At 65.5% G+C, this 55,221-nt stretch carries 58 protein-coding genes and 1 pseudogene (1 of these 59 only partly in view); 32 read left to right on the forward strand and 27 right to left on the reverse strand.

The window, feature by feature from the left end; translation table 11 throughout:
• The 3 genes and pseudogenes from QU481_RS07570 to QU481_RS07580 all read right to left on the reverse strand — a co-directional run.
• Positions 1-379: pseudogene (locus QU481_RS07570) on the reverse strand (IS110 family transposase); the annotation flags it as partial.
• A 161-nt stretch (positions 380-540) separates the two neighbouring features.
• Entirely contained in the window at positions 541-1,317 is a 777-nt protein-coding gene (locus QU481_RS07575) for a ferredoxin--NADP reductase (protein WP_289829330.1), read from the reverse strand.
• 169 nt (positions 1,318-1,486) lie between these two features.
• A complete protein-coding gene (locus tag QU481_RS07580) occupies positions 1,487-2,443 on the reverse strand; it encodes a LysR substrate-binding domain-containing protein (protein ID WP_289829331.1) in 957 nt (318 codons plus the stop codon).
• A gap of 119 nt (positions 2,444-2,562) precedes the next feature.
• On the opposite strand from QU481_RS07580, the gene QU481_RS07585 reads away from it, so the two are divergent.
• Both QU481_RS07585 and QU481_RS07590 read left to right on the forward strand, forming a co-directional pair.
• Positions 2,563-3,171 (forward strand): FMN-dependent NADH-azoreductase, encoded by a 609-nt coding sequence (locus QU481_RS07585; protein WP_289829332.1) that lies wholly within the window; start codon positions 2,563-2,565, stop codon positions 3,169-3,171.
• An 84-nt stretch (positions 3,172-3,255) separates the two neighbouring features.
• Positions 3,256-3,567 (forward strand): DUF3861 domain-containing protein, encoded by a 312-nt coding sequence (locus QU481_RS07590; protein WP_289829333.1) that lies wholly within the window; start codon positions 3,256-3,258, stop codon positions 3,565-3,567.
• Between the two features lie 140 nt (positions 3,568-3,707).
• Here the strand turns inward: QU481_RS07590 and QU481_RS07595 are convergent, their stop codons facing one another.
• Positions 3,708-4,322: a hypothetical protein gene (locus QU481_RS07595; RefSeq protein ID WP_289829334.1), complete on the reverse strand. Its 615-nt coding sequence runs from the start codon at positions 4,320-4,322 to the stop codon at positions 3,708-3,710.
• 148 nt (positions 4,323-4,470) lie between these two features.
• On the opposite strand from QU481_RS07595, the gene QU481_RS07600 reads away from it, so the two are divergent.
• Positions 4,471-4,848, forward strand: coding sequence for a DnaJ family domain-containing protein (locus tag QU481_RS07600; protein WP_289829335.1), 378 nt, complete (start codon positions 4,471-4,473; stop codon positions 4,846-4,848).
• A gap of 105 nt (positions 4,849-4,953) precedes the next feature.
• On the opposite strand, the gene hemF is transcribed toward QU481_RS07600, so the two are convergent.
• On the reverse strand, positions 4,954-5,865 hold the full coding sequence (gene hemF / locus QU481_RS07605) for an oxygen-dependent coproporphyrinogen oxidase (RefSeq protein ID WP_289829336.1): 912 nt from the start codon (positions 5,863-5,865) through the stop codon (positions 4,954-4,956).
• A gap of 178 nt (positions 5,866-6,043) precedes the next feature.
• Here hemF and QU481_RS07610 point away from each other — a divergent pair, with 178 nt between their 5' ends.
• Positions 6,044-6,667 (forward strand): glutathione S-transferase N-terminal domain-containing protein, encoded by a 624-nt coding sequence (locus QU481_RS07610; protein WP_289829337.1) that lies wholly within the window; start codon positions 6,044-6,046, stop codon positions 6,665-6,667.
• A gap of 89 nt (positions 6,668-6,756) precedes the next feature.
• Here QU481_RS07610 and QU481_RS07615 read toward each other — a convergent pair whose 3' ends face one another.
• The 4 genes from QU481_RS07615 to QU481_RS07630 form a co-directional block, all read right to left on the reverse strand.
• Positions 6,757-8,217 (reverse strand): MFS transporter, encoded by a 1,461-nt coding sequence (locus QU481_RS07615; protein WP_289829338.1) that lies wholly within the window; start codon positions 8,215-8,217, stop codon positions 6,757-6,759.
• A gap of 265 nt (positions 8,218-8,482) precedes the next feature.
• Positions 8,483-9,265, reverse strand: a complete 783-nt coding sequence (locus QU481_RS07620; RefSeq protein ID WP_289829339.1) for an alpha/beta hydrolase — start codon at positions 9,263-9,265, stop codon at positions 8,483-8,485.
• Positions 9,266-9,427: 162 nt separating this feature from the next.
• Complete coding sequence (locus QU481_RS07625) at positions 9,428-10,798, reverse strand: ATP-binding protein (protein WP_289829340.1); 1,371 nt, start codon at positions 10,796-10,798, stop codon at positions 9,428-9,430.
• A gap of 146 nt (positions 10,799-10,944) precedes the next feature.
• Positions 10,945-11,646, reverse strand: coding sequence for a response regulator (locus QU481_RS07630; RefSeq protein ID WP_289829341.1), 702 nt, complete (start codon positions 11,644-11,646; stop codon positions 10,945-10,947).
• 200 nt (positions 11,647-11,846) lie between these two features.
• On the opposite strand from QU481_RS07630, the gene QU481_RS07635 reads away from it, so the two are divergent.
• The 3 genes from QU481_RS07635 to cls all read left to right on the forward strand — a co-directional run bounded on the left by QU481_RS07635 (position 11,847) and on the right by cls (position 15,643).
• On the forward strand, positions 11,847-13,913 hold the full coding sequence (locus tag QU481_RS07635) for a carbon starvation CstA family protein (RefSeq protein WP_289829342.1): 2,067 nt from the start codon (positions 11,847-11,849) through the stop codon (positions 13,911-13,913).
• On the forward strand, positions 13,906-14,091 hold the full coding sequence (locus QU481_RS07640) for a YbdD/YjiX family protein (RefSeq protein WP_289829343.1): 186 nt from the start codon (positions 13,906-13,908) through the stop codon (positions 14,089-14,091). Before QU481_RS07635 ends, QU481_RS07640 begins: the two co-directional genes overlap by 8 nt.
• Before the next feature lie 112 nt (positions 14,092-14,203).
• The gene (cls, locus tag QU481_RS07645) at positions 14,204-15,643 is read left to right on the forward strand and encodes a cardiolipin synthase (RefSeq protein WP_289829344.1); all 1,440 of its coding nucleotides are present in this window, start codon (positions 14,204-14,206) and stop codon (positions 15,641-15,643) included.
• Between the two features lie 120 nt (positions 15,644-15,763).
• On the opposite strand, the gene QU481_RS07650 is transcribed toward cls, so the two are convergent.
• Both QU481_RS07650 and QU481_RS07655 read right to left on the reverse strand, forming a co-directional pair.
• Complete coding sequence (locus QU481_RS07650) at positions 15,764-16,078, reverse strand: hypothetical protein (RefSeq protein WP_289829345.1); 315 nt, start codon at positions 16,076-16,078, stop codon at positions 15,764-15,766.
• A gap of 253 nt (positions 16,079-16,331) precedes the next feature.
• Positions 16,332-17,366, reverse strand: coding sequence for a YeiH family protein (locus QU481_RS07655; RefSeq protein ID WP_289829346.1), 1,035 nt, complete (start codon positions 17,364-17,366; stop codon positions 16,332-16,334).
• A 137-nt stretch (positions 17,367-17,503) separates the two neighbouring features.
• Here QU481_RS07655 and QU481_RS07660 point away from each other — a divergent pair, with 137 nt between their 5' ends.
• Positions 17,504-18,373 carry a LysR family transcriptional regulator gene (locus QU481_RS07660; RefSeq protein ID WP_289829347.1) on the forward strand — a complete coding sequence of 290 codons (870 nt, stop codon included), beginning with the start codon at positions 17,504-17,506 and terminating at the stop codon, positions 18,371-18,373.
• A 153-nt stretch (positions 18,374-18,526) separates the two neighbouring features.
• On the opposite strand, the gene QU481_RS07665 is transcribed toward QU481_RS07660, so the two are convergent.
• The 3 genes from QU481_RS07665 to QU481_RS07675 are packed head-to-tail and all read right to left on the reverse strand — an operon-like array spanning position 18,527 to position 20,565.
• A complete protein-coding gene (locus QU481_RS07665) occupies positions 18,527-19,465 on the reverse strand; it encodes a homoserine kinase (RefSeq protein WP_289829348.1) in 939 nt (312 codons plus the stop codon).
• Between the two features lie 11 nt (positions 19,466-19,476).
• On the reverse strand, positions 19,477-19,818 hold the full coding sequence (locus tag QU481_RS07670; protein ID WP_289829349.1) for a DUF2782 domain-containing protein: 342 nt from the start codon (positions 19,816-19,818) through the stop codon (positions 19,477-19,479).
• Positions 19,819-19,836: 18 nt separating this feature from the next.
• Positions 19,837-20,565, reverse strand: a complete 729-nt coding sequence (locus QU481_RS07675; protein ID WP_289829350.1) for an LOG family protein — start codon at positions 20,563-20,565, stop codon at positions 19,837-19,839.
• A 17-nt stretch (positions 20,566-20,582) separates the two neighbouring features.
• Between QU481_RS07675 and polA the strand changes: the two genes are divergently transcribed.
• The 11 genes from polA (at position 20,583) to QU481_RS07730 (ending at position 31,171) form a co-directional block, all read left to right on the forward strand.
• On the forward strand, positions 20,583-23,360 hold the full coding sequence (gene polA, locus QU481_RS07680; protein WP_289829351.1) for a DNA polymerase I: 2,778 nt from the start codon (positions 20,583-20,585) through the stop codon (positions 23,358-23,360).
• A gap of 124 nt (positions 23,361-23,484) precedes the next feature.
• Complete coding sequence (locus QU481_RS07685; RefSeq protein WP_289829352.1) at positions 23,485-24,066, forward strand: GspH/FimT family pseudopilin; 582 nt, start codon at positions 23,485-23,487, stop codon at positions 24,064-24,066.
• Positions 24,053-24,472 carry a type IV pilus modification PilV family protein gene (locus tag QU481_RS07690; RefSeq protein ID WP_289829353.1) on the forward strand — a complete coding sequence of 140 codons (420 nt, stop codon included), beginning with the start codon at positions 24,053-24,055 and terminating at the stop codon, positions 24,470-24,472. The genes QU481_RS07685 and QU481_RS07690 overlap by 14 nt, the downstream gene beginning before the upstream one ends.
• The gene (locus QU481_RS07695; protein WP_289829354.1) at positions 24,469-25,338 is read left to right on the forward strand and encodes a PilW family protein; all 870 of its coding nucleotides are present in this window, start codon (positions 24,469-24,471) and stop codon (positions 25,336-25,338) included. Before QU481_RS07690 ends, QU481_RS07695 begins: the two co-directional genes overlap by 4 nt.
• Complete coding sequence (locus QU481_RS07700) at positions 25,326-26,054, forward strand: pilus assembly PilX family protein (protein ID WP_289829355.1); 729 nt, start codon at positions 25,326-25,328, stop codon at positions 26,052-26,054. Before QU481_RS07695 ends, QU481_RS07700 begins: the two co-directional genes overlap by 13 nt.
• Positions 26,055-26,066: 12 nt before the next feature.
• Positions 26,067-26,477: a type IV pilin protein gene (locus tag QU481_RS07705; RefSeq protein ID WP_289829356.1), complete on the forward strand. Its 411-nt coding sequence runs from the start codon at positions 26,067-26,069 to the stop codon at positions 26,475-26,477.
• Positions 26,478-26,533: 56 nt separating this feature from the next.
• Positions 26,534-27,736, forward strand: coding sequence for a multidrug effflux MFS transporter (locus tag QU481_RS07710; RefSeq protein ID WP_289829357.1), 1,203 nt, complete (start codon positions 26,534-26,536; stop codon positions 27,734-27,736).
• Positions 27,737-27,900: 164 nt separating this feature from the next.
• Positions 27,901-28,446, forward strand: coding sequence for an iron transporter (locus QU481_RS07715; RefSeq protein ID WP_289829358.1), 546 nt, complete (start codon positions 27,901-27,903; stop codon positions 28,444-28,446).
• 196 nt (positions 28,447-28,642) lie between these two features.
• Positions 28,643-28,966, forward strand: a complete 324-nt coding sequence (locus QU481_RS07720) for a cupredoxin domain-containing protein (protein ID WP_289829359.1) — start codon at positions 28,643-28,645, stop codon at positions 28,964-28,966.
• Positions 28,967-28,976: 10 nt separating this feature from the next.
• The gene (locus tag QU481_RS07725) at positions 28,977-29,810 is read left to right on the forward strand and encodes an FTR1 family iron permease (RefSeq protein WP_289829360.1); all 834 of its coding nucleotides are present in this window, start codon (positions 28,977-28,979) and stop codon (positions 29,808-29,810) included.
• On the forward strand, positions 29,807-31,171 hold the full coding sequence (locus QU481_RS07730; RefSeq protein WP_289829361.1) for a 4Fe-4S binding protein: 1,365 nt from the start codon (positions 29,807-29,809) through the stop codon (positions 31,169-31,171). Before QU481_RS07725 ends, QU481_RS07730 begins: the two co-directional genes overlap by 4 nt.
• 165 nt (positions 31,172-31,336) lie before the next feature.
• On the opposite strand, the gene QU481_RS07735 is transcribed toward QU481_RS07730, so the two are convergent.
• The 8 genes from QU481_RS07735 to QU481_RS07770 all read right to left on the reverse strand — a co-directional run bounded on the left by QU481_RS07735 (position 31,337) and on the right by QU481_RS07770 (position 35,879).
• Positions 31,337-31,744, reverse strand: coding sequence for a hypothetical protein (locus QU481_RS07735; RefSeq protein WP_289829362.1), 408 nt, complete (start codon positions 31,742-31,744; stop codon positions 31,337-31,339).
• Complete coding sequence (locus QU481_RS07740; RefSeq protein ID WP_289829363.1) at positions 31,744-32,145, reverse strand: YybH family protein; 402 nt, start codon at positions 32,143-32,145, stop codon at positions 31,744-31,746. The genes QU481_RS07735 and QU481_RS07740 overlap by 1 nt, the downstream gene beginning before the upstream one ends.
• A gap of 62 nt (positions 32,146-32,207) precedes the next feature.
• Positions 32,208-32,603, reverse strand: a complete 396-nt coding sequence (locus QU481_RS07745; protein WP_289829364.1) for an NUDIX domain-containing protein — start codon at positions 32,601-32,603, stop codon at positions 32,208-32,210.
• 204 nt (positions 32,604-32,807) lie between these two features.
• Positions 32,808-33,194 carry an SMU1112c/YaeR family gloxylase I-like metalloprotein gene (gene gloA2 / locus QU481_RS07750; RefSeq protein ID WP_289829365.1) on the reverse strand — a complete coding sequence of 129 codons (387 nt, stop codon included), beginning with the start codon at positions 33,192-33,194 and terminating at the stop codon, positions 32,808-32,810.
• A 93-nt stretch (positions 33,195-33,287) separates the two neighbouring features.
• Positions 33,288-33,773, reverse strand: a complete 486-nt coding sequence (gene ybaK / locus QU481_RS07755; protein WP_289829366.1) for a Cys-tRNA(Pro) deacylase — start codon at positions 33,771-33,773, stop codon at positions 33,288-33,290.
• A 138-nt stretch (positions 33,774-33,911) separates the two neighbouring features.
• Entirely contained in the window at positions 33,912-34,577 is a 666-nt protein-coding gene (msrQ, locus tag QU481_RS07760) for a protein-methionine-sulfoxide reductase heme-binding subunit MsrQ (RefSeq protein ID WP_289829367.1), read from the reverse strand.
• Between the two features lie 7 nt (positions 34,578-34,584).
• The gene (msrP, locus tag QU481_RS07765; protein WP_289829369.1) at positions 34,585-35,508 is read right to left on the reverse strand and encodes a protein-methionine-sulfoxide reductase catalytic subunit MsrP; all 924 of its coding nucleotides are present in this window, start codon (positions 35,506-35,508) and stop codon (positions 34,585-34,587) included.
• 191 nt (positions 35,509-35,699) lie between these two features.
• Positions 35,700-35,879: a protein MIGRI gene (locus QU481_RS07770; protein WP_289829370.1), complete on the reverse strand. Its 180-nt coding sequence runs from the start codon at positions 35,877-35,879 to the stop codon at positions 35,700-35,702.
• Positions 35,880-36,031: 152 nt separating this feature from the next.
• Between QU481_RS07770 and metX the strand changes: the two genes are divergently transcribed.
• Both metX and metW read left to right on the forward strand, forming a co-directional pair.
• The gene (metX, locus tag QU481_RS07775; protein WP_289829371.1) at positions 36,032-37,174 is read left to right on the forward strand and encodes a homoserine O-succinyltransferase MetX; all 1,143 of its coding nucleotides are present in this window, start codon (positions 36,032-36,034) and stop codon (positions 37,172-37,174) included.
• Positions 37,171-37,755: a methionine biosynthesis protein MetW gene (gene metW, locus QU481_RS07780; protein ID WP_289829372.1), complete on the forward strand. Its 585-nt coding sequence runs from the start codon at positions 37,171-37,173 to the stop codon at positions 37,753-37,755. The genes metX and metW overlap by 4 nt, the downstream gene beginning before the upstream one ends.
• 918 nt (positions 37,756-38,673) lie before the next feature.
• Here metW and QU481_RS07785 read toward each other — a convergent pair.
• The gene (locus QU481_RS07785) at positions 38,674-39,324 is read right to left on the reverse strand and encodes a DUF1345 domain-containing protein (protein ID WP_289829373.1); all 651 of its coding nucleotides are present in this window, start codon (positions 39,322-39,324) and stop codon (positions 38,674-38,676) included.
• A 201-nt stretch (positions 39,325-39,525) separates the two neighbouring features.
• Between QU481_RS07785 and QU481_RS07790 the strand changes: the two genes are divergently transcribed.
• Entirely contained in the window at positions 39,526-40,794 is a 1,269-nt protein-coding gene (locus QU481_RS07790) for an AmpG family muropeptide MFS transporter (protein ID WP_289829458.1), read from the forward strand.
• Positions 40,791-41,147: an MliC family protein gene (locus QU481_RS07795; protein ID WP_289829374.1), complete on the forward strand. Its 357-nt coding sequence runs from the start codon at positions 40,791-40,793 to the stop codon at positions 41,145-41,147. Before QU481_RS07790 ends, QU481_RS07795 begins: the two co-directional genes overlap by 4 nt.
• A 6-nt stretch (positions 41,148-41,153) precedes the next feature.
• On the opposite strand, the gene QU481_RS07800 is transcribed toward QU481_RS07795, so the two are convergent.
• Positions 41,154-41,522 carry a GNAT family N-acetyltransferase gene (locus QU481_RS07800; protein ID WP_289829375.1) on the reverse strand — a complete coding sequence of 123 codons (369 nt, stop codon included), beginning with the start codon at positions 41,520-41,522 and terminating at the stop codon, positions 41,154-41,156.
• A 115-nt stretch (positions 41,523-41,637) separates the two neighbouring features.
• Positions 41,638-42,243 (reverse strand): NAD(P)H:quinone oxidoreductase, encoded by a 606-nt coding sequence (gene wrbA, locus QU481_RS07805; protein WP_289829460.1) that lies wholly within the window; start codon positions 42,241-42,243, stop codon positions 41,638-41,640.
• 97 nt (positions 42,244-42,340) lie between these two features.
• Here wrbA and QU481_RS07810 point away from each other — a divergent pair, with 97 nt between their 5' ends.
• Complete coding sequence (locus QU481_RS07810) at positions 42,341-43,558, forward strand: YihY family inner membrane protein (RefSeq protein ID WP_289829376.1); 1,218 nt, start codon at positions 42,341-42,343, stop codon at positions 43,556-43,558.
• Here QU481_RS07810 and QU481_RS07815 read toward each other — a convergent pair.
• Positions 43,453-44,319 carry a DUF3025 domain-containing protein gene (locus QU481_RS07815; RefSeq protein ID WP_289829377.1) on the reverse strand — a complete coding sequence of 289 codons (867 nt, stop codon included), beginning with the start codon at positions 44,317-44,319 and terminating at the stop codon, positions 43,453-43,455. The two genes, QU481_RS07810 and QU481_RS07815, sit on opposite strands and share 106 nt — an antisense overlap.
• A gap of 114 nt (positions 44,320-44,433) precedes the next feature.
• Complete coding sequence (locus QU481_RS07820; protein ID WP_289829378.1) at positions 44,434-46,692, reverse strand: sensor domain-containing diguanylate cyclase; 2,259 nt, start codon at positions 46,690-46,692, stop codon at positions 44,434-44,436.
• A gap of 122 nt (positions 46,693-46,814) precedes the next feature.
• Here QU481_RS07820 and cysG point away from each other — a divergent pair, with 122 nt between their 5' ends.
• From cysG to QU481_RS07860, 8 genes are all read left to right on the forward strand, one after another.
• Entirely contained in the window at positions 46,815-48,215 is a 1,401-nt protein-coding gene (cysG, locus tag QU481_RS07825; protein WP_289829379.1) for a siroheme synthase CysG, read from the forward strand.
• 28 nt (positions 48,216-48,243) lie between these two features.
• Positions 48,244-48,639, forward strand: a complete 396-nt coding sequence (locus tag QU481_RS07830) for a PTS sugar transporter subunit IIA (RefSeq protein WP_289829380.1) — start codon at positions 48,244-48,246, stop codon at positions 48,637-48,639.
• Positions 48,640-48,642: 3 nt separating this feature from the next.
• Positions 48,643-48,912: an HPr family phosphocarrier protein gene (locus QU481_RS07835; RefSeq protein WP_289829381.1), complete on the forward strand. Its 270-nt coding sequence runs from the start codon at positions 48,643-48,645 to the stop codon at positions 48,910-48,912.
• 56 nt (positions 48,913-48,968) lie between these two features.
• Positions 48,969-50,708: a phosphoenolpyruvate--protein phosphotransferase gene (gene ptsP / locus QU481_RS07840; protein ID WP_289829382.1), complete on the forward strand. Its 1,740-nt coding sequence runs from the start codon at positions 48,969-48,971 to the stop codon at positions 50,706-50,708.
• Positions 50,709-50,767: 59 nt separating this feature from the next.
• Positions 50,768-51,823, forward strand: a complete 1,056-nt coding sequence (gene rfaQ, locus QU481_RS07845) for a putative lipopolysaccharide heptosyltransferase III (RefSeq protein WP_289829383.1) — start codon at positions 50,768-50,770, stop codon at positions 51,821-51,823.
• Between the two features lie 89 nt (positions 51,824-51,912).
• The gene (msbA, locus tag QU481_RS07850) at positions 51,913-53,676 is read left to right on the forward strand and encodes a lipid A export permease/ATP-binding protein MsbA (RefSeq protein WP_289829384.1); all 1,764 of its coding nucleotides are present in this window, start codon (positions 51,913-51,915) and stop codon (positions 53,674-53,676) included.
• A complete protein-coding gene (locus QU481_RS07855; RefSeq protein ID WP_289829385.1) occupies positions 53,676-54,989 on the forward strand; it encodes an O-antigen ligase family protein in 1,314 nt (437 codons plus the stop codon). Before msbA ends, QU481_RS07855 begins: the two co-directional genes overlap by 1 nt.
• On the forward strand, positions 54,976-55,221 hold the 5' end (the start) of the coding sequence (locus QU481_RS07860) for a glycosyltransferase (RefSeq protein ID WP_289829386.1). It continues 891 nt past the right edge of the window; 246 of the gene's 1,137 nt are visible here — the first part of the coding sequence; its start codon is at positions 54,976-54,978; its stop codon lies off the right edge, out of view. The genes QU481_RS07855 and QU481_RS07860 overlap by 14 nt, the downstream gene beginning before the upstream one ends.

Genomic DNA, 55,221 nt, shown 5'->3' on the forward strand with positions numbered 1-55,221 from the left:
AACTCGATGTAATGCCAACACCGCTTGCTGCTCCATGCTTTTGACCGGAACGTAGCGCATATTTGGTCGAGCCACGGCTTCACAGATGGCCTCGGCATCGGCCATATCGTTCTTGTTGGTCTTTACGTAAGGCTTCACGAACTGGGGCGCCATCAAGCGTACCGTGTGGCCCAAGCTCCGCAGCTTCCGTGCCCAGTGATGAGCACTGCCACAAGCTTCCATGCCAATCAGGCAGGGAGGCAGATTCGCAAAGAAGCTTGCCATCTGGTCACGTTTAAGTAGCTTCTTGAGAACAGTCCTGCCTTGTTCATTGACCCCATGAACCTGAAACAGATTCTTCGCCCTTCGCCAGATCGATACCAACTGTCGTAATGTTCATAGTGGACGCCCCTTCCATTCGAGTGGTGGATGACGCTTCCACTCTGGCACACCGATGCCGCTACTGGGTGGGGCGTCCATTTCATTGGACTGAACGGCTTAAGTGAACGGCATTACCCGCATCGCGGGGCTCTTTGCGGGACCAGGGGTGGCCGAACGGGCTTACTTCTCGACGAAGGCGCGCTCGATCACGTAGTCGCCCGGCTCGCCGATGCGCGGCGACACGGTCAGGCCGAAGCTGTCGAGCATCTCGGCGGTGTCCTTCAGCATCGCCGGGCTGCCGCACAGCATCGCGCGGTCGTCCTGCGGGTTGATCGGCGGCAGGCCGATGTCGGCGAACAGCTTGCCGCTCTTCATCAGGTCGGTGAGGCGACCGTTGTTCTTGTACGGCTCGCGGGTCACGGTCGGGTAGTAGATCAGCTTCTCGCGCACCATCTCGCCGAAGAACTCGTTGTTCGGCAGCAGGTTCTCGATCAGGTCCTGGTACGCCAGTTCGTTGACGTTGCGCACGCCGTGCACCAGGATCACCTTGTCGAAGTGCTCGTAGGTTTCCGGGTCCTGGATCACGCTGATGAACGGCGCGAGGCCGGTGCCGGTCGACAGCAGGTAGAGGTGCTTGCCGGGGTTCAGGTCGGATACCACCAGCGTGCCGGTCGGCTTGCGGCTGACCAAAATGTCGTCGCCGACTTTCAGGTGCTGCAGTCGCGAGGTCAGCGGGCCGTCCTGCACCTTGATGCTGAAGAATTCCAGATGTTCTTCGTAGTTCGGGCTGGCGATACTATAGGCACGCATCAGCGGCCGGCCGTTCACTTCCAGGCCGATCATCACGAATTGGCCGTTCTCGAAACGCAGGGACTCGTCTCGGGTGGTCTTGAAACTGAACAGAGTGTCATTCCAGTGGTGGACGCTCAACACGCGCTCGGTCGCCATCGTTGCCATTCGCTAATCGCCTGAATAAAAATCGAAAACCGTATTCTACTGGCCCCGGGCCCCAGCTGTCGCGGGCTTTGATGTGAAAGTTTGTCCCATGTTAATTCCCTCAGGGCATAAGAGCGGCGTGTCTTAGCACTGTTTTCTTGCCCGATAAGAGGCGGCAAACGCTTCCTGGTTATGGTTCTCCGGCCGAGGCGGAGCTTGGTCCGCCGAGCCGCTGGTAGCCCGGATGGTCGGACGGGATCAGCTCGGCGGCCAGGAAGTCGATAAAGCTGCGCACCGCCGGTATCAGGCCGCGCCGGCTCGGAAACGCCGCGTGCAGGATGCCGCCGGGGGCCTCGAACGCTGGCAGCAGCGTCACCAGCCGGCCATCGTTCAGCGCGCCCTCGCAGACCAGCGACGGCAGCATCGCCACGCCGAGGCCACCGATCGCCGCCTCGGCCAGTAGCACCATGTCGTCGCTGATCAGCCGCGGCGCGTCGAACAGCACGGTGTGCTCGTGGCCGCCGGCATCCATCAGGCTCCACTGGCCGCGTCCGTCCGGGCGCTGCATCACCAGCGCCGGAAAGCGCGCCAGCTCGGCCGGGCAGGTCGGCGTGCCGTATTCGGCGAGCAGGGCGGGGCTGGCGATCGTCACCACCCGGCTGATGCCGATGCGCCGCGCCACCAGGCTGGCGCTGTCCTCGATCTGGTTGCGCACCCTCAGCGCCACGTCGATGCCTTCCTCGATCAGGTCGACGCGCCGATTGGTGATCTCCAGCCATACCCGCACCTGCGGGTGGCGCTGCATATAACGGGTCAGCGCCGGGGCTAGCAGCGTCTTGGCCAGCAGCTCCGGGCAGCTGACGCGGATCTGGCCGCGCGGCTCGGCCTGGACCCGAGCGATCGCCTCGTCGGCGGCATCGGCTTCGGCCAACATCGCCTGGCAGTGGGCGAGGTAGCTGGTGCCGACCTCGGTCAGCGCCAGGCGCCGGGTGGTGCGCTGTAGCAGCCGCACGCCGAGCCGCTCTTCCAGGTCGGCGACGCGCCGCGATAGCCGCGACTTAGGGATGCCGAGCGTCCGGCTGGCGGCGTTGAAGCCGCCGTGCTCGATCACCTTGGCGAAGTAATAGAGGTCGTTGAGGTCACGCATCGTTGTTCTACCAGTGGAACAATGTTTCCGATTTTGGCCGTCTAGTGGCGATTGGGGCAATTCCCTACTATGCACTCATCGCTGCAACGCCAGCTCAACGACCAAGAAGGACACACACCATGAAACTGCTGCACATCGACTCCAGCGTACTCGGCGACAACTCGGTCTCGCGTCTTCTGACCGCGGAGCTGGTGAAAGCCGTCAAGGCCAAGCACGCCAATGCGACCGTCAACCACCGCGACGTGGCCGCCAACGAGATTGCCCACCTGTCGGGCGAGATCCTCGGCGCCGGCTTCATGCCGGAATCGGACTGGAACGCCAAGCAACGTGCCGAGCGTGCACTGACCGAAGAGCTGATCAGCGAATTCCTGGCCGCCGACGTGGTGGTGATCGGCGCCCCGATGTACAACTTCTCGATCCCGTCGCAGCTGAAGGCCTGGATTGACCGCGTGGCCGCTGCCGGCCGCACCTTCAAGTACACCGAGACCGGCCCGGAAGGCCTGGCCGGCGGCAAGAAGGTGATCGTCGCCTCCAGCCGCGGCGGTTCGTACAGCAGCGAGCAGGGCCGCCTGATGGACTTCCAGGAAGACTACCTGAAGACCGTGATGGGCTTCTTCGGCATCACCGACGTCGAGTTCGTCCGCGCCGAGACCGTCAACATGGGCGAGGAAAACCGCAAGCGCGCCATCGCCGACGCCAAGGACGCGATTGCCGCACTGGCACTGTAATCAGGCAGTACAGACCAACGGGGGCCGTGAGCCCCCGTTTTTGTTTTTGGCAGCATGGCGTACCGCGATCGGAAAGGAAAACAGATGAAGGGTCACCGTTACCGCATCACCGTCGAGCCGCTCGACGCTGGAGCGCATTCCGACACGCCGTTCAGTTTCGAGGCGGTCAGCCACGACGAGCTGTTCGGCATCGTCGAGCGGGTGCGCGCCAGCGGTCGCTGGGACGCCGACACCGCCGCCCAGCTGGCGGTGGGGCTGAAGCTGTTCGGCGAGGTGCTGCTTCAGGAGCGCAAGAGCGAGCTGTTCACGCCGCTGTCCGACGGCCCGTTCAAGGATTTCATGCAGGGTTTCAAGGCCGCGATGAAGGCGGGCCCGGACGGCTCGGCGGCGTCTTAGAGCCTGTTCACGATCAGCTGCACTCGGGTGATCCTGCGTTGAAATGACGCTCAACGTGCTCATGTACTCCATGTACATTCCGCTTTTTCACGTCATTTCGCCTTGGCTGACCCTTCGTTCGCGAGATCGTGAACAGGCTCTTAACGCGGACCGCGGCCGCGCCAGGTTTCCGGGTTGAAGGTGGACAGTTCGAGGCGGCCGATGTCGCGTGGCCACTCGTAGTGGTGGCTGGTGGCCTGCTCCGGTTCGCCGGAGAGAAAGCTGGTTTCGTCCACCGAGGCGAGCAGCCAGCTGCCAGCCGACCAGACAAAGCTGTAGTCGGTGCTCCAGCGCCAGGCGCTGCCACCGTACTGGTGAATGCTGAAGCGGCCGCGGCCGAGCGCAATGCTGACGAAGGGGTCGCCGATCATGCCGCCGCAGCTTGAGCAATACACCACATGGTCGTTGCGGGCGACGAGTTTCAGCGAACCGTTCTTCTGCCGCTCGACGATCAACAGCGGCCGCTGGCCGGAACGGAAGTCGCCGGGGGCGACATCCTCTGCGCGTTCCAGCACCAACAGGTAATCGGGCCGGCCATCGCCGTCCAGGTCACTGTGAAGCAGCTCGATCACCCCGTAACCGTCCGGGATGAACGGCCGGAGCTCCGTTGGGATGCGGTTTTCCGGCAGGGGCCGATGGAGTTGGCTGACGGCGTGCGCCAGTGGCGCTATCGGCAGGCACAGGATCAGGGCAAGGCAGCGGCGCAGCAGAGACATGGCTCGGGACGAGGGGGCAATGGCCGCCAGTATAAGCCGCCGTATCGACGAGTGCAGCTGCGCGTTACACTTTAAGTGTCGCTGACAGAGCCCCGCATCGCGATCCGGCAGGGTTCGGTTCACGGCGTTACATCACGGGAGCCCGATCATGGATCTGTTCGACCGCTTGGCCGAGGAGCGCATCCGCGAGGCACAGGCGCGCGGCGAATTCGATCATCTGCCCGGTGCCGGCGCACCGCTGGACTGGGAGGATTGGTCGCGCGTACCGGCAGAATCGAGGATGGCGTACCAGGTGCTCAAGCGAGCCGGCTATCTGCCGCCGGAACTGGAAGCGCGCCGCGAGGCGCTGGCGCTGGTGGGCCAGCTCGAAGGCCTCGACACACAGAAGCGTGAGCGCGGCCTGAAACGGTTGGCGTTGCTCAATATCCAGCAGACCGACGCCGGCCTGCCGCCGGTGACGATCGCCGATGCCGCCGGCTATGGCGAGCGCGTGCTTGCCAAGCTCGGCCGCGAGCCGCATCGCTGATCCCCTTTCAGACTGCTGCCGCCACGGCCGGTGCCGGCCTGGCGCTCCTCGATGCAAAAGGCGCTGCCCGCGGGCAGCGCCTGATCTTGCCGGCCTAGTGCTGGGTCAAATCCAGTCGCGCACCGGCAGGAAGCGCTCGGTCAGCGCCGCCTCGGGGCTGCCCGGCTCCGGCTGGTAGCCGTATTCCCAGCGGACCAACGGCGGCATCGACATCAGGATCGACTCGGTGCGCCCGCCGGTCTGCAGGCCGAACAGCGTGCCGCGGTCCCAGACCAAATTGAATTCGACGTAGCGGCCGCGCCGGTACAGCTGGAACTGCCGCTCGCGCTCGCCCCACGCGGTGTCCTTGCGCTTCTCGACGATAGGCAGGTAGGCGTCGAGGTAGCCGTTGCCGACCGCCTGCATGAACGAGAAACTCTGGTCGAAGTCGGGCTGGTTCAGGTCGTCGAAGAACAGCCCACCGACCCCGCGCGCCTCGCCGCGATGCTTCAGGAAGAAGTACTCGTCGCACCACTTCTTGTACTTCGGGTAGACGTCGGCACCGAACGGCGCGCACAGATCGTGCGCAGTGCGGTGCCAGTGCACCACGTCTTCCTCGAAGCCGTAGTACGGGGTCAGGTCGAAGCCGCCGCCGAACCACCAAACCGGTGCTTCACCGTCCTTCTCGGCGATGAAGAAGCGCACGTTGGCATGGCTGGTCGGGACAAAGGGGTTTTCCGGGTGCATCACCAGCGACACACCCATCGCCTCGAAGCGGCGGCCGGCCAGTTCCGGACGGTGCGCGGTGGCCGACGCCGGCAGCGCATCGCCGCTCACGTGCGAGAAATTGACGCCGGCCTGCTCGAACACCTGGCCGGCGGTCAGCACCCGGGTCAGCCCGCCGCCGGTGTCGTTGCCGCGGCTCCACGCGTCCTCGACAAAGCGGGCGCGGCCGTCGGCGCCTTCCAGTGCGGAACAGATGCGGTTTTGCAGATCGAGCAGGAAGGCTTTGACGAGGGTGGAATCGGGCTGGCTCATGGCGGGATATCGGCAATCGGTAAAGTTCGGACGATACGGCATTCTACCGCGTTGGCGCCGCGCAGCCAGTTCCGGCCCGACTGCGCTAGCATTGAAGTACAAGGATAATCGTTGACGCCGTCGACATGCCCACGCCGAGTGGTTCGGTCGCCGGCTTTGTTTATTGAGTGGAGCAAGCATGATTACGCTGTATACATGGGGCACCCCGAACGGGCGCAAGATCTCGATCATGTTGGAGGAGCTGGATCTGCCCTACCAGGTGCATACCGTCAATATCGGTCAGCACGAGCAGTTTTCGCCGGAGTTTCTGGCGATCAGCCCGAACAACAAGATTCCGGCTCTGGTCGACAGCGACGGTCCGGACGGCAAGCCGATCAGCGTGTTCGAGTCGGGCGCGATCCTGATCTACCTGGCCGAGAAAACCGGCAAGCTGCTGCCCAAGGACGGCGCCGCGCGTTACGAGGTACTGCAGTGGCTGATGTTCCAGATGGGCGGTTTCGGCCCCTTCCTCGGTCAGGCCCATCACTTCAACCGTTTCGCGCCCGAGCCGGTGCCGTACGCGCAGCAGCGCTACAACGACGAGGCCAAGCGCCTGTACCGCGTGCTCGACCGCGCGCTGTCACAGCGCACCTTCGTCGCGGGCGAGGAGTTGTCGATTGCGGACATCGCGCTCTACCCATGGGCAGCGCGCCACGAGTGGCAGAACATCTGCCTCGCCGAGTACCCGCACGTGCAGCGCTGGTTCGACACGCTGTCACTGCGTACCGCCTTCCAGCGCGGTATGGCGGTGCCGACGCCGTAAGCCGTTCGGCCCTAAGTCTGGTCTGACATGGCAACAGCCCCGCGGGGTGACGGTCGCGGGGCTGTTGCGTTAATGGGGAGCCGAGCGGGTCAGCCGTGCTGTTCCTGCAGTTCCACCGGCCGTTGCGGCTGGGCGGCCTTGCTGGTCAGCGTGTTGCCGTCGCCCTGCTTCAGGCGCAGGAACAACAGCGTCGACGCCGAGGTGATCAGGCCAAGGGTGACAAAGGTGGCCTGGAACGCGCGTGACAAGTCGGCGCCGGCCAGCCAGTCGCTGCCCTTGTAGCCGTTGAGTAGCGCGGCGCTGACCGCGATGCCGAAGCTGATTGCCAGTTGTTGCGCCACCGCCAGCATGCCGTTGCCGGAGCTGACCTCGCTCGGCTTCAGGTCGGCGAGCACCAGCGTGTTCATGCTGGTCAGCTGCACCGAGTTGATCGCGCCGTACAGCGCCAGCAGCGGAATCAACAGCAAGAGCGGCGTGTCCGGGCCGGCCAGTGCGAACAGCGCGGTGGCGACTGCCAGCGCCAAGGTGTTTCCGATCAGAATGCGGCGGTAGCCGAGCCGCTCGATCAGCGGCGTCACCCGCGACTTGGCGGCGATTGCCGCCAGCGCTACCGGCGCCAGCATCCAGCCGGCCGCCGCGGCCGAGTGGTGGAACGCCACCTGCAACATCAACGGCAGCAAGAGCGGGATGCCGCCGGTGCCGAGCCGGCTCGCCAGGTTGCCGGCGATGCCGATCCAGAAGGTGCGCCGCTTGAACAGCCCCAGCCCGACTAACGGGCTGGTGGTGAGGCGGGCATGGCGGACGTAGCCGCCGAGCATCGCCAGGCCCAGTGCGGCCAGCCCCAGCGCCAGCGGGCGCGATCCGGCCGCCTCGCCGAGCAGCTCCAGCCCCAGCGACACCATCACCAGACCGCCGCCGAACAGCGCGAAGCCGGTGACGTCGAGCCGACCGACCGGGGAGGTAAAGTCGGGCATGATGCGCCGGGCGTACCAGATGCCGGCCACGCCGATCGGCAGGTTGATCAGGAACACCCAGTGCCAGCTCGCTGCCTCGACCAGCCAACCGCCCAAGAGCGGGCCGACCACCGGGCCGACCAGCCCCGGCATGGTGACGAAGTTCATCACGCCGAGCAGCTGGGAGCGCGGGAAGGCGCGGATCAGCGCGAGGCGCGCCACCGGCATCATCATCGCGCCGCCGATGCCCTGCAGTACCCGTGCGGCGACCAGCAGGCCGAGCGTCGGCGACAGCGCACAGGCGAGCGAGCCGACGGTGAACAGGGCGACGGCGATCATGAACACGCGGCGGGTGCCGTAGCGGTCGGCCAGCCAGCCGCTGACCGGGATCAGCAGTGCGACGGTCAGCGCGTAGCTGATCACCGCCGACTGCATTTCCAAAGGCGAGCGCGCGAGGCTCGCGGCCATCGAGGGAAGGGCAGTATTCAGAATGGTCGCGTCGAGCGTCTGCATGAACAGCGCCATCGCGGCGATCCACGGCAATCCCTTGAGTGAGGCGGCGGAGGGTGCCTGGATACGGGAATTATCGTTTTTCACGGTATTGTTAGTGTGGCTAACATATTCGCCATTGTAAGCCTGGTGCGGCACAAACGCGAGCCGGCCGTGGCGCTTTCCGGAAAAAAACAACGAATTCAGTGGGTTTCGGCCAATGGTGGCCGAATGTGGCAGGAAGCGGGATGCGGTCCACCGAGGGGGAAATCAATCCTTCCGGGCGGGGCAAAGGGCGGAAAGCGGCATGCAGGATGCCTCCGTGTCGGAGGCAGAGCTTGCCGGTGGATGTCGTGGCGCGGAACGGCCGGGGTCAGCGGTGCGCTGTCTCGGTCGCCATGAACGCGTGCACGCGCTGGTTGAGCAGCGCACGCTCGTTGTCGACAGTGAGCATGTGGTAGCTGTCGGCCAGTGCCAGCGTCTCCAGGGCGCCGCCGAGCCGGTGGCTCAGGTAGTGCGCCGAGCGTGGGCTGGTGATCTCGTCCTCGCGGGCGTAGACCAGCAGGGTCGGGCAGGCGAGCTTGCCGAGGCCGCGACGCACCCAGCTGCGCAGCCGGTCGACCTCGCGGATCGTCGCCAGCGGCACGTAAGGGTAGTGGAAGCGGTCGCCACGGCTGAAGCGCGAGCGCACGATCCTGCGCAACCGGTCGTTCTTGATGCCGTAGGGTTCGCTCTCGTCGATACGCATCCGTTCGGCCAGGGAGCCGAGCCGGTACACCAGGTGGCGCATCCAGGTGATCTTCGGCAGGGCCCAGCCGTCGAGGAACACCGTCGGCGCCATCAGGAGCAGCCGGTCGCGGTGCTGCTCGCGCTTAGCTACCTCGAGCGCCAAGAGCGCGCCCAGGCACAGGCCGCCCAGGTGCACCACGCTGTGCTGCTTGCGCAGTTCCCGGTACTGATCGGTGATGCAGGTGAGCCAGTCGCGTGCGCCGACCTTCAACAGGTCGCGCGGTTCGCCGGCGTGGCCGGGCAGGGTCGGCAGGTAAACGGTATGGCCGAGCGACTCGAGCGTGCGCGGCACCTCGCCCAGATCATAGGCGGTGCCGCCTAGACCGTGGATCAGCAAGGTGGCTGGTGTATCGCGCAGGACGGACATCGGGTGCTCAGTACAAAGGTGACGGTGCCAGTATATAGGGGGTACTTATACCCGATTGCGAAGAATTTTGTTACGCCATGTAACCGGCCGTTATTTATTAACGCGATGAATAATCACGACTAATGACGACGGTATCGCTTGTTGAAAGTACCGCCTCTGCTATTAAGCGCGATCGCTCAAGTGACGTGGCAGTAGCAGCACGAAGCGGGCGCCGCCGAGCGGCGAGTTTTCGGCGAACACCCTGCCGCCGTGGTGCACCGCGATCAATCGCACGAACGACAGTCCCAGGCCGTAGCCGCCGGTGGTGCGGTCACGGCTGCGGTCGAGCCGTGCGAATGGCTCGAAGATGCGCTCGCGCTCTTCGGGCGGGATGCCCGGGCCATCGTCGTCGACCACGATGCGATAGTCGAGCCCGACCGGCTCCAGCGTCAGTTTCACCTGCTCGCGGGCGTATTTGCCCGCGTTGATTAGCAGGTTGCGGGTGGCGATGTACATCAGCTTGCGGTCGAACTCGACCTGGTACGGCGCGGCGTCGAGGCTGATGTGCACGCCCGGCGGCACGATGGGTTCGACCAGCTGCACCAGGTCGATCAGCCATTCGGCCAGCTCGACCGGCTCTTTCTCCAGCTTCACCTCGCCGCGGTCCAGCCGCGCGTAGGCGAGGCTGGCGTTGACCAGCTCTTCGAGTTCGTCGATGTCGCGGTTGAGGCCCTGACGGTAGCTGGCGTGCTCGGCCGGCGTTTCGGCCTCGTCGAGCATGGTCAGGCCGAAGCGCAGCCGCGCGATCGGGGTGCGAATCTCGTGCGCGACCGCGTGCGACAGCGCCTGGCGTGTCTCGACCTGCACCTCGATGCGCTCGGCCATGCCGTTGAGCGCGCGCTCCAGCGGCGCGAACAGCAGGCTGTGAGCGGCCGGCGCGCGTGCCGCGAGGTTGCCGTCGGCCAGGCGCTTGGCGGTGTCGCGCACGGCGACCAGGTCGCGCCACAGGGGCAGCAGCCACAGGAACAGCAACAGCCCGAAGCCGAGGCCGGTCAGCAACCAGCTGATCATCTGCGCCTGCAACTCGGCCGGGATCAGCTCGGTGCGCTTGTTGCCGAACGCTTCGGTCAGCGGGCCGAGCTTCAACACCTGATCGCTCATGCCGATGCGGTAGTAGAGCACCAGCTCGTTCAGGTCGATCACCGTGGTGTGCTCGCGCAGGTCCCGGTATACCGACTTCTGGCCGGCGAAGCGATCGAGCGGCTCCAGGCTGATCGGGTAGACGAAGCTGCGGCGCAGCCGGTGCGTCACCTGCGGCCATTCACTCTCCGGCGCCTGCAGGTACTCCTTCTCGATCAGCCGCACCGTGCCGGCCATGAAGCTCTTGGCGTTGTCCTCCTCCATATGGCTGTACAGCCGGTCGACCACGATGCCGACCCCGGAGATCATGATCACCAGCGCCGCCACCGCCAGCACGTAGTAGCGGATGAACACCCAGGTCAGCGAGGGCAGCTGCGGCAGGCTGGTCTTCAGCGGATTCTTCTTCAGCGGCATGGGGGGAGACGATCAAGAAATAGTTGGCATTAAAGGCGGAGAGCGGCTAGCGAAACCCCGCGTCGCGGTCCTGGCCAGGCGCGCAGCCGAAGACAGAACGAAGGAGGACGGCAAGGCAGCGCAACAACGCCAGCAGGGGAGTCGATCTATTCCCAGTCGCTCTTGCTGAACAGGTAGCCCTTGCCGCGCACCGTCTTGATGCGGGTCGGGCTGTCCGGGTTGTCGTCGAGCTTCTTGCGCAGCCGCGAGATGCGCGCGTCGATCGAGCGGTCCAGTCCGTCGAAGCCGATACCGCGCAGCGCGTTCATGATGTCGTCGCGCGACAGTACCAGGCCCGCCTGGCTCGCCAGCAGCCACAACAGGTCGAACTCGGCGGTGGTCAGCTCGATCGGCGCGTGGTCAAGCGTCGCTTCGCGGGTGGCCTGGCTGATGCTGAAGCGACCGAAACTCAGCGCGCGGTCGTCGCTGCTCCCTCCCTCGTGCTCGCCGGCGCGGCGCAGCAGCGCGCGCACCCGCGCCAGCAGCCGGCGCGGCTCGACCGGCTTGGCCAGGTAGTCGTCGGCGCCGAGCTCCAGGCCGAGGATCTCGTCGATCTCGTCGTCGCGTGCGGTCATCATCAGGATCAGCCCGGCATAGTGCGGGCGCAGCCCCTTGCACACCTCGAAGCCATCCTTGCCTGGCAGCATCACGTCCAGGATCACCAGGTCGGGCTTGGTCTCGAGGATCGCCGCTTCGGCGGTGTCGCCGCGCGGATGGACAGTGACGCCGTAGCCGTGCTTGGTGAGGTAGGCCGACACCAGTTCGGCGAGGCGCTCGTCGTCCTCGACCAGAAAAATCTGTTGGTTCATGGTGAATTTCCCTGCTGGCAACCCCGCAATGGTAACGCGAGCCCGGTAAACCGTCGCTTGGGACTATAAATAGGGCGCAGGATCTCTTGTTTCTGTCACCTTCCCGTAGTAACAATTTGTTACAAGATTCCATTGGCTTAAAGCCTTGCCCGAGGCCGTTCGAATCCTTGTCCTGCAAAGAAGACCTTAAGGGGAAATTCATGAACCAAACGAAGAACTGGCTGATCTGGCTGGTGGTCGCCCTGGCCGGCGCCGCCGCCTTCGCCGTGCTTGCGCTCGAACGGGGCGAGACGGTCAACGCGGTGTGGGTGGTGGTGGCTGCGGTGTCGGTGTACCTGATCGCCTACCGTTTCTACAGCCGCTTCATCGCTGAGTCGGTGATGGAGCTCAACGGCAAGCGGCTGACCCCGGCCGAGCGCCATAACGACGGCCTCGACTACGTGCCGACCAACAAGAGCGTGCTGTTCGGCCATCACTTCGCCGCGATCGCCGGGGCGGGCCCGCTGGTCGGCCCGGTGCTCGCCGCGCAGATGGGCTACCTGCCGGGCACCTTGTGGATCCTCGCCGGCGTGGTATTCGCCGGCGCGGTGCAGGACATGATGGTGCTGTTCATGTCGACCCGGCGCGACGGCAAGTCGCTGGGCGACATGGTACGCGCCGAACTCGGCCCTATCGCCGGTCTCGTCACTTCGATCGGCGTACTGATGATCATGGTGATCATCCTGGCGGTGCTGGCGCTGGTCGTCGTGAAGGCGCTGATGGGCAGCCCGTGGGGCACGTTCACCATCGCGATGACGATCCCGATCGCGCTGCTGATGGGCGTGTATACCCGCTTCATCCGACCAGGCAAGATTGGCGAGGTGTCGGTGTTCGGTTTCGTGCTGCTGATGCTGGCTATCGTCTATGGCGGCAAGGTGGCGGCCAACCCGGACATCGCGCCGCTGTTTACCTATAGCGGCACCGCGCTCGCCTGGGCGCTGATCGGCTACGGCTTCGTTGCTTCGGTGCTGCCGGTGTGGCTGCTCTTGGCGCCGCGCGACTACCTGTCGACCTTCCTGAAGATCGGCACCATCGTCGGCCTGGCGGTCGGCATCGTGGTGGTGCTGCCGAACCTGCAAATGCCGTCGGTGACCCGCTTTATCGACGGCACCGGCCCGGTATTCGCAGGCTCCCTGTTCCCGTTCCTGTTCATCACCATCGCCTGCGGCGCGGTATCGGGCTTCCACGCGCTGGTGTCGTCGGGCACTACGCCGAAGATGGTCGAGAACGAGGTGCATATCCGCCCGATCGGCTACGGCGCGATGCTGATGGAGTCTTTCGTCGCGATCATGGCGCTGATCGCTGCCAGCGTGATCGACCCGGGCGTTTACTTCGCGATGAACAGCCCCGCCGCTGTGGTGGGCCACACCGTGCAGGAGGCGAGCCAGGTGATTTCCGGCTGGGGTTTCGTGGTGACGCCGGACATGCTCAACCAGGTGGCGCGTGACGTCGGCGAGACCACCATCCTGTCGCGCGCCGGCGGCGCGCCGACGCTGGCGGTGGGCATGGCGCACATCCTGCATCAGGTCATCGGCGGCAAGGCGATGATGGCGTTCTGGTACCACTTCGCCATCCTGTTCGAGGCGCTGTTCATCCTGACCGCAGTCGATGCAGGCACCCGCGCGCTGCGCTTCATGTTCCAGGATCTGCTCGGCACCTTCGTCAAACCGCTCGCCCACACCGAGTCGCTGATCGCCAACCTGCTGGCGACTGGTCTTGCGGTGGCGAGCTGGGGCTACTTCCTCTACCAGGGCGTGATCGACCCGCTCGGCGGCATCAACACGCTATGGCCGCTGTTCGGCATCGCCAACCAGATGCTGGCCGGCATCGCGCTGATGCTAGCCACCGTGGTGCTGGTGAAGATGCAGAAGGTGCGTCACGTATGGGTGACCCTGGTGCCGGCACTGGGCATTCTGCTGGTGACGCTGACCGCCGGCTGGCAGAAGCTGTTCTCGGCCAGCCCGAAGATCAGCTTCCTAGCGCATGCCGACAAGTTCTCGGCGGCGTATGCCCAGGGCCAGGTGCTGGCCCCGGCCAAGTCGTTGGCCGAGATGCAGCGCATCGTCTTCAACGATTACGTCGATGCGGTACTGATCGCACTCTTTATGGCGGTGGTGATTGCGATGGCGCTGTTCGCGCTGCGCGTTGCGCGGCAGGCGCTGGCGGTGCGCTGGCCGACCGTCAAGGAAGTGCCGGCGGTGTACCGCGAGGAGGGGGGGCATGCTTAAGCTGATGCGCCAAGCGGTCGCGACCGCCCGGTTGATGGTCGGGGTGAAGGACTACGACGCCTACGTGGCGCGGCGCCGCCGCTTCAACCCGGATGCGCCGGTGATGACGCGGGACGAGTTCTTCCGCGCCTGCCAGGAAGCGCGATTCGGCAAGGGCAACGGCCGCTGCCCGTGCTAGGCCGTTCGGCCTGACCCGTTGCAAACCGCCCGGCAAGTCCGGGCGGCTTTGTTTTGCCCGCCCGGCTGTGCGTACAATCGAATTACCCTGTCCTCGATTGCGAACGAATTTTATGCTGCATCTTGGCCTGCTCGATTTCAGCCTGATCCTGTTGGTGGTGCACCTGACCGGCGCAGTGGCGGCGGTGCACGCGGCGCTGACGGTGCGGACCTCGCAAGGGGCGGTCGCCTGGGTGGTCGCGCTGGTGATGATGCCGTATCTGACGTTGCTGCCCTATCTGTTCCTGGGGCGGCGCCGTTTCGCCGACTACGTGACCGCGCGTCGCTATGTGATTGAGCAGATGTACCGACAGGTTGGCCGAAATGACTGGCCGTCGCCGGAGTCGGTGTCCGCCGAGCTGGCGGTGGAGGCGCCGCAGTCGTGCATACGCACGCTGTCGCGGCTGGGCCGCTCGCCGACCACCGGTCACAACCGGGTGCGCTTGCTGATCAACGGCGAGGCCACGTTCACGACGATCCTCGCGGCGATCACCGCCGCGCGGCACAGTGTAATCGTGCAGTTCTTCATCGTGCACGACGACATGCTCGGCCAGGCGCTGCAGCAGGCGCTGCTGGAGCGCGCCGCCGAGGGGTTGCATGTGTACTTCCTCTACGACAGCATCGGCTGCCATGCGCTGCCCAAGTCGTATCTGGAGAGCCTGGAGCAGGGCGGGGTCGACGTGCAGCCGTTCGCGGTGACGCGGCGCTTCGTCAACCGCTTCCAGGTGAATTTCCGCAACCACCGCAAGCTGGTGGTGATCGACGGCAAGACCGCCTATGTCGGCGGCCACAATGTCGGCTGCGAATACCTGGGCCTGAAGCCGCCGCTCGCGCCGTGGCGCGACACGCATATCGAGGTGACCGGCCCGGCCGCGGCGATCCTGCAGCTGAGCTTCGCCGAGGACTGGTACGCCGCCACCGGCAAGCTGCCGCTGTTGCATCAGCCGCGCAAGGCCGACGGGGGCACGATGCTTTGCCAGGTGGTGCCGAGCGGCCCGGCCGACCGGCTGGAAACGGGCTCGCTGCTGTTCGTCGAGGCGATCAATGCGGCGCAGCGCCGCATCTGGCTGACCAGCCCCTACTTCGTGCCGGATGAGGCGGTGTCGGCGGCGCTGCGGCTGGCGCTGTTGCGTGGCGTCGAGGTGAAGATCCTGATCCCGAGCCGCAAGGACCACCGGATGGTGTTCCTCGCATCGCGCCTCTACGCGTACGAGGCGGCGCGCGCCGGCGTGCAGATGTACACCTACCGGCCCGGTTTCCTGCACCAGAAGGTGGTGCTGGTCGACGACGAGATTGCGATCATCGGCAGCGCCAATCTCGACAACCGCTCGTTCCGGCTCAACTTCGAACTGATGGTCGCTACCGTCGACCGCGGCTTTGCCGCCGAGGTCGAGGCGATGCTCGTGACGGACTTCGCGCTGGCCGACCCGGTCGACGCGAGTCGCTACGCGCGGCTAACGTTATGGCGGCGGGTGGCGATGAGTCTGGCGCGACTGTTCGCGCCGATTCTCTGAACCCGCTCTCTTCCCTGCGCTGTCTTGCATCTACCCTGTCGGGGCAAAGCGCCTGGGGCGGGGACCTCGCTGGTGGACTGCTTGGGTTAGTAGATCGCCTCGGGCGATCCAGAGCGAGGCTCAGCTCTCGGCGCCCTCGACATGCCAGTCGGCGCTGCCGGGCAGTTGCGGGTAGCTGAAGCTCGCCTCGCCGTGGTCGCCCTGTTCGACCGCATCGGCGGTCAGGCCCACTAGTTCGCCGATGCGCACGCCGGCGGCGTCGCTGAGTGAGATACCGGCCTCGTCGCCGGTGTAGTCGCCGCTCTGCGGAAAATGTGTGCTGCCGTTTTCCAGCCGGCGCCAGTGGCCGGTCAGGCCGTTACCGGTCAGCTGCAGCAGGGGGCCCAGATGGCTGTCGAGGCCGAGGAAGTTGTCGAAGCGGATGGTCAGTAGCATGGTGGTTCTCCGGACAGCGGTATGACACCGTCTCATGCTCCAGCGTAGAAGCCGCGCGTCGCTTCGGCCAGCCCGACGAGAGCCCATAGGGGGCGCAGAGCCTGTTTACGATCTCGCGAACGAAGGGATCGCCCGGGCGAAATGGCGCGAAACAGCGGAATGTACTTGGAGTACATGAGCATGTTGGGCACCATTCCAACGCAGGATCACCCAAATCCTAGAAGATCAAACGGAGCAGATCGTAAGCAGGCTCTCAGTGCAGCAGTGCAGTCACGCCCACATTGATCGCCGCCCCGCCGACCACCAGATAGGCGAACAGGATCGCCGCCAGTGCCAGCGGCTTGATGCCGGCCTGGCGGATCGCCGATACGTGCGTGGTCAGACCCAGCGCGCCCATCGCCATTGCGAGCAGCAGGTTGTCGGCTTTCACGAGGCCGCCGACCGCCGCCGCCGGCAGCAGGTTGAGCGAATTGAACCCTGCCACGGCCAGGAAGCCCACCGCGAACCACGGGATGGTGATGCGGCTCGCTTCGGCCCGCCCGCCGTCGTGCTTCTTCGCCAGCCACGCCGACAGCATCACCAGGAACGGGGCGAGCATCATCACCCGGATCATCTTGGTGATCACCGCGCTGGTCGCGGCCTCTTCGCTGACCGCGCGACCGGCGGCCACCACCTGTGCCACCTCGTGTACCGTCGAGCCGGTGAAGATGCCGAAGGCGAAGGTACTGTCGCCGAGCAGGCCGAACTGGCGTGCCGCATCGTACAGCAGCGGATAGACGAACATCGCCAGCGTGCCGAACACCACCACGGTGGCGACCGCCACCGCCACCCGCTCGGCCTGGGCCTTCACGACCGGCTCGGTGGCGAGGATCGCCGCCGCGCCGCAGATCGAGCTGCCGGCGCCGATCAGGATCACGCTCTGCTCGTCCAGACCGAACACCTTGCGGCCCAGCCAGTACGCGAGCGTGAAGGTGCTGGTCAGTACCAGTGCGTCGATGACGATGCCGGCGACGCCGACCGCAGCGATATCCTGAAAGGTCAGCTTGAAACCGAACAGGATGATGCCCAGGCGCAGCAGCGTCTGTTTCGAGAACGCCACGCCGTGATGGCTGGCGACGGCGACGCGCGGGTAGACGGTGTTGCCGATCAGCATGCCACCGACGATGGCGAGCGTCAGTGCCGACAAGCCAAGATGCTGGAACAGCGGCAGGTCGGCTGCAAACAGGGCCGCTACGGCCAGCGTCAGCACCAGCGCCAGGCCCGGTAAACGTTCTCGGAATTTGTTCATATGTTTATTTCCAAAAATTCTATCTGGTGATGCCCGAACGATACGCGCACATTGTTAAGTAGAAAAACGGATAAAATTCATAGAAACAATTAGTAAAACTGATATATGAACGCCGGTGGGGCTAGGGAGGGAAGGCGATGACGATGCGACTGACGCTGCGCGAACTGGAAGTGTTCATTGCGGTGGCCGATGCCGGCACGGTGACGCGCGCGGCCGACACGCTGGCGCTGACCCAGTCGGCGGCGAGCCAGGCACTGGCGTCGCTGGAAAACGACCTGGGGGTAACGCTGTTCGATCGGGTGGGGCGTCGGCTGCTATTGAACGAGCATGGCCGTCTGCTGCTGTCACCGGCGCGTGCGCTGCTCGACGGCGCCCGCGGCATCGAGCAGCTGTTCGACGGCGCGGCGGTCGCGTTGCGGCTCGGCGCCAGCACGACCGTCGCCAACTACCTGCTGCCGGCGCAATTGGCGCGATTTCGCGCCGCCCGTCCGGACGCGCGGGTCGAGCTCGAGGTGGCGAACACCCACGACATCGTCGAGGCGGTGGCGGCGTTCGCCGTCGATGTCGGCTTCATCGAAGGGCCGTGCCACCACCCGGACTTGCGGGTGACGCCATGGCGCGACGACGAGCTGGCGGTGTTCGTCGGTGCCGGGCATCCGCTCGCGCACCGGCCGGTGAGCCTGGCCGAACTGGCCGAGGCGCAGTGGATCCTTCGCGAAGCCGGCTCGGGCACCCGCGAGGAGGTCGAACGGCTGTTGCTGCCCGAACTCGGCGCGCTGCCGGTGGCGCTGGAGATCGGCCACTCCGAGGCGATCAAGCACCTGGTCGCGGCCGGCATGGGGGTGAGCTGCCTGTCACGCGTGGTGATCGCCGACCTCTTGGCAGCCGGCACGCTGGTAGAGGTTGACGCGCCGCTGCCGGCGCTGCATCGGCCGCTCTATCGGGTGATGCACCGCGAGAAGGTGGTGACGCGCGGCTTGGCGGCCTTTCTCGACGAGACAGACTGAGGCGCGGCTGCTCTGTGCCGCGAACTCCCTGCTGCGTTTCGCGTTGTGGGGTTCGTGGCGAATGGAACCGGCTGGCGCGGCTTCAAAACGGCTTCGGCCAACCTAGCCGGGTGGGCAGGGTTGGCCGAAGTGCTCGGGCGGGAACCGGGTGGGTTACAGCCAGAAATCGGTGCGGTCGCGGTGGTGGGCGATCAGCCGCTGGAACACGCCGGGGTCCTTGATGAAGGTCAGCTCGCCATCGGCCGGATGGTAGAAGTCCAGCAGGCGCGACACCCAGAAGCGCAGCGCGCCGGCGCGCAGCATCACCGGCCAGGCCTTGACCTCGTCGGCGCTGAAGGGGCGCACGGACTGGTAGCCTTCGATCAGCGCGCGGGCGCGGTCGGAATCGATGTCGTCGTCGTTGCGGCGCGCCCAGTCGTTCAGTGCGATCGCGACGTCGTAGAGCAGGAAGTCGTTGCAGGCGTAGTAGAAGTCGATGAAGCCGGCGATTTTGTCGCCGTCCATCAGCACGTTGTCCTTGAACAGGTCAGCGTGGATCACGCCGCTGGGCAGGTGGGTGAAACGGTGGCTGTCCTGGTAGTGCACTTCCTCGCGCAGCATTGCTGCGTCGACGACCGGCATCTTGTCGTACAGCGCCTCAGCGGTCTTGCTCCACCAGGCCGGGCCGCGCGGGTTGTCCATTTTGCGGCGGTAGGTGGCGCCGGCCAGATGCATCTGCGCCAGCATTTCGCCGACCGCGCGGCATTGTACCGGGCTCGGCGCGGCGACGTCACCGCCCGCCAGGCACGACACCAGGCACGCCGGCTTGCCTTCGAGCAGCGAGGCGAACGCATCGGTATGGTCGGCCACCGGCGCCGGACAGGCGACGCCGTGCCGCGCCAGGTGGCTCATCAGCTCGAGATAGAACGGCAGTTCGTCCAGCTTGAGCACTTCGAACAGCGTCAAGACATAGCGGCCGTGCGTGGTGGTGACAAAGTAGTTGGTGTTGGTGATCCCGGCGGCGATGCCCTTCAGTTCGACCAGTTCGCCCAGCGAATAGCGGCGCAACCAGTCGGCAAGCGCCGACTCGGATACAGAGGTGTAAACCGACATGCCGACTCCGCTCAGAAACGCTTCAGGACCCACTGCGGGGTGATGATGCGTCGGTTCGGATTGACCTGCTTGAGCTGGCCGTTGCCTTCTTCGTCGATCAGGTAGTACGCCGGGCCGACCGCCGGGGTCACCTTGACCATGTAAAGATGGCCGTTCATGCGGTACTCCTCGATCTTCTCCTTGCCTTTCTGAATGATGCGCACTTCAGGCTCGGGGCCCGTGTTGTCGTCGGAGATCGTCGGCGGCGGCGGTACCTCTGCCTTGGTGCTGGGCGTTGGGCTCGGCGCTGGGGTGGCGGCGAGGGCAGGGATTGCCGCCGAGACGAGCAGGGCGGCAAACAGCAGGCGACGCATGGTGAGTCCTTGTCTGTGTTACAGGTTGAGTAGTTGTTCTCGTTCTTCCGGCAGCGCCTCGAAGCCGCGTTTCTCGTAGTGGCGGAATATCGCCTCGACGATTTCGGTCGGGTCGTCGATCAGCAGCAGCAGGTTCAGGTCGTCCGGATTGATCAGCTTCTCGCCGATCAGGCGTTCGCGGAACCAGGTGATCAGGCCTTCCCAGAACGGCTTGTGCACCAGGATGATCGGGATCTTGCGGCTCTTGCCGGTCTGGATCAGCGTCAGCGCCTCGAACATCTCGTCCAGAGTCCCGAACCCGCCGGGCATCACCACGTAGGCGATCGCATGCTTGACGAACATGACCTTGCGCGGGAAAAAGTGGTTGAACTTTACACTCAAGTCCTGATACTCGTTGGGCTTTTGTTCGTGCGGCAGCACGATGTTCAGGCCCACCGACGGGCTGGTACCGTAGAACGCCCCCTTGTTGGCGGCTTCCATCACGCCGGGGCCGCCGCCGGAGATCACCGAGAAGCCAGAGTCGGACAGGCGGCGGGCGATTTCCTCGGTGAGTTTATAATGCGGATGGTCGCGCGGGGTACGGGCGCTGCCGAAGATGCTGACGGCAGGATGGATGCCCTGTAGCTCTTCGCCGGACTCGACCATCTCCGAGACGACCTTCAATACATGCCACGCCTCGCGTGAGCGGAACCGTTGCATGGCGTCGTGGCGGTCGCTTGCTTGCGGCAGTTTTTCGAACAGGCTCATAGCGTTTGCCCTTAATTATGAAAACATTGTTATTGATCGACGGCTCTTCTTATCTGTATCGGGCATTCCATGCAATGCCCGATTTGCGCTCTCCGGAGGGGCTGCCGACCGGGGCGATCTACGGTGTAGTCAACATGCTGCGGCGGCTGGAAAAGGACGTGCAGTTCGATTATAGCGCCTGCATATTCGACGCAAAAGGCAGGACCTTTCGCGACGATTTGTACCCGGAATACAAGGCCAACCGCCCCTCGATGCCCGACGATCTGCGCCTGCAGATCGCCCCGGTGCACCAGCTGGTCGAGGCGCTGGGCTGGCCGCTGTTGGCGGTGGAAGGGGTCGAGGCCGACGACGTGATCGGCACCCTCGCCACGGTGGCCGAACAGCAGGGCTTCCGTGTCATCGTGTCCACCGGCGACAAGGATATCGCGCAGCTGGTCACGCCGAACGTGACGCTGGTCAACACCATGACCAACGAGACGCTCGATGAGGCCGGGGTGGTGGAGAAGTTCGGCGTGCCGCCGACCCAGATCATCGATTACCTGACGCTGATCGGCGACAAGGTCGACAATGTGCCGGGGGTGGAGAAGTGCGGGCCGAAGACCGCGGTGAAGTGGCTGGAGGCCTATGGCTCGCTCGATGGCGTGATCGAACACGCTGCCGAGGTGAAGGGCGTGGTCGGCGACAAGCTGCGCGAGGCGCTGCCGCGGCTGCCGCTGTCGCGCGAGCTGGTGACGATCAAGTGCGACGTCGACCTGAAGAAGGAGCTGCCGCAGGGCCTCGATGACCTGGAGCATCGCGCGCGCGACGCCGCCACGCTGGCCGATGCGTTCCGCACCCATGGTTTCCGCACCTGGCTGAAGGAGGCCGAGCAGTGGCTGGCCGATAGTGGCGTCGCGCCGGCTTCGGCCAACGGCGAGGCCGCGCAGGCCGAGCTGTTCGGCGGCGGCGGGGACGACCCGGTTAGCCCGGTGCCGGTCAAGGCCACCGTCGAGCGCGACTACCGCTGCGTGCTCACCGCCGCTCAGCTCGACGAGCTATTGACCGGTCTGGCCAGCGCGCCAGTCGTCTCGTTTGACACCGAGACCACCAGCCTCGATCCGTTCGCGGCGCGGCTGGTCGGCATGAGCTTCGCCTGGCAGGAAGGCCTGGCCTACTATCTGCCGCTGGCGCACCACTATGCCGGCGTGCCCGAGCAGCTTAACTTCGACGCCACGCTCGCGGTGTTGAAGCCGTGGCTGGAAGACGCCAACCGGCCCAAGCTCGGCCAGAACCTCAAGTACGACCGCCACGTGCTGGCCAACCACGGCATTGAGCTTGCCGGCATCGTCGACGACACGCTGCTGCAGTCCTACGTGATCGAGAGCCATCTCACCCACAATATGGACGACCTGGCCGAACGGCACTTGGGCGAGACGACCATCAGCTACGAAGAGATCTGCGGCAAGGGCGCCAAGCAGATCGGCTTCGCCGAGGTCGATATCGACACCGCCACCCGTTATTCGGCCGAGGATGCCGACATCACGCTGCGTCTTGACCATGCGATGAAGCCGCAGCTGGCTGGCCGGCTGATGGACGTGTACCGCGACATCGAGCTGCCCGCCTCCGTGGTGCTGTACGCGATGGAGCGCACCGGTGTGCTGATCGACCGCCAGCGCCTGGCGGCGCAGAGCCACGAGCTGGGCCTGAAGCTGGTCGAGCTGGAGCAGCAGGCGTACGAGCTGGCCGGCCAACCGTTCAACCTGAATTCGCCCAAGCAGCTACAGGAGATCCTGTTCGGCAAGCTCGGCATCGACACCAAGGGGGTGAAGAAGACCCCGTCCGGCGGCTACTCGACCGACGAAGGCGTGCTGGAAAAGCTGGCGCTCGACCATCCGCTGCCCAAGCTGATCCTGCAGAACCGCAGCCTCGCCAAGCTCAAGTCGACGTACACCGACAAGCTGCCGCTGCAGATCAACCCGGATACCGGCCGGGTGCACACCACCTACTCCCAGGCGGTTGCGGTGACCGGGCGTCTGGCCAGCACCGACCCGAACCTGCAGAACATTCCGGTGCGTACCGCCGAGGGCCGCCGGGTGCGCGAGGCCTTTATTGCGCCGCCGGGGCACCAGATCGTGTCGGCCGACTACTCGCAGATCGAGCTCAGGATCATGGCGCACCTGTCCGGCGACAAGGGCTTGCTCGCGGCGTTCCAGAGCGGTGCGGACATCCACCGTGCCACTGCGGCCGAGGTGTTCGGCGTCGCGCTCGACGCGGTCAGCGCCGACCAGCGCCGCGCCGCCAAGGCGATCAACTTCGGGCTGATCTACGGCATGAGCCAGTATGGCCTCGCCGCCCAGCTGGAGATCGACAACGCCCAGGCCAAGCAATTCATCGACCGCTACTTCATGCGCTATCCGGGCGTGGCCGAGTACATGCAGCGCACCCGCGACGCAGCGCGCGAGCAGGGCTATGTCGAGACGGTGTTCGGCCGCCGCCTGTACCTGCCTGAGATCCGCTCCAGCAACGGCGCGCGTCGCGCCGGCGCCGAGCGTGCCGCGATCAACGCGCCGATGCAGGGCACCGCCGCCGACCTGATCAAGCTGGCGATGATCAAGGTGCACGCCTGGTTGACCGAGCAGGGGCTGAAGTCCAGGCTGATCATGCAGGTGCACGACGAACTGGTGCTCGAGGTGCCGGACGCGGAGCTGGAACTGATCAAGCGGGAGCTGCCGCGTCTGATGGCGGGCGCTGCCACGCTGGCGGTGCCGCTGCTCGCCGAGGTGGGCGCCGGCGATAGCTGGGAGGCCGCGCACTGAGCGGCGCAGCCCGATTCTCCTTGTCATGACGACGCCGGGGCTTGCCCCGGCGTTTTTCGTTTCGGCTGGTAGTTTCACGTATTCCCAGATCGGTCGGTGGCCCGTATCGTTCAGTGATATTGATTTGTCATTGATTGCAATGCGGCTAGGCGTATTCCCCTGTGGCGGTTTCACCCTGCTCGAACTCCTGCTGGTGATGGCGCTGGCGGCGCTGCTGGTCACGATGGCCGCCGATGCGATGCCAGCCTGGCTGGCCCGTCACCGCTTGACCCTGCTCGGCCAGCAGCTGGCCGGCCAGCTCCACTACGCGCGCAGCGAGGCGCTGCGCGGCAACCGGCCGGTCTATCTGTGCGCGCTCAACGCCAAGAGCAACCTCGACCTGCAGGGCTGCTTCACCAAGCACCGCAAGGCGTACTACGTCTGGGACGAGGGGGCGCTCGTCTATGCCGACAACCCGCTGGCCAACGGCAATCGCCCGGCCGTGTACGACTCGGGCGAGCGGCTGCGCGCGGTGCTGTTCGGGGCCGGCGTGACGGTGTCCGCACCGCTGGCGCAGCTGCGCTTCGATGCCGACGGCCTCCCCGACGAGGCGGCGGTATTCCAACTGCAGGACCTGGCGACCGGGCTGTGTCGGCCGCTCGTCCTGTCCGGCGCCGGCCGTGCCCGGCTGTGCGCTGTCGGAGAGGTGGGCTGTGGCGGCTGCTGAGCGGGGCTTTTCGCTGGTCGACTACCTGATCGCCTGTGCCCTGGTCACCGGTGGTTTCTACGCGCTGGCGACGACGCAGTTGCGCAGCCATGCCCAGCTGCGTGATGCCGAGCTGCAGACCCAAGTGGCGCTGCATGCCGAGTCGCTGCGCGAATCCGTGCTGGCCGGGGTGGCACCGGAGGCGGCCCATGCACTGTTCCGGCAGCAACTGCAGACGGCGCTCGGCGAGGACACGCCGCTGCGCACCGCCTTGTGTGCGGAAGAGGATCTGGCCGTGCCGCCCGACTGGCAGGCGTTGGGCTGCGACGCAGGCGGCGCGCTGACATTGAAGGTGGCGTGGCGGCTTGCCGGGCGACAGGCCGGGGCGCTGCGCTACGGCAGCTACCAGCTGAGGGTCGGGCCGTGATGTGTCGTCAGCATGGCCGTACGCTGATCGAACTGATGCTGACGCTTGCGCTGGCGATGATGCTGCTTGCGCTGATGTTGCCGGTGCTGCTCGGCGCCGCCCGGCTCGCGTTGCTTCAGGAGCGACAGCAGGCGGTGCAGCAGGATGCCCGGCTGGCGTTGACGACGTTGGTGCGCGACCTGCGCATGGCAGGCCACTTCGGCTGTGCCTCCCTCGATCCCGATGGCGCGCTGGCCGGCAGCCTGCCGTGGAGTGGCACGCCCAGTTTCGGTAGCGGTGGCGGTGCGGTGCGACTGCAATACGGCCAGGCGGGGTCAGTGCTGACCGCGCTGGAGCGCGATGCCGGCGGCGGGCGCCTACGCGGGCTGAGCGCCCGGTTCACCGGCGGGGAGACCCGACTCGGCGACGCGCGCTTTCTGGTGCTGGCGAGCTGCCTGCGGGCCGATCTGGTCGATACGGCAGGCATAGGCCGTCGCGTCGGCCCCGACGGCTATCGGCTGGATCTGTCTGGTGCATCGCTACCGTTGGAACATGGCACGGCTGTAGGGCATCCGGCCGAGCAGTTGGAGCTGCTGAGGCTGGTGTCGCGGGTCTACGTGGTCGGGCGACACGGCGGACGACAGGGGCTGTATCGGTTCGAGCTGGGCGACGACGGCCGTTGGCAGGGGCCGGTCGAGCTGGCGCCCGGCGTGACGGCGTTGACGGTGGAGCCCATCAGGGAAGGAGCGTGCCCCGCTGCCCGGCTCTGGCAGGTGACCCTGGAGATCGGCAGCGAGGAAGCGGCCCCTGCGCAAGACGGCGGTGGGGTGCAACGGCGCTACCAGACCCGAGTGGCGGGGCGCGGAGGGGCGGCATGTCCTGCCTGATGGCGCAGCGCGGCTCGACGCTCTTGGCGATCCTGCCGCTCTTGGTGGTGATGGGCCTGATGGTCGCGACCAGCAGTCAGCGGCTGGCGAACGAGCGCCGCATCGCCGCGAATCAGGCCGATCGCCAGTACGCCATGCAGGCAGCCGAGGCGGCGCTGGCACGGGGCGAACAGCAGGCGGTGCGGCTCGATCGCGAACTGGGGATAGCCGGCAAACCGGACGCCGAGCTGTTCGGGCCGGCCGGCCTGTTCAGCGACGACTGCCGTAATCCGGCCAACCCGGCGGGGTGGCAGAGCGGCCTGTGCCGGGTGGGCCTGGCGGACCGTGAGCCGCCGTGGCTGAAGGTGGTGACGCTGGGCGGACGGCGCTGGCCGCTGCTGCACCCGTGCGGCCATGCCCGCGAGCTGGTGCTCGACAGCCGCGCAGCCCTGCGCTGCAACACCGGTGACGTGCTGGCGGGCGGCACCTTGTGGGCCAACCCGCGCTATCTGATCGAACTGCTGCAGCGCGATTATCGCGACGAGCTGGGGCGCAGCGGGAGGCTGTACCGGATCAGTGCACGCGGCTGGGGGCGCAACCGGTACAGCCAGGCGACGCTACAGAGCTATCTACTGGTGCCGGACACGGCTGCGGAGCATGGGGCCGGCCGTGTCCAGGCTAGCTCGCCAGCGGAGGAAGCGCTGCCGCTGCGGCTGGGATGGCGCGAACTGTTCTAGGAAGGAGAGAGCATGCCGCAACGCGGTTTTAGCCTGATCGAACTGATGGTCGTCCTGGCGATTGTCGCGGGCCTGGCGACGCTGGCCTACCCGTCGTACCAGGCTCAGCTGCGCCGCAGCCATCAGACCGAGGCGCGCGGTGCGCTGCTCGAGGCCGGGTTGTTTCTGGAGCGCTGGTACGCGGAGAAGGGGGGGTACAAGCAGGATTCGACCACCTGGCCGGCACTGCCCGGCGACGGTACGCCGTTCTACGAGATCAAGTTCAGTACCAGCGCCAAGAATACCGACGACGGCGAGTACCGGCTGCGTGCCATGCCGCGGCCGGAGCACGCCTGGCTCGGCGCCGAATACCTGGAACTCGACCAGGATGGCAATCTGCGTCTCTGCGAGGAGCAGGGCGGTACGCGGCGCTGCCGGCGCTAGCCAGTGCCCCCGCTTAGACGGTAACCTGCGCGACTGTCTCTCAGCTGATTTTTGTCATGTCCGTCTTCACCCCGCGTCGCCAGCTCGGCCTCGCCCTGCTGCTCGCCGCGCTGTCGGCGATCGGCCCGTTTTCGATCGATACTTTCCTGCCGGCGATGCGCGCGATTGGCGCGAGCCTCGGCGCAAGCCCGGTGGCGATCCAGCAGGCGCTGACCGTTTACCTGTTCTGCTACGCGCTGATGATGCTGTGGCACGGTTCGATTTCGGACGCCATCGGGCGACGGCCGGTGGTGCTGGCGACGACGCTGCTGTTCGGACTGGCCTCGGTCGGTTGCGCGCTCGCGCCGAACCTCGAGACGCTGCTGGCGTTGCGGGCGGTGCAGGGGCTGTGCGGCGGGGCCGGCTTGATCGTCGGCCGCGCGGTGATCCGCGACTGCTTCGACGGTGCCGCGGCGCAGCGGATGATGTCCCAGGTGACGATGCTGTTCTCGCTGGCACCGGCGATCGCACCGGTGGTCGGCGGCTGGCTGTTCGGCGCGTTCGGCTGGCACTCGATCTTCGTGTTCATGGCGCTGGTCGGCTTCGTGCTGTTTGCGCTGTCGTGGTTCGGCCTGCCCGAGACCCACCCGCACGGCCGGCGCCAGCCGCTCGCCTGGCGGCAACTACTCGCCAACTACAAGAGGGTGGGCCAAACCCCGGCGTTCTTCTTTCTCGCCGCCGCCGTTTCGTGCAACTTCGCCGGTTTCTTCGTCTACATTCCGTCGGCACCGGTGTTCCTGATGCAACACCTGCATCTGGGGCCGGGGCAGTTTCTGTACATGTTCGGACCGGCAGTGTCCGGCATCATGCTCGGCGCCTGGCTGTCCGGCCGCATGGCCGGCCGGCGCGGCGCGCGCGAGACGGTGACGATAGGCTATGGGCTGATGCTGACGGCGATGCTCGCCAACGTCGGCTACAACCTGTTCTTCCCGCCCAGCCTGCTGCCGTGCGTGCTGCCGCTGATGCTCTACACCACCGGGATGTCGCTGGTCGCGCCGACGATCACGCTGAACCTGATGGACCAGTTTCCCGAACTGCGCGGCACGGTGTCGTCGCTGCAGGGCTTCAGCCAGACCATGCTCGGCAGTCTGGTGGCCGGGGTGATCTCGCCGCTGGTGTGGGGCAGCCCGCTGACGCTGGCGCTGACGATGGGGGGCTTCCTGCTCCTGGGAGGGGCGGCGTTGTTCGGCTATCGCCGGCACATGCCAAAAGGTAAATAACCGAGCAGTTTGATTTTTTCGACATATTGCTGGTGCCGATTTGTGTCTGCATGATAATGCGAGTTATTATCCTTCTTGTTCTCAGTTGGCGCTGAGTCCGGCCGGTCGATAAGAACCCTACCGTTTATGACGGCGGCCAATACAAACTTCCTAAGGATATCGAAATGAATCGCGTTGTCGCACGCCTCTCCCTGCTGACGCTGGCGCTCGGTGTCAGCACCGCCGCCATGGCCACCGAATACCCGATCGGCAAGCCGCAGATCAAGAACGGCATGGAAGTCGGCGCCGTCTACCTGCAGCCGACCAAGATGGAACCGGAAGGCATGATGCGCAAGGCAGAGGAGTCGGACATCCACATCGAGGCCGACATCCACGCCGTGGCCAAGAACCCGAACGGCTTCGCCCAGGGCGACTGGCTGCCGTACCTGCTGGTGAAGTACGAGCTGACCAAGGTGGGCAGCAACCAGGTGATCAAGGGCGAGATGATGCCGATGGTGGCCGACGACGGCCCGCACTACGGCGACAACGTGAAGCTGGCCGGTCCGGGCAAGTACAAGGTGAAGTTCTCGGTGCTGCCGCCGAGTGCCAATCAGCACGCCCACTTCGGCCGCCACGTCGACAAGGAGACCGGCGTGGGTCCGTGGTTCAAGCCGTTCGATGTGAACTACGAGTTCGTGTACGCGGGCATCGGCAAGAAGGGCGGTTACTAAGACCCGTATCGATTATGATAATGCGCCGCGTTATCATTGATCCGGTTAAGACGACAGCGTTGGCCACTGCCGGCGCTGTTTTGCATTGCGGGTCGCTCACAAAATCCGACGCAGCGATCTCGGCGAGGCGCACTCCACAGGGCCGCGCAACGACCGGGGGGATTCTGTCAGCGACTCTGAACATAAGGAAAACATCATGCGGAACTGGCTGATTGCACTGTTGTTCGCGGCTCCCCTGGTGGCTCAGGCTGCCGACCTGCCGACTTTCAAACTCGAGATGAAGGACGGCAAGCTGATCCCGATGCGTATCGAAGTGCCGTCGGGTCAGAAGTTCGTGCTGGAAATCCACAATACCGGCAAGATCCCGGTCGAGTTCGAAAGCCTGCAGCTGCGCAAGGAAAAAGTGCTGGCGCCGGGCGCTTCGTCGTTCGTGGTGGTCGCGCCGCTGCAGAAGGGCGAATACAAGTACTTCGACGACTTCCACCAGGCGACCACGCAGGGCGTGATCGTCGCCAAGTAAGGAGCGCGCGATGGGACAGGTCGTATTCGTGATGTGGCGCGAGAGCGTCGAGGCGCTGCTGGTGATCGGTATCCTGCACGCCTGGCTGTCGAACAACGCCGAGGCGAAGGGCGGCAAGCGCTACCTGTGGGGCGGCGTGCTCGCCGGCCTCGGCATCGCCGGTCTCTTGGCGGTCGGTTTCTTCGAGGCCAGCGAGTTTCTCGGCAACGCGCAGGACTACTTCCAGACCGGCATGGTGCTGATTGCAGCCGCGCTGATCGTGCAGATGGTGTTCTGGATGCGCAAGCACGGCCGCACGCTGAAGAAGGAGCTGGAGAGCGGGCTGACTGCGAACGCGAAGCAGCAGAACTGGTGGGGCGTGTTCGTGCTGGCCGCGCTGGCGGTGGCACGCGAGGGCAGCGAGGCGGTGGTGTTCCTGTACGGCCTGATCGCCGGCGCTGACAGCTCGACGCTGCTGACGATGGGCGGCGGCGCGGTGCTGGGCCTGGTGCTGGCGATCGGCACCTACTGGCTGTTGCAGGTGGCCGGCTCGGCGATGGGCTGGCGCCTCTTCTTCAAGGTGTCCGAAGTGCTGCTGTTGCTGCTCGCCTCGGCGATGCTGGTCAACGGCGTCGACCGGCTGATCTCGATGGACGTGCTGCCGGCGCTGGTCGACCCGGTGTGGGACAGCTCGGCGCTGCTCGATGACAGCACGCAGCTGGGTGGACTGGTGGCGGCGCTGACCGGCTACCGCGCCCACCCGGCGCTGATGACACTGCTCGTCTGGCTCGGCTTCTGGGGCGGGGTGACCGTGATGCTCAAGCGTGCCACGCCGGCACCGCAGAAGAAGGCAGCCCAGGCATGAGACCGGCGCTGGCCGCTTACGGCAACTGGCTGCGCGACCACCAGTCGTGGCTGCGCACCATCCAGTGGGTGGTGGTGGTGGCGTACGCGATGCTGATTCTGGTGCCGGCGTTCATGCCGCTGCCGGACGATTCGGCGCGCATGGTCAACAACCTGACCGTGTTCGCGCAGTTTGTGTTCTGGGGCATCTGGTGGCCGTTCGTGCTGGTGTCGATGGTGCTGTTCGGTCGGCTGTGGTGCGGTGTGCTGTGCCCGGAGGGCGCGCTGTCCGAATGGGCGTCGCGCCACGGCAAGGGCCGCCCGATCCCGCGCTGGATGCGCTGGGGCGGCTGGCCCTTCGTCGCCTTCGTGCTGACCACTGTGTACGGCCAGATGGTCAGCGTCTACCAGTATCCGAAGGCGGTGCTGCTGGTGCTGGGCGGCTCGACCGTGGCGGCGATGGTGGTCGGCTACTACTACACCCGCGGTAAGCGCGCCTGGTGCCGCTACCTGTGCCCGGTGAACGGCGTGTTCGAGCTGCTGACCAAGCTCGCGCCGATGCATTACAAGGTCGACGAGCAGAAGTGGAAGCATTCGCTCGACATCGGCATCCGCATCCAGGCGGTGGACTGTGCGCCGTTGCAGCCGATCCGCCACATGAAGGGCGGCAGTGGCTGTCACATGTGCGGCCGCTGCAGCGACCACCGCGGCGCGGTGACGCTGGCGGCGCGGCCGTTCGGCGAGGAGGTGGTGGAGGTGGCCGAGAAGGAGGCGACCCACTGGCAGACGCTGCTGATCGTGTTCGGCCTGTTGGGCGTGGCGATCGGCGCCTTCCACTGGACCGTCAGCCCGTGGTTCGTCACCCTCAAGCAGTGGGCGGCCGAATGGCTGGTCAATCGCGAGATCTTCTGGCCGCTCGATGACAACACGCCGTGGTGGCTGTTCACTCATTACCCGGAGCTGAACGACAGCTTCACCTGGCTCGATGGCGGTCTGCTGATCGGCTACATCGGCGCGACCGCCTTGGTGATGGGGGCCTGTATCAGCCTCTCCCTCGCGCTGGCGGTGGCGGTGGCCGGGTCGTGGAGCAACCGGCGCTTCCACCACCTGGCGCAAGCGCTGATCCCGCTGGCCGGCTGCGGGGTGTTCCTCGGCCTGTCGGCGACGACGCTGACGCTGCTCAAGCACGAGGGTATCCAGGCGTATTGGGCGAACAACCTGCGTCTGACACTGCTCACCGGCGCGATGCTGTGGTCGCTGTGGCTGGCGATCAAGATCGTGGCGCGCTGGGGCGGCGGCCGCGCGTGGCTGGTGCTGGTGCCGTTTCTCGGCACGCTGGCGACGGTCGGGGCTGCCTGGGGCTTTATGTTCTGGTGGTGGTGAGCATGGCCGAAGGGTCGCGAAGAAAGCCGCGGGCGATGCTTGCGGCTTTTTTGTGGTCGGTTGCCTAAGCCAATAGCGATCGGAGAGGGAGCATGGTCCGTTTTGCGCCATTTCGTAGGATGGAGGCGCTGGCGCCGTAACCTATCGCTTTCTTCGGCCAACCCCTCAGGCCACACTCTCCAGCATCTGCTTCAACGCAGCCAAATCCCGCTCCACCCACTTGGCATCACTGACGAACTCTTCCTCGCTCATGCCGTTGCTGCGAAACAGCGTGAACACCAGTTCGCATCCATCGCCGTTCGGGATCAACCGCATCGGCACGTACAGCTCGTCGCCATGCGGCGTCTGCACATAGTGGTCAAGTACGCCGTAGTCGTTCGGTGGGGTGAAGCGCACCCGCATTGGGCCGTGCTCGGTGTCGGCGAGCCAGGCCTCGTCGGTCTCGTGGATCGCCGTGCACAGGCCGGATGCCCATTGTGGGAAGTGCCGGGGCTCGGCGAGGAAGGCGTAGACCTCGGCCATCGGCCGGGCGATGCGCACCGACAGGGTGCGCGACTCGACGGAGTTGCTCATCAGTAGGCTTCCTCATTGTCGGCGGCCAGCAGATTGGCGTCGCGGGAAATCCGCCACGCGCCGTCCGCCTCGCGGCGCAGCACGGGGTCAGCGTATGGCCGTGGCGGGTGTGCGTGGCACCGCTGGCACGGTCGCGCATGTGCACGCGCAATCGGCCGCAGTAATACGCCAGGTGTGTCGCTGATCGCCAGGTCGTCGACCTGCCAGTCGTAGTCGATGTCGAACGCGGTGTTGGCTTGCAGCGCAGCAGCGAACGCCTCCTTGCCGCTCAGCGGCGGGGAGCCTGCGGTGTAGAAGCACACGTCGTCGCAGACCAGTTCGAGCAGCGCGGCGTTGTCGCCGGCCACCGTCGCGCGGTGCCAGGCTTCGAGTAGCGTGTAGATTGCGCGTTCGTCGTCCATCGGGCCTCCCGGTGCGCGGTCGACTGGCCGCGCCGCGGTTTCATTATCGGCGATGCCGCACGTCAATGCGCCGATCCGGCGAGGCGGGCATGCCAGGCGAGGATCGTGGCGCGGTAGCCGTCGGGCAACTCGGCCGGCAGTGCGTTGACCGGGAACAGCCCGAGCTGGGCATGTTCGAGGCTGATCCGCGGCACGAACGCGCCGACGAGCCGGCAACCGTAGCTGACGACGGACTCCCGTTTGCCCGGCCGGACTTCGAGCAGATAGCTGTCGAGCGGCGCGACTACCTCGATCTCGACGCCCAGTTCCTCGAAGAACTCGCGGCTCAGGCATTCGGCCAATGTTTCACCGTTTTCGGTCCGTCCGCCGGGCAGCTCCCACTCTTCACGCTCGTTCATCAGCAGCACGACCTGATCGTCGGCAGTGATCAGCACGCCTTTCACGCAGACGGGATCCATCGGGGCTCCTTGCGGTTGGAGGTGGGGCTTTCGCTTGCGGCTCTCAGAGCCTGACCATTGTCTTGTTGCGAACAGCGTGGCTCCGGCAAATGGCCAGATGCCAAGCGGGTGACGGGGCCTTAGTCATTCTTAGATCAGGCCGACCCGCAACGCAGCCGGCCGTTAGCGGCGCCGGCCAAGTCGCAAAGAAACGATAGCGGGTCCCTACGCTTCGTAGAGTTCCAGCGGCAGCCCGTCCGGGTCGGCGAAGAAGGTGAAGCGCTTGCCGGTGTACTCGTCGACACGCACCGGCTCGCACTCGACGCCGTGCTGTACCAGGTGGGCGATCGCTGTGTCGAGTTCGTCGACCTTGAACGCCAGATGGCGCAGCCCGCACGCTTCGGGGCGCGTCGGCCGTGTCGGCGGCGACGGAAATGAGAACAGCTCGAGCTGCACCCCGCCCGGCACCAAGAGGTCGAGCTTGTACGAGTCGCGTTCGGCACGGTAGGCCTCGGCGAGCACTGTCAGGCCCAGTATCTCGGTGTAGAAATGCTTGGAGCAGGCGTAGTCGGACGCGATCAGTGCGACGTGGTGGACGGCGGTGAGGTTCATCGGGGGCGATTTAGGAGGAAAGGGTTGGGAGGGGCAGGGTGCTGCATCCGCTTATCCACAGGATTCGGCCAGCGTCCGTTTTATCCACAGCGGTCAGCTCGCCGCCGCATGCACCAGCGTCGCGTTCAGGAGCCGCTGCGCGTCGGTCGGCGCGATGCCGACCTGGAAGCCGCGCTTGCCGCCGTTCAGGAAGATGCGGTCGAGTTCCAGGATGCTCGCCTCCATGTAGACCGGCATCGCCTGCTTGGTGCCGAACGGGCTGGTGCCGCCGACCAGATAGCCCGAATGCTTGTTGGCGATTTCGGGCGCGCATGGCTCGATCTTCTTTGCGCCGATCGCTTTGGCGAGCATGCCGGTGCCGACCTCGCGGTCGCCGTGCATCAGTACCACCAGTGGCTTCTTGTTCTCGTCCTGCATGATCAGCGTCTTGATCACGCAATGCTCGTCAACGCCAAGCTCGCGCGCCGACACGCGGGTGCCGCCCTTTTCCTCGTACGCGTACAGGTGCTCGGTGAACGGCACCTTGGCAGCGCGCAGCGCGCGGATCGCCTGGGTGACCGGGAATTTGTCCTTGCTCATGATCGAAACGGCTGAAAGCGAAACGGCCAGTGTACGCGCTGGCCGTTTCGCCCGGTAGCCTCAAGGAGGGCTCTAAAAACCGTTGCGAGCACCGCCCGCCGAGCATCGGTGCAGCGCAGCAGGTTTTTCGAAGCGCCCTCAGGCGGCCTTGCTCGCCGGCGTCGCCAAGCGCCGCTGCTTTGCCTGCTCGGCCCACCGGCGGATCAGCCGCTCGGCGAGCAGGATCGCGAGGATCGTCGCGTACAGGGCTGGCTGGCTGACGTCCTTCTTCACCAGCCACCAGTAGTGCAGCACGCCGAGGATCGCGACCGGGTAGACCAGCTTGTGCAGCTTGCCCCAGTTGCGTTTGAGCCGCTTCATCCAGCCTTGGGTCGACGTGACCGCCAGCGGCGTCATCAGCACGATCGCGGCGAAGCCGACGGTGATGAATGGCCGCTTAACGATGTCGCGGGCTATAGCATGCAGCTCGAAGAACTTGTCGAGCCACAGATAGGTGGCCAGGTGCAGCACGCCGTAGAAATAGGCGTAGAGGCCGGCCATCCTCCTGAGCTTCAGCAGCCAGCCCAGCCCGGTCAGGCGCTTGAGCGGCGACACCGTCAGCGTGATCAACAGGAAAGTTAGCGTCCAGGTACCGGTCGAATGGGTGATGAACTCGATCGGGTTGACCGCCTGGCCGGACGCGACGATCCACGCTGCGCGCGCCAGCGGCAGCAGCGCGGCGATGAACAGCAGCGCCTTCAGCGGCCCGAGAAAGCGCGGCAGGCCGGGGGCCGGTGGGCGGGCGGAGGGGGTAGGGGCAGCCATGGTGTCCTCAGAAGTTCTTGCGCAGATCCATGCCGCGGTACAGCCCCGCGACCTGGTCGGCGTAGCCGTTGAACATCAGCGTCTTGCGCTTGAAGAAGTCGCCGATGCGCCGCTCGGTCGCCTGGCTCCAGCGCGGGTGGTCGACCTCGGGGTTTACGTTCGAGTAGAAGCCGTATTCGTGCGCGTTGGCGAGGTTCCAGCTGGTCGGCGGCTGCTTGTCGGTCAGTGTGATCCGCACGATCGACTTGATGCCCTTGAAACCGTACTTCCACGGCACGATCAGGCGGATCGGCGCGCCGTTCTGGTTCGGCAGCACGTTGCCGTACAGGCCGACCGCCAGGATCGCCAGCGGGTGCATCGCCTCGTCGAGGCGCAGGCCCTCGCGGTATGGCCACGCCAGCACGTCGTCGCGCTGGCCGGGCATCTCGCTCGGGCGTAGCACGCTCTGGAACGCCACGTACTTGGCCTTGCCGGTCGGCTCGACCTGTTTGAGCAAGGCCGACAGCGGAAAGCCTATCCACGGGATCACCATGCTCCAGCCCTCGACGCAGCGCAGCCGGTAGATGCGTTCCTCGAGCGGCGCGAGCTTCATCAGCTGCTCTATCGAAAAGGTGCGCGGCTTGAGCACGTCGCCGTCGACGGTGACCGCCCACGGCCGTGGCTTGAACTGGCCGGAGTACTCGGCCGGGTCGCCCTTGTCGGTGCCGAACTCGTAGAAGTTGTTGTAGCCGGTGATCTCTTTGAGCGTGTTCATTCGTTCGCCGGTCGACAGCAGGCTCTTCTTGGCGGCGAGCGCGGCGAAGGCGTTGCCCGACAGCGCGAGGCCGGCCGCGCCGGCGGCGCCGAGCAGCAGGAAGCGGCGGCGGTCGAGGTACAGGTCCTGCGGGGTGATCTCGGACGGCAGGATGTCGTCCGGGCGCTTGATCAACATGGTGGGCTTCTCCCGTTCTGGTGTCTGACCATTAGTCGGCCTTTTTATGGCTATCTGACACTACTACGAAAAAAACAGTTTCGCGGATGCGCCGGACGGTCGAACAGGGGGCGGTTTAAGCGCCGCGAAGGGTACCGTTGGCCGGGTGGGCTGCGGCGGTCAGTATCGCAACGTCGAAGGGAAGCGGCTCGTCAGACGTTGATGCCGAGCAGGAACAGTAATACGAGCAGCAAGGAGCTGATCAACAGCGAGACCGCCAGCGTGTGGGCCCAGTCGCGCAAGGTGCGGCGCTGCTCGCGGTCGAGCACCCAGCGCGCCAGCGCGTACAGCACGAAGCAGAGGACGAAGAACTTGAACAGACGGCCGAACATGGCAGGTTACGCGGGGGCAGAAACAGGTGGCGCGATTATCCGGGCCGGTTTGCCCCGCCGCAAGGCGATGACGATATAATCGACGCGAAGAGAAACGGCCGCGCCGGGCCCCGGCGCCACCCAAAGCAAAACAACAGGCCTCACCCGCAACCATGTCCCAATCCGAACAATCCGTCGGCATCGTCACGCCGGAAGACGCGTTTTTCGACACCCCGCTGACGCTGAACAGCGGCGCGGTGCTCGAGCACTACACGCTGCGCTTCGAGACCTACGGCACGCTCAACGCCGCCAAGAGCAACGCCATCCTGATCTGCCATGCGCTGTCCGGCCACCACCACGTCGCCGGCCGCCACCATCCGGACGAGAAGGCGCCGGGCTGGTGGGACAGCATGGTCGGCCCGGGCAAGCCGATCGACACCAACCGCTTCTTCGTCGTCGGCGTCAACAACTTGGGCGGTTGCCACGGCAGCACCGGCCCGTCCAGCGTCAACCCGGCCACCGGCCAGCCGTACGGCTCGGCGTTCCCGGTGGTGACGGTATGCGACTGGGTGCGCGCGCAGGCCCGCCTGGCCGACCGACTCGGCATCGACACCTGGGCGGCGGTGATCGGCGGCAGCCTCGGCGGCATGCAGGCGCTGCAGTGGAGCATCGATTTCCCGAGCCGGGTTCGCCACGCGCTGGTGATCGCCTCGGCGCCGAAGCTGACCGCGCAGAACATCGCGTTCAACGACGTGGCGCGCCAGGCCATCCTGACCGACCCGCAGTTCCACAACGGCAACTTCTACCAGGAAGGCACCATCCCACGCCGCGGCCTGCGCCTGGCGCGGATGCTCGGCCACATCACCTACCTGTCCGATGACGGCATGGGCGAGAAATTCGGCCGCATGCTGCGCTCGGGCGAGTACAAGTACGGCTTCGACGTCGAGTTCGAGATCGAGAGCTATCTGCGTTACCAGGGCGACAAGTTCTCCGACCGATTCGATGCCAACACCTATCTGCTGATGACCAAGGCGCTCGACTATTTCGACCCGGGCCAGCGCTTCGACGGCAGCCTGGTGAAGGCGCTGCAGCAGGCCACCGCCAAGTACTTCGTCGCCAGCTTTACCTCCGACTGGCGCTTCTCGCCGGAGCGCTCGCGCGAGATCGTCAAGGCGATGCTGTCGGCGAAGAAGCCGGTGTGCTACGCCGAGATCGACTCGACGCACGGCCACGACGCCTTCCTGATGACCGACGCGCCGTACGTGGCGGCGATGCGTGCCTACCTGAACAACGTCGCCAAGGAGGTGGCAGCATGAGCTTGCGCGCGGATTTGCAACTGATCGCCGACTGGATCGAGCCGAACAGCCGGGTGCTCGACCTCGGCTGCGGCGACGGCACCTTGCTCGCTCACCTCGGCACCGCCAAGCAGGTGCAGGGCTACGGCGTCGAGATCGACGTCGACAACGTGGTGCGCTGCATCGAGGCCGGCGTGAACGTGGTGCAGGGCGACCTGGAGGCAGGCCTCGCCGAGTTCGACGACCAGGCCTTCGACCACGTGGTGCTGTCACAGACCATCCAGGCGATGCACCACACCGAGAACATTCTCAACGAGATCCTGCGCGTCGGCCGCGACGCGATCGTCACCTTCCCGAACTTCGGCTACTGGCGCAACCGCTGGCAGATCCTGCAGGGGCACATGCCGGTGTCGGAGACCATCCCCTACCAGTGGTACGACACGCCGAACATCCACTGGTGCATGCTGGGCGACTTCGAGGCGCTGTGCGCGAAGAACCGCATCCGCGTGGTGGAGCGGGTGGTGATGGACGGGGAGCGGCGGGTGAGCTTTATGCCGAACCTGCTGGGCAGCCTGGCGTTCTACCGGGTGGCGCGGGGGTAGGAGTAGGGCCGTTCGGCCAAGGTTGGCCGAATGCGTCGCGTTGAATGAGGGAGCCGGTTGGCTCCCTTTTTTGTTGGCGTTGATTGGTGGTGGGGCAGGGGCTGTTGTTGCTGTTCGGTCAACGTTAGTGGGGCCCGCGGCCTTGTCGGTCTCGCCCGACGGGCGCCCCACTTTCTTTGCTTCGCCAAAGAAAGTGGGCAAAGAAAGGCGACCCCCACGACGCCGGCCCGCTGTCGCGGGCTGCCCTGTGGGCGCCACGGCCAACGGGCGGCTGCGCAACTCGCGCCGGCGATGCCGGCACTCGGACAGTGCTCGCCGATTGCCCCCGTTGGCCGCGTCGTCCTCGGCGGCGTCGAAGGGGATGGGGGGGACTAGTTGTGGCTGACGTGAAATGGCCGGATTTACCCCCTGCCTTGGTGCTTGTGACAGCGTTTTTCGGGAGCTGTGGATAAAGGCCACGTTGGTGGCCTCGCTGTGGATAAGCCACGTTTGGCCGAAAAAGTCTGGTTCCAGACTCGACTCGAAACGGGGGTTAAGGAAGCCACTACCGTTCGGCCAACGTTAGCGTGGAAGAACCAGTGGTTGCGGCGCCGTCCTTTGTCACGATCGCCGCAGTCGACCTGCGAATCCCCCTTCTGCGCTGCCGAGCGATCGTCAAGCGGCCAGGTTTTAAGCCACCGCTTGTTCGAGCGGGCGGACGTTAGCCGCCCGCGAGTTCGGTGGCGCCTGGCTGCTTGGCCGGCGCGGTGGGGTCGTCTTTCTTTGGGTACTTTCTTTGACGAAGCAAAGAAAGTACCTCGCCGGTCGGGCGAGACCGACAGGGTGGAGGGTCCCTCCAACGTTGGCCGAAAGCACCGACAGTCGATCCGCGACCTGAGCTAACCCGCAGGCCGTCAACGCCGGCCAACCGTCATCCCCTCAACTCACCAAACTCGCCGCCACATTGATCGACATCGCCAGGATGCTGGTGTTGAACACAAACGATAGCACGGACTGCACCAACACCACCCGCCGCGCCGCCGGGCTGCCGACCGCTACGTCGGCGGTCTGCGACGCCACCCCGATGGTGAACGAGAAGTACAAAAAGTCCCAGTAGGTCGGCGTGCTTGGCTTGTCGGGGAACAGCAGCGGAGGCTCGCCTGATTTGCTGCCGTAGAACAGGTGCGCGTAGTGCAGCGCGAAGATGGTCGGTAACAACAGCCAGGCGCCGATCAGCGTCACCGCGCTCAGCACCAGATGGCCGAATTTGGCGTCGCCGGACAACCCCTTCACGCTGGTCAGCTCCAGCAGAATCGCCACCAGGCTCATCACCGTGGCGCTCGAGATCAACGTCAGTGCCATCGCGGCGCTCTCGTCCTGCAGGCGGGAGAGCCGGCGGATGCGCTCGGGCTGCGCGCGCACCATCATCAGCCACAGCGACAACAGGTAGACCCAGGTGGTGACGTTCCAGCCGAGCAGCAGCCGTTGCAGCCACGGTGCGTGTGGCAGTAGCCAGAAACCGGCGATGCCGGCGGCGAAGGCGATGACAAGGCGGGGGCGGGTGCGAATGAGGTGGCCGATACGGCGCATGGAGCTCTCCTGCAACAGATAATGGCGACAGGATAGCTCAGCGGCACCGGCCGGAAAAAACCACAGTCTAAGCCGGGATACGCCGATGATGGCCGCAGTGATTCGCCCATGCAGTTTGTGGGTGAAACGGCACGATTGGTCGGCGCCAAGGCGCGGTGGCACAATGCCAGCATGATTCCCCCAACCGGTTCGCCCATGCTGATGACCGATTCCGCCCCGACGCTGCGCCAGGCGATCTTCTCCCGCACCATGCTCACCTGCGTGTTCACCGGCTTTGCCTCCGGCCTGCCGCTGTACGCGCTGATCAACCTGCTGCCGGCTTGGCTCAGGAGCGAGGGGGTGGACCTGAAGGCGATCGGCCTGTTCGCATTGATCCAGCTGCCGTTCACCTGGAAGTTCGTCTGGGCGCCGCTGATGGACCGCTTCGTGCCGCCATGGCTGGGGCGGCGGCGCGGCTGGATGCTGTCGACGCAGCTGGCGCTGATCGCTACGATGGGTTGTTTTGGCGCATTCGCGCCGAAGACCGAGATCTGGGCGATCGCCGCGCTGGCGTTCGGCGTGGCGTTCTTCTCGGCGAGCCAGGACATCGTGCTCGACGCGTTCCGCCGCGAGATTCTCAGCGAGCGCGAGCTGGGTCTTGGCAACACCATCCACATCAACGCCTATCGGCTCGCCAGCCTGGTACCTGGCTCGCTGTCGCTGATCCTCGCCGACCACCTGCCCTGGGCGACGGTGTTCTGGATCACCGCGCTGTTCATGCTGCCGGGCGTGGCGATGACACTGTTGGTCAGCGAGCCCAGGCTCGCCGCAGCGGCGCCGAAGACGCTGCGCGAGGCGGTGGTCGAACCGTTCCACGAATTCCTCACCCGCAACGGCTGGCGCGGCGCGGCCTGGGTGCTCGGCTTCATCTTCCTCTACAAGCTCGGCGACAGCATGGCCACCTCGCTCGCCACACCGTTCTACCTCGACATGGGCTTCACCAAGTCGCAGATCGGCCTGGTGGCCAAGCACGCCGGGCTGTGGCCGGCGGTGATCGGCGGCCTGCTTGGCGGGGTGTGGATGCTCAAGCTCGGCATCAACCGCGCGTTGTGGGCGTTCGGTGTCATCCAGGTGGTGTCCATCGTCGGCTTCGCCTGGTTAGCCGAACAGGGGCCGTTCGCCCATGTCGGTGCGCCGGAGCTGACCCGGCTGGCGCTGGTGATTGGCTTCGAGGCGCTCGGCGTCGGTCTCGGCTCGGCGGCGTTCGTCGCCTACATCGCACGCACCACCCACCCTGCCTACACCGCCACCCAGTTCGCGCTGTTCACCAGCCTGGCGGCGGTGCCGCGCACAGTCGCCAACGCCGGCACCGGCTACCTGGTCGACGCGTTCGGCTGGACCACGTTTTTCTGGTTGTGTACCGCGCTGGCGCTGCCGGGCATGACCCTACTCGTCAAGGTAGCGCCGTGGAATGGCAAGGAGGAGGCATGAAGAAAACACTGGCGGTTGGCCTGGCGCTGCTGGCCTCTCTGACGGCGTTTTGCGTGTCGGCGCAGGCGGTGGAGCGGGGTGAGACGCCGTTCAAGGTCAACTACCGCTGCGCAAATCACCGCGCACTCAGCGTGGTCTATCCGGCGTACGCCGATGCCGAGCACGAGCCGATCCGGTTGACCTGGGGCGGCACAGTCTACCGGCTGCACCCGACCGAGGCGGGGAGCGGTGCGCGCTACGCCAATCTTCAGCTGGTCTGGTGGACCAAGGGTGAGGCTGGTTTTCTCGCCACCCGTGGTGGGCGGATGCTGGTGCGCGACTGCCACGAGGCGAGCAGCAAGCCCGTGCAGTGAGCGGGTTCAGGCTAGAGGATAGGCGAGCAGATGCTGCGGGCCGATCGGGCCGGGGTTCTGCCCGCCGGTGTCGCACCATCCGCAGGCGAGATACAGCCCCAGTGCGGCGAGGTTGCGGGTGTTGACCGCCAGCATCAGTTGCCGCGCCGCCGGCCAGTCGCGGCGGGCCCGTTCGGCCAGTGCCGCCAGCGCCGCACGGGCGTAACCGCGCCCTTGCTGGCGCTCATCGATGCGAAAGGCATGCAGCGTTACCGTATCGTCATCGGCCCAGTGCGGCGTGGCCGGCGCGGCTTTCAGGATAAAGAAGCCGACCGGCGTCGCGGCGGAGCAGACCGCGTAGCCGCGCACCACAGTCGGATCGGCGTCGGCGCACACCGCGAGCGCCTCGGCCATGCTGCCGGCGAACGGCTCCTGCTGGGCGGCAGCGCCAGCGCGCGCACTGCCTCGCGCTGCCCGTTATCCAGCTCGCGCCAGCCGATCAGCGTCACGCTCATCGAAACGGTTCTTGCGCGAGTTTCTTCGCCGCTTCGGCCAAGCGTTTGCCCTGCGCGATCGCCAGCGTCTTCTCGTCGTCGCTGATCGGTTTCTCGTTCTTCAGACCAGCCACGTGGCTGACCCCGTACGGCGTGCCGCCGCTCTGGGTGCTCGACAGCGCCGGTTCGGTGTACGGCAGGCCGATGATCAGCATGCCGTGATGGATCAACGGCAGCATCATCGACAACAGCGTCGACTCCTGGCCGCCGTGCATCGAGCCCGAACAGGTGAACACGCAGGCCGGCTTGCCGGACAGTGCGCCGGCCATCCATTCGCCGCTGGTGCCGTCGAGGAAGTACTTCACCGCCGCGGCCATGTTGCCGAAGCGGGTCGGGCTGCCCAGCGCCAGGCCGATGCACTCGACCAGGTCCTGCCGTTCCACATACGGCGCGCCGCTGTCCGGCACGGCCGGCTCGGTGGCCTCGCACACGGTCGAGACTTTCGGTACAGTGCGCAGCCGCGCACGGCAGCCATCGACGCTGTCGATGCCGCGGGCGATCAGCCGGGCCAGCTCGCGCGTGGCGCCGTGCTGGCTGTAATACAGCACCAGAATATCCTGCATCATTCCCCCTGGATTGAATCTTCGAAGAAGAGAGAGCCGTACTGGAACCGGCACTAAGGCTCTATCATGACAATGCACAAATTTTACCCGTGAGACGATGACCGAGACGAGTTTTTCCCGTGCTAGTGCTAGTTCCCATCTGGGCTTCCTGCGCTTCCTGCTGCGGCGGATGGCCGAGCTGCGTATCAGCCAGGTCGCAGCCAGCCTGACGTTCACCACGCTGTTGGCGCTGGTGCCGTTGCTCACAGTGACGCTGATCGTGATCTCGGCGTTCCCGGTGTTTTCCGACTACAGCGTGCGCTTCAAGGTGCTGCTGCTGACCACCCTGGTGCCCGAGTTCGCCGGCAAGGTGATCACCGTCTACATGCGCCAGTTCACCGAGAACGCCAGCAGCCTGACCGCCGCCGGCATCGCTATGCTCGGCGCGTCAGCGCTGATGCTGATGGTCACCATCGAGCGCACCTTCAACGGCATCTGGCGGGTGGAGCGTTCGCGCCCCTTCCTGCAGCAGATGCTGGTGTACTGGACGGTACTGACGCTAGGTCCCCTGTTGCTCGGCGTCGGGCTGTCGAGCTGGAACTGGCTGTACAAGACGTCGGGGCTGAAGCACAGCCACCCGGTGGTGGCGCTGACCATCCAGATCATCGGCTCGATCGGCCTGACCACGCTGGTGCTGTGGTTCCTGTACCGGCTGGTGCCCAATCGTTTCGTGCCGGCCGACCAAGCGGCGATCGGCGCGTTCGTGACCGCGCTGCTGCTCGAGGTCACCAAGCGTGCCTTCGGCTATTACATCACCGAGATGGCGTCGTATCAGCTGGTGTACGGCGCGTTCGCCAGCGTGCCGATCTTCCTGCTATGGGTGTTCTGCCTGTGGTTCGTGGTGCTGGCCGGCGCGATGTTCACCGCCTCGTTGTCGTACTGGGAGGGCGGTGCGTGGCGGCGGAACTTCGATCTGCGCCGGCGCTTTCAGGATGCGGTCGAGGCGCTGTTGATGCTGCATCAGGCGCAGTCGGAGGGCTGTGCATTGCGGCTGACCGATCTGCGCCGTGAGATCCGCGTCGGTTACGACGAGCTTGGCCAGTTGCTCGACGAGCTGACGCGACTGCAGTACGTGCAACTTGGCGCCGACGGCTGGGTGCTGAAGCGACGCGCCGAGTCGATCCAACTGGTCGACCTGTTCCGTCAGTTCGTCTACAAGAGCACGCCCGATCAGGACGACGAGGTCGCCGAGGCGCTGGAAGCCCTGCTGTCACCGGCGTTCAATTCGCTCGACATGACGCTCGACGAGTTCGCGCGCCGGCTCGGCCGGAAGTAGTCGGTGTTGGCGTAGAACGCCGGGTCCTCGTTGGCGGTCCACCAGCCGGGAATGCCCAGCAGCGGTAGCGGCAACAGCTCGCGTGGCCGTGCGAGCCATGTGTCGTCGGCGAGCCGCTCGGCCAAGCTTGCATCCAGTTGGGCTAGCTGCGCCTCGTAGGTTTGGCTGAAGAAGGCCGGCGGCACCGGCAGCAGCAGCGCCTTGCCGCACCAGCCGATATGCGGCGTCAGCCCCTGCTCGGACAGCGCGTGGCCGAGCACGAACGGTGCGATCGCGCGTCCCCAACCTTCGCGCCGCGCGAGGAACAGCGTCGCCCAGTCCATGTCCTTCAGCGCATCGGCCATGCGCTCGTCGCTCACCGCCAGCACCACGCCGCATTCGTCGAACAGCGTCGCCGCGTCGCGTAGCGATCCGCGCTTCACCTCGCCGCGTGCCAACGCACGCAGGTGCCGGGCGTTCAGCGCCGACTTGGCTCGCGGCCAGGCGCACCAGGCCAGCGCGTTGAACCAGTCGTGCCAGTTGCAAAGCCGGGTGGGCACCTCGCCGGTCGCACCGATGTGCGCCTCGTAATACGCCTCGGGTTCCAGGTCGGCGACGAAGCGCAACACCGCAGGGAAGCCGGCGACCCGCTCTCGCGCGACGGCGGCGAGCCGGTCATAGCTGGCCTGGTCGGGCCAGGTCGTCAGTGTCAGCCAGTCGGCGGCGCGGCGGATCGGGCGATACAGCGGATGGGCGAGGTAGGAAGAATGCCAGTCGGTCACGGGGTTGCAGCATCAGCGGTTGATCGGTGACGCGGCCGGGCAGGCGCCCGCCGCGCCGCCATTGTCGCGGCAACGCGCCGCGCTGGTAAAGCGCCGTGATGCGCAGGCCGGCGGTTATGAGCGGGCCGCGGGTTGGTTATTTTCGGCATCGGCCGACGGCGGCGGATCGCTGTAGATCTGGTTGACGCCGAGGTGCTGGGCCAGGCTCAAGTAGTGCTCGGCGCGGCGCAGTAGCGTCTCGAGCTGGTTCTCGGTCGGCAGGTGGCTGGCGATGCCGATGCTCAGGTTGTAATAGAGCGGCGGCAGCGGCGGCAATTGCAGCGGCTGCTGCGCCAAGCGCGCCACCAGCCGTTCGGCCAGATGGCGCGCCTGGTCCGCCGGAGTGGTCGGCAGCAGGATGGCGAACACCTTGCCGTCGAGCCGGCCGACGAGGTCGACCTTGCGCGCCTCGTTGCGGCACAGCTCGGCGAAGTGGCGGATCGCCTTGTCGCCGGCGTGCTGGCCGAAGCTGTCGTTGAGCCGCTGCAGGCCGTCGAGCTCGATCAGGCACAGCGACAGTTCCCGACCGTAGCGTTCGGCCGCCAGGAGCTCCCGGTCGGCCACGTCGAGAAAATGGTAGCGGTTCAGCACACCGGTCAGCGGGTCTCGGCTGGCGGCGATGTGCTGCTCGGCGTCGTGGCGATCTTGCTTGATCGCGATCGCCGCCAGGTGCGAGGCGCGTGCCAACAGCTGCTTGTCTTCGCCACCGATCGCCAGTGGCTGTTCGGTCAGCAGGCAGAGCACGCCGAGCGAGGGCTGCTGAGGCGGTTGCAGCGGCAGCAGCCAGCCAGCGTTGAGGTTGAGCTGCCCGAGCAGCGTGGCGAATGGCTGCCACAGCGGGTGGGAGTCGAGCGGGTTGACGAGGCAGGGCTGCTGCAAGCGCAGCAGCGTCAGCGTGGCGCCGTCGTACTCGGCCGCCAAGGGGGGCAGCTCCGGTGCGATCCAGTCGCCGTGCCCGTCACCTTGCGGGGCCTGCCAGATCGCGATGCGCGCCCTCGGAAACTGGCTCTCCAGCAGCCGCGCCAGCCGGGTCAGGATGTCGTGCAGCGGCGCGCGGTGGGCAATCATGTCGAGCACCGCGTGCTCGCCCTGTGTCAGCCTCTGCTGGCGGCGTAAGTCAGTGACGTCGCGTGCCACCGCCAACACCGATTCGAGCCGGCCGGCCGGATCGAGCTCGGGAAACAGTCGCACCTCGAAGGTGATCGTCAGCGTCGACAATGCCACCTCAGCGTCGAACATCCGCGCCCGGTTCTGGCGGATCACCTCCTGGCACTCGCTGTTGAAGCGGTTCGCCAGCGCGGCCGGCATGCCGTTCTCCAGCAGCGTCTTGCCGAGCAGCTCGCCCTCGGGCTGAGCGACGCAGCGGGTGATCGTCTGGTTCAGATACAGGCAGCGGCCCTGCGGGTCGACCCTGGCAATCAGGTCGACGCTGTTGTCGACCAGGCCGCGGAACGCTTGTTCTCGGCGGCGCTGCATGTCGAGGGCGTCCTTGCGCGCGGTGATCCGCTCGCCGACGCCGCAGATCTGATGGTGGCCGTCGCGGCGAGGGTAGACCTGGGCGTTGATCGCCACCCATTCCCACAGGCCGTTTGCCTGGCGCACCCGCACCTCCAGGCTGAGGTCGCTGCCGGCCTGCTCGGCCGACTGGCGCAAGAGCTCCGTGACCTGGCGCTGGTCGTCGGGGTGCAGCCGACCGAACCAGCGCTCCAGCGGCAGCTCGCCCCAGTCGCTCTCCAACCCGTAGGCATGCTGCAGAGCATGCGGCGCCAGGCGCAGCACGCCACTGGCCAATTCCAGCGTAAAGAACACCAGATTGGCGCTGTAGAGCGCATTATTGAGCTGGGAGACCTCGCTCTCAAGCTGTTCCAGCTGCTCTTGCCATGGCGAGAGCGAAGTCAGGTAGCTGATCTGCCATGTAGATCCGGATAGGGCTGGCTGATGCTGCAGCAGCCAGTTTTCGCCGTCGTCCTGCACGAGCGGGCTGTCGGACAGTAGCGTCTGGCGCAGTAGCGCGTTGCGGGTGGTCGCCGGCAGCGTCTGTGCCGCCGGGTTGAAATACAGGCCGTGGCCGTCGTCCTGAACGATCGCCGCCGGAAACGGCAGCGGTTCGAGGGCCGCACGTTGGCGAGCCAGCGGCTGACGACGGTAGAGAAGCAGGACCAGCGCGGCTGCAAGCGCGAGTAGGGTGACGATCTCCAGGCCGTACAGCCAGAGTGGCGCGGCCGTTAGCTGTTCGGCAGCCTCGGCGGGAAGATGCAGCAGGGCAAGGGGCAGCATGGCGGCGACGGCGCGCTCGGGGTGGGGCAGCGTCATAGTGGGCTTTCGGCTGGTCACGTCATCCTCTTCATCATGGCAGCTTTGACGCCGCTGTCAGCCTCGTCGTGATGAGAGCCGGCCATCAGCCCCCGACACTGCGGCAAATACAGTATGCTTGGCGCATCGATTTGGAGTGTGGCATGGAGTACTTTCCCTTATTCATGAACCTCAGGCAGGCCCCCTGTCTGATCGTCGGTGGCGGTGAGGTGGCGCTGCGCAAGGTACGGCTGCTGCGCGCCGCCGGCGCGGAGCTGACCGTGTTGTCGCCGGTGCTGTGCCGCGAGCTGGCCGAACTGGCCGCGGCCGGCGCGGTGCGCCACCTGGCGGCGGAGTTCGTGCCGGACACGGTCGGCGGCCAGCGGCTGGTGATCGCCGCCACCGATGACCGCGCGGTTAACCGGGCGGTCAGCGACGCGGCCAAGGCCGCCAACATCCCGGTCAATGTGGTCGACGATCCCGAGCTGTCGACCTGGATCAGCCCGGCCATCGTCGATCGTTCGCCGCTGTTGATCGCGGTGTCGACCGGCGGCTCGGTCCCGGTGCTGGGGCGACTGGTGCGCGCCCGGCTGGAGAGCCTGATCCCGGCCGGCTTCGGTCGCCTCGCCGGCTTCGGTGCGCGCTTTCGCGACCGGGTCAAGGCGCGCTTCGCCGATGTGGAACAGCGCCGCGCCTTCTGGGAGTCGGTGCTGGAAGGTCCGGTTGCCGACGCGGTAGTGGCCGGCAGCGATGACGTCGCCGAGCAGATGATGGAACAACGCCTGGCCGAGCCGGACGCACCGTCCGGCGCGGTCTACCTGGTCGGCGCCGGCCCGGGCAACCCGGACCTGCTGACCTTCCGAGCGCTCAGGCTGATGCAGCAGGCCGACGTGGTGCTCTACGACAACCTGGTGGCGCCGGCGCTGCTGGAGCTGGTGCGCCGCGATGCCGAGCGCATTTTCGTCGGCAAGCAGCGCGCCAACCACGCCTTGCCGCAAGAGGACATCAACGCGCTGATGCTGCGCCTGGCGCAGGAGGGCAAGCGGGTACTGCGCCTGAAGGGCGGCGATCCGTTCACCTTCGGCCGCGGCGGCGAAGAGATCGAAAAGTTGGCCGAACATGGCATCCCGTTCGAGGTGGTGCCGGGCATTACCTCGGCCAGCGGTGCCGCTGCGTACGCCGGCATCCCGTTGACGCACCGCGACTACGCTCAGTCGGTCACCTTCGTCACCGGTCACAAGCAGGACGGTACGATCCAGCTCGACTGGCCGGCGCTGACCCGACCGCACCAGACGGTGGTGGTGTACATGGGCGTGTCGACAGCCTCCGAACTGTGCGCGGCCTTCGTCGAGCACGGCAAGCCGTCGGATACCCCGGCTGCCGTGGTCGAGTGGGCGACCACCGAGCGCCAGCGTACCGTGGTCGGCACGCTCGAGACGCTGCCGGCGCTAATCGGCGAGCACGGCATTGCGTCGCCGGCGCTGATCATCGTCGGCGAGGTGGTGGCGCTGGCCGGTCGGCTCGGCTGGTTCCGCCGCATCGAGAATCCGACTGTTACAATTTGAAACATACTTAATAAGGGAACCGCACAAGATGGTCGGCCTCTTACTGATCACCCATTACGGCCTAGGGCAGAGCTTCACCGACTGTGCCCGCCACTTCTTCGGCACCGATCCGGGCAACCTGGCGGTGATGGCGGTCGATAAGAGCGACGACCCGGACCATCTGCTGGCCTACGCGCATTCCTTGATCGCGCATCTCGATCAGGGCGAAGGGGTGCTGGTGCTCACCGACATGGTCGGCGGCACGCCGTCGAACGTGGCGAGCAGGCTGATCGTGCCGGGTCGGATCGAAGCGGTGGCGGGGCTGAGCCTGCCGATGCTGGTACGGTCCTTATGCTATTGCGGCCAGCCGTTGGCCGTGCTGGTCGAAAAAGCCCTGGCCGGAGGCCGCGAAGGGGTACAGAACATCACTCAGGGGAACACCTAAATCATGATCAAGACCCAGATCGAAATCATCAACAAACTGGGCCTGCACGCGCGCGCGTCGAGCAAGTTCACCCAGACCGCCAGCCGGCACAAGAGTGAAGTCTGGGTGTCGCGCAACGGCCGCCGAGTCAACGGCAAGAGCATCATGGGTGTGATGATGCTCGCCGCGGCGAAGGGAGCGACCATCGAGCTGGAGGTCAGCGGCGAGGACGAGCAGGCCGCGACCGACGCGCTGGTCACGTTGATCAACAACCGTTTCGACGAAGCCGAATAATTCACAGCCGGGGCGCCGGTCGGGCCGGCACGAGGACCCCGAGGGAACTAGCGAGCATGAGCATCTGTCTGCATGGAGTCGCCATTGGGGGGGGCATCGCCATCGGCCGCGCCCACCTGGTGCGGCAGAGCATGGAGGACGTGGCCCACTATGGCCTGGATCCGGCCGATGTGCCGGCCGAGGTCGAACGCTTCGAGGAAGCGATCCGCACCACCCGCAAGCAGCTCGAGCAGCTGCGCAGCAGCATCCCAGAGAACGCACCGGCCGAGCTGGGTGCCTTCCTGTCGCTGCATGTGATGCTGCTGTCGGATATTTCGATCTCGGGTGACCCGATCGACATTATCGAGACGCAGCGTTGCAACGCCGAGTGGGCGCTGAAGCTGCAGGCCGAGCTGCTGACCGAACAGTTCGATGCGATCGAAGAGGACTACCTGCGTGAGCGCAAGCACGACGTGCTGCAGGTGGTCGAGCGGATCTTCAAGAACCTGGCCGGCCACGACACCGAGCTGGGCATCGCCGAGGACCTGTTTGACGACACCATCCTGATCGCACACGACCTGTCGCCGGCCGACATGGTCTACTTCAAGGACAGCCGCATCGCCGCCTTCGTCACCGACGTCGGTGGCGCCACCAGCCACACCGCCATCCTCGGCCGCAGCCTCGACTTGCCGTCGGTGATCGCACTGCACCACGGTCGCACGCTGATCCGCGAGGACGAGTGGGTGATCGTCGATGGCCAGCAGGGCGTGCTGATCATCAACCCGGAAGAGCTGGTGCTGGCCGAATACCGCCAGCGCCAGCGCGCTTGGCTCGCCGCACGCCGCAAGCTCTCCAGTATCCGCAAAGTCAGTGCCGAGACCCGTGACGGTGCGCAGATCGAACTACTCGCCAATATTGAACTGCCCGAGCACGTCGACATGGCGCGCGAGTCCGGTGCCGCCGGCATCGGCCTGTTCCGCAGCGAATTCATGTTCCTTGGCCGCGACACGTTGCCGAGCGAAGACGAACAGTATGAGGCGTACCGGCGCGTCGCCGAGGCAATGAAGGGCGCGCCGGTGACGGTGCGTACCATGGACCTGGGCGCCGACAAGAGCCCGCGCTGGCTCAGCCACGGTGTCGCCGACAATCCGGCGCTGGGGCTGACCGGCATCCGCCTGTGCCTGGCCGAGCCGTTGATGTTCCGGGCCCAGCTGCGCGCGCTGTTGCGCGCGTCGCTGCATGGCCGCATCCGCATCATGTTCCCGATGCTCAACGCACTGCCGGAGCTGAAGCAGGCGCTGGCGCAGCTTGCCTACGCCAAGGAGGAACTGCGCGACGAGGGTATCGCCTTCGCCGACAGGATCGAGATCGGCGCGATGATCGAAATTCCGTCGGCGGCGCTGGTCGTCGGCAGCTTTCTGAAACAGGTCGATTTCGTGTCGATCGGCACTAACGACCTGATCCAGTACACGCTGGCGGTCGACCGCAACGACGATGCAGTCAGTCACCTTTACGACCCGGTGCACCCGGCGGTCCTCAAGCTGATCGCCCACACGATCAAGACCACGCACCGTGCCGGCAAGACCGTGGCGGTGTGCGGCGAGATGGCCGGCGATGCGCGCATGACCCGACTCTTGCTCGGGATGGGGTTGCGACGCTTCTCGATGGACCCGGTGCATGTGCTGCCGATCAAACAGGTGGTGCGCAATACCCACCTCGACGACGTAGTGCCTGTGGTCGGGCGCATGCTGCGCACCGAAGACCCTGATAAAATCGCCGACCTTCTCGATCAACTGAATGCCGAGCCGGCCCTCTGAGCCGGCCCTTCTCGATGCCGAAACAACCTGTAGATCTATCCGCCGTCCAACGGGTCCTGGTGGTCAAGCTCCGCTTTCATGGCGATGTTCTGCTGTCTTCCCCCGTTCTGAGCGTGTTGAAGAACGCACTGCCGCATGCGGAGATCGATGCGCTGATCTATCGGGAAACCTGCGACATGATCAGCGGTCATCCGTCGCTCAGTCAGCTGTTTGCCATCGACAAGGCGTGGAAGAGGCTCGGTCCCGTTGGCCACTGGAAGGCGGAGTGGCGGTTGCTACGGCAGCTCAAGGCGAGGAAATACGATCTGGTGGTCGTGTTGACCGAGCAAAACCGTTGCGCCTGGCTGGTGCGTTTGTTGAAGCCCCGCTGGTCGGTCGGCCCCGTCTGGGGGGGCACCGGTCGCTTTTTCAAGAAGAGCTTCACCTTCCTCAATCGGCTGGTTCCCGACAATAGTCGGCACATCGTCGAGCTCCACCTCGATGCCTTGCGGCACTTGGGCATTTACCCCGCCGAAACGGCGCGCCAGCTCACCATGCCCGTTCCGGCGGAGGTACAGACCGACACCCTGGCGATGCTGCAGTCGGCCGGGGCGCAACTGCAGCGCTATATCGTGGTGCATCCCGCCTCTCGCGGCGACTACAAGTGCTGGAAGCCCGAACGGGTGGCCGAGGTGATCAACCGGCTGACGGCCCGTGGAGAGCAAGTGGTGCTGACGGCCGCGCCGACGGCCGATGAGCAGGCGATGGTCGCGGCGATTCGTCAGCGCCTGGAGAGGCCGGTGCTCGATCTGACCGGCCAGCTCAGCCTGAAACAGCTGGCCGTGGTCATCGATCAGGCCAAGCTGTTGCTGGGAGTCGACTCGGTGCCCATGCACATGGCTGCGGCGATGCAGACCCCGGTGGTCGCTCTGTTCGGGCCGACGTCCCCCGTGGTGTGGGGGCCCTGGCAGGTGCCGCATCGTCTGGTCACGGTCGACATGAGCTGTCGTCCCTGTGTCATGGAAGGCTGTGGCAATAGTCGCTATAGCGAATGCATCGAGCGCATTACCGTAGAACAGGTGATGTCGAGCATCGACAGCTTGCTGGCTGAGACCGCGTCGTCGCGCGCGGACTAGCCGTTCGGCGATCCCGAAAGACGGTTGCAAGGCCGGTTGGTGATATAATCGGCTGTTTTATTTATGATTTCTCGGCGGTTCACCTCCTGATGGCCTCTTCCCCTCACACCTCCAGCAGTCTCGCCCTGTATCGCCGCCTGCTCGGTTATCTGCGCAGCGACTGGAAGATTTTCTGCGTCTCGTTGGTGGCGATGTCGATCGCGGCAGCGACAGAGCCGGCGTTCGCCCGGCTGATGAAGCCGCTGGTCGATGCCATCTTCGTCGATAAGAGCCAGATGGCACTGCTCTTTGCCCCTTTGGCACTGGTTGCACTGTTTCTGCTGCGCGGACTGGCAAGCTTCGTCAACGACTACACCACCAGCTGGCTGTCCGGCAAGTTGGTGATGCGCATGCGCGAAGCGATGTTCAGCAAGCTGATGCGCCTGCCGGTGCACTATTACGATGACCACCCGACCGGCCGTACCCTGTCGCGCATCACCAACGACGTTAACCAGGTCACGGAGGCCGGCTTCAGCGTGATCACCGTGGTGGTCAAGGACGGCATCACCGTGGTCGGCCTGTTCGGCCTCTTGCTTTATACCGACTGGCGGCTGACGCTGATCTGTATCGCGGTGATGCCGCTGGTGACGCTGTGCATTCGTATCGTCAGCAAGCGGCTGCGCGGTCTGTCACGCGAAAACCAGCAGCACATGGGCAAGCTCACCCAGGTGCTTGGCGAAACCATCGACGGCCAGCGCGTTGTCAAGGTGTATGGGGGCGAGCAGCGCGAGGGCAGCCGTTTCACCCAGGTCGCCAACTCGCTGCGACGCAACAACATCAAGCAGAACAGCATGTCGTCATTGAACACCGGGGTCACCCAGTTGTTCATCGCCTGCGCGATCGCGCTGATCCTGTATTTCGCCGGCTTGCGGGCGCAGCACAATGCGTTCACCGCCGGTGACTTCATGTCGTTTCTCACCGCGATGTCGCTGCTGTTTCCGCCGATGAAGCGGATCACCAGCATCTCGCAGGCGCTGCAGCGCGGCCTCGCCGCCGCCGAGAGCGTATTCGAGCTGCTCGACGCCGAAGAGGAGCCGAACCGGGGGACGAAGCGGCTGGATCAGCCGCGCGGCCGGCTGTCGTTCCAAGATGTCGGCTTCCACTACCCGGCAGGCGAGCGCTTGGCGCTGAACGGGGTGTCGCTGGACATCGCCGCCGGCGAAACGGTCGCGCTGGTCGGCGCCTCGGGCAGCGGCAAGAGCACGATGGCGAGCCTGCTGCCGCGTTTCTACGAGCCGAGCGAGGGGCAGATCTGCCTTGACGGGGTGCCGCTGCCCGAAATCGAGCTCGCCAGCCTGCGCGCGCATATTGCGCTGGTCAGCCAGGAGGTGGTGCTATTCAACGATACCGTCGCCGCCAACATCGCCTACGGCAGGCTCGGCGACGTCAGCCGCGACGAGGTGATTGCCGCTGCCCGCGCCGCCAACGCACTGGAGTTCATCGAGAGCCTGCCTGATGGCTTCGAGACACTGATCGGCGAGAAGGGCACCAAGCTGTCCGGTGGCCAGCGCCAGCGCATCGCCATCGCCCGCGCGCTGTTAAAAAATGCACCGATCTTGATCCTTGATGAGGCGACCAGCGCGCTTGACACTCAATCGGAGCGGCTGGTGCAGGGGGCCCTAGATCGGCTGATGCAGAACCGCACGACGCTGGTGATCGCTCACCGCCTCTCTACTATCGAGAATGCCGACCGCATCGTGGTGATGTCCCAGGGGCGTATCGTCGAGGTCGGCACCCATGCGCAGTTGCTGGCGCAAGAGGGTACCTATGCGCATCTGTATCGGTTGCAGTTTGCCGAGAAGGACACGGTTTGATGGAGCGAAGTTTGTTGTCTGCAAATCAGATGGCAGGAAAGCTGAATGAGATTCGGCCCTATGAGGGCTCATCCTGGTTACGGGGCTTCTTGCTGGTGTGCCTGTGCTGTTACCCGGTGATCGGCGCGCGCTATCTGCCCTTCGGCGACAGCGGACGCTATATGTCTGTGTTGGCGGGACCATTGTCGTTGTTGTTCCTGCTGACGACAGGGGCTCGGCAATGGCGAACTGTGCTTGGTGAAGCGCTGCGTTGGGCATTGCCGTTTCTGCCATTCCTGGCGGCCTATACCATCGTTGTGTTGTGGTATGGACGAGCGTTCGACTACAGCAGTGTGTTGACGCGTGTGTTGTATGGCGCGCTGATCTTTGCCGCCGCCCGGATGTTGGGGGTTCGCGTGCGTCATTTGGTCTGGGCTGCAGCTATCGGGTGTGTGCTGTATCTAGGAGCAGCACTTGTTGAGGTGATCGGTTTCAAACTGGGGCATTCGATGCTGCCGGCTGGCCGTGCGGTTTATATGACGGAAAATGGCCAATTGCGGGCCAGTGGTGGCGGGGGCAATCCGATTCACTTCTCGGATGTGGCGATGTGGCTGGTCGGCATTAGCGTCCTGGGCGCGGTGTGTGTGAAGCAGATCGGGACTGGCATAAGATGGGGCTTGCTAGCTGCCGCTACGGCGGGCCTGCTGGTCTGTGTGCTATCGGGGAGCCGTGGTGCGTTGGTAGCACTGCTGCCCTTGCTGGTCCTTGTGCTGATCCAGATGCCGAAGCGCCGTCGTCCCTTAGCCTTAGGCCTCAGCCTGTCGGTTATTCTGGCATCGGCTTGTTTGTTGATTCTTTATCCACCGTTTAGTGAGCGGCTATGGCTGGCCTGGCTGGAGGTGAAGCGCTATTACACCGAACCGGTATTCACCTATTCATCGGTCGGAGCGCGCCTGGAAATGTGGCGCATAGCCTTGCGGGTCATGCAGGAGTCGCCGCTGTTCGGTGGGGGCTTTGTCAGCTATCCACAGTTGATGAAAGACATTCCCGCACTTGGCCCCATTGCTCCCAGCCTTTTACAGCACGCCCATTTGCATAATGACCTCATGCAGTCCATGGCGCTTGGTGGTGCTGTTTTGTTTCTTGGACAGCTCATGACGCTGGCGGGCTTGACTCGACGTGCTTTCGCCCAGCCCTTCCTGATGTGGATATTGCTGGCAGGGTTGTCTTTCAGCCTGACCGATCTGGTGTTTCACAACAACATGATTTTTACGTTCTTCGTTGCCACGTGGGCCCTGTTCTCGGCTGCCAAGGTTAATGATGAAGGACAGTAAGACCGTCTTATTGATCGTTGACCGTTTGGATAAGGGCGGGCTGGCCCACGTCCTGCTGACACTGGCCTGTGGGCTGCTGGCCCGCGGCCACCGTGTCGGGCTTGCATTGCTGGAGAACAGTGTCGCCTATCCGTTGCCTGAAGCCGCATGGCTGCGCATCAACGAAGCGGAGCGGCCGTCGCGGCGCTGGCGACATGCGGCCTTTCGGCGGGAGGTAACCGGCTTTGCCAGG

The organism is Crenobacter oryzisoli (genome assembly GCF_030385785.1).
In the GTDB taxonomy this organism is placed as follows: Bacteria; Pseudomonadota; Gammaproteobacteria; order Burkholderiales; family Chromobacteriaceae; genus Crenobacter_A; species Crenobacter_A oryzisoli.

Bases quoted from the DNA above. Each gene is read 5' to 3' on its own strand.
- msrQ (WP_289829367.1), bottom strand. From the start codon at position 34,577: ATGGCTGCCCCTACCCCCTCCGCCCGCCCACCGGCCCCCGGCCTGCCG.
- QU481_RS07600 (WP_289829335.1), top strand. From the start codon at position 4,471: ATGGATCTGTTCGACCGCTTGGCCGAGGAGCGCATCCGCGAGGCACAG.
- QU481_RS07835 (WP_289829381.1), top strand. From the start codon at position 48,643: ATGATCAAGACCCAGATCGAAATCATCAACAAACTGGGCCTGCACGCG.
- QU481_RS07785 (WP_289829373.1), bottom strand. From the start codon at position 39,324: ATGCGCCGTATCGGCCACCTCATTCGCACCCGCCCCCGCCTTGTCATC.
- wrbA (WP_289829460.1), bottom strand. From the start codon at position 42,243: ATGCAGGATATTCTGGTGCTGTATTACAGCCAGCACGGCGCCACGCGC.
- hemF (WP_289829336.1), bottom strand. From the start codon at position 5,865: ATGAGCCAGCCCGATTCCACCCTCGTCAAAGCCTTCCTGCTCGATCTG.
- cysG (WP_289829379.1), top strand. From the start codon at position 46,815: ATGGAGTACTTTCCCTTATTCATGAACCTCAGGCAGGCCCCCTGTCTG.
- QU481_RS07790 (WP_289829458.1), top strand. From the start codon at position 39,526: ATGACCGATTCCGCCCCGACGCTGCGCCAGGCGATCTTCTCCCGCACC.
- gloA2 (WP_289829365.1), bottom strand. From the start codon at position 33,194: ATGAACCTCACCGCCGTCCACCACGTCGCACTGATCGCGTCCGACTAC.
- QU481_RS07585 (WP_289829332.1), top strand. From the start codon at position 2,563: ATGAAACTGCTGCACATCGACTCCAGCGTACTCGGCGACAACTCGGTC.
- QU481_RS07745 (WP_289829364.1), bottom strand. From the start codon at position 32,603: ATGGATCCCGTCTGCGTGAAAGGCGTGCTGATCACTGCCGACGATCAG.
- QU481_RS07635 (WP_289829342.1), top strand. From the start codon at position 11,847: ATGAACCAAACGAAGAACTGGCTGATCTGGCTGGTGGTCGCCCTGGCC.
- QU481_RS07675 (WP_289829350.1), bottom strand. From the start codon at position 20,565: ATGAGCCTGTTCGAAAAACTGCCGCAAGCAAGCGACCGCCACGACGCC.
- ybaK (WP_289829366.1), bottom strand. From the start codon at position 33,773: ATGAGCAAGGACAAATTCCCGGTCACCCAGGCGATCCGCGCGCTGCGC.
- QU481_RS07620 (WP_289829339.1), bottom strand. From the start codon at position 9,265: ATGTCCGTCCTGCGCGATACACCAGCCACCTTGCTGATCCACGGTCTA.
- QU481_RS07855 (WP_289829385.1), top strand. From the start codon at position 53,676: ATGGAGCGAAGTTTGTTGTCTGCAAATCAGATGGCAGGAAAGCTGAAT.
- QU481_RS07610 (WP_289829337.1), top strand. From the start codon at position 6,044: ATGATTACGCTGTATACATGGGGCACCCCGAACGGGCGCAAGATCTCG.
- QU481_RS07655 (WP_289829346.1), bottom strand. From the start codon at position 17,366: ATGAACAAATTCCGAGAACGTTTACCGGGCCTGGCGCTGGTGCTGACG.
- msbA (WP_289829384.1), top strand. From the start codon at position 51,913: ATGGCCTCTTCCCCTCACACCTCCAGCAGTCTCGCCCTGTATCGCCGC.
- QU481_RS07715 (WP_289829358.1), top strand. From the start codon at position 27,901: ATGAATCGCGTTGTCGCACGCCTCTCCCTGCTGACGCTGGCGCTCGGT.
- QU481_RS07770 (WP_289829370.1), bottom strand. From the start codon at position 35,879: ATGTTCGGCCGTCTGTTCAAGTTCTTCGTCCTCTGCTTCGTGCTGTAC.
- QU481_RS07650 (WP_289829345.1), bottom strand. From the start codon at position 16,078: ATGCTACTGACCATCCGCTTCGACAACTTCCTCGGCCTCGACAGCCAT.
- QU481_RS07705 (WP_289829356.1), top strand. From the start codon at position 26,067: ATGCCGCAACGCGGTTTTAGCCTGATCGAACTGATGGTCGTCCTGGCG.
- metX (WP_289829371.1), top strand. From the start codon at position 36,032: ATGTCCCAATCCGAACAATCCGTCGGCATCGTCACGCCGGAAGACGCG.
- QU481_RS07665 (WP_289829348.1), bottom strand. From the start codon at position 19,465: ATGTCGGTTTACACCTCTGTATCCGAGTCGGCGCTTGCCGACTGGTTG.
- QU481_RS07700 (WP_289829355.1), top strand. From the start codon at position 25,326: ATGTCCTGCCTGATGGCGCAGCGCGGCTCGACGCTCTTGGCGATCCTG.
- QU481_RS07720 (WP_289829359.1), top strand. From the start codon at position 28,643: ATGCGGAACTGGCTGATTGCACTGTTGTTCGCGGCTCCCCTGGTGGCT.
- polA (WP_289829351.1), top strand. From the start codon at position 20,583: ATGAAAACATTGTTATTGATCGACGGCTCTTCTTATCTGTATCGGGCA.
- QU481_RS07725 (WP_289829360.1), top strand. From the start codon at position 28,977: ATGGGACAGGTCGTATTCGTGATGTGGCGCGAGAGCGTCGAGGCGCTG.
- QU481_RS07730 (WP_289829361.1), top strand. From the start codon at position 29,807: ATGAGACCGGCGCTGGCCGCTTACGGCAACTGGCTGCGCGACCACCAG.
- QU481_RS07710 (WP_289829357.1), top strand. From the start codon at position 26,534: ATGTCCGTCTTCACCCCGCGTCGCCAGCTCGGCCTCGCCCTGCTGCTC.
- QU481_RS07625 (WP_289829340.1), bottom strand. From the start codon at position 10,798: ATGCCGCTGAAGAAGAATCCGCTGAAGACCAGCCTGCCGCAGCTGCCC.
- metW (WP_289829372.1), top strand. From the start codon at position 37,171: ATGAGCTTGCGCGCGGATTTGCAACTGATCGCCGACTGGATCGAGCCG.
- QU481_RS07575 (WP_289829330.1), bottom strand. From the start codon at position 1,317: ATGGCAACGATGGCGACCGAGCGCGTGTTGAGCGTCCACCACTGGAAT.
- QU481_RS07580 (WP_289829331.1), bottom strand. From the start codon at position 2,443: ATGCGTGACCTCAACGACCTCTATTACTTCGCCAAGGTGATCGAGCAC.
- QU481_RS07660 (WP_289829347.1), top strand. From the start codon at position 17,504: ATGACGATGCGACTGACGCTGCGCGAACTGGAAGTGTTCATTGCGGTG.
- QU481_RS07630 (WP_289829341.1), bottom strand. From the start codon at position 11,646: ATGAACCAACAGATTTTTCTGGTCGAGGACGACGAGCGCCTCGCCGAA.
- QU481_RS07740 (WP_289829363.1), bottom strand. From the start codon at position 32,145: ATGGACGACGAACGCGCAATCTACACGCTACTCGAAGCCTGGCACCGC.
- QU481_RS07830 (WP_289829380.1), top strand. From the start codon at position 48,244: ATGGTCGGCCTCTTACTGATCACCCATTACGGCCTAGGGCAGAGCTTC.
- QU481_RS07590 (WP_289829333.1), top strand. From the start codon at position 3,256: ATGAAGGGTCACCGTTACCGCATCACCGTCGAGCCGCTCGACGCTGGA.
- msrP (WP_289829369.1), bottom strand. From the start codon at position 35,508: ATGTTGATCAAGCGCCCGGACGACATCCTGCCGTCCGAGATCACCCCG.
- QU481_RS07670 (WP_289829349.1), bottom strand. From the start codon at position 19,818: ATGCGTCGCCTGCTGTTTGCCGCCCTGCTCGTCTCGGCGGCAATCCCT.
- QU481_RS07735 (WP_289829362.1), bottom strand. From the start codon at position 31,744: ATGAGCAACTCCGTCGAGTCGCGCACCCTGTCGGTGCGCATCGCCCGG.
- QU481_RS07810 (WP_289829376.1), top strand. From the start codon at position 42,341: ATGACCGAGACGAGTTTTTCCCGTGCTAGTGCTAGTTCCCATCTGGGC.
- QU481_RS07595 (WP_289829334.1), bottom strand. From the start codon at position 4,322: ATGTCTCTGCTGCGCCGCTGCCTTGCCCTGATCCTGTGCCTGCCGATA.
- QU481_RS07795 (WP_289829374.1), top strand. From the start codon at position 40,791: ATGAAGAAAACACTGGCGGTTGGCCTGGCGCTGCTGGCCTCTCTGACG.
- ptsP (WP_289829382.1), top strand. From the start codon at position 48,969: ATGAGCATCTGTCTGCATGGAGTCGCCATTGGGGGGGGCATCGCCATC.
- QU481_RS07640 (WP_289829343.1), top strand. From the start codon at position 13,906: ATGCTTAAGCTGATGCGCCAAGCGGTCGCGACCGCCCGGTTGATGGTC.
- cls (WP_289829344.1), top strand. From the start codon at position 14,204: ATGCTGCATCTTGGCCTGCTCGATTTCAGCCTGATCCTGTTGGTGGTG.